Annotated in this window: 44 protein-coding genes; 26 read left to right on the top strand and 18 right to left on the bottom strand. The window is 64.7% G+C overall.

Going from position 1 to position 47,820, the window contains the following annotated elements:
* Positions 1 to 130: 130 nt before the first annotated feature.
* Entirely contained in the window at positions 131 to 3,172 is a 3,042-nt protein-coding gene (locus ACTIFE_RS19265) for an aminotransferase class III-fold pyridoxal phosphate-dependent enzyme (protein ID WP_439530761.1), read from the bottom strand.
* A 140-nt stretch (positions 3,173 to 3,312) separates the two neighbouring features.
* Between ACTIFE_RS19265 and ACTIFE_RS19260 the strand changes: the two genes are divergently transcribed.
* Positions 3,313 to 3,744, top strand: coding sequence for an Lrp/AsnC family transcriptional regulator (locus ACTIFE_RS19260; RefSeq protein ID WP_439530760.1), 432 nt, complete (start codon positions 3,313 to 3,315; stop codon positions 3,742 to 3,744).
* A 706-nt stretch (positions 3,745 to 4,450) separates the two neighbouring features.
* On the opposite strand, the gene ACTIFE_RS19255 is transcribed toward ACTIFE_RS19260, so the two are convergent.
* The 5 genes from ACTIFE_RS19255 to ACTIFE_RS19235 form a co-directional block, all read right to left on the bottom strand.
* The gene (locus ACTIFE_RS19255) at positions 4,451 to 5,536 is read right to left on the bottom strand and encodes an ABC transporter ATP-binding protein (RefSeq protein ID WP_439530759.1); all 1,086 of its coding nucleotides are present in this window, start codon (positions 5,534 to 5,536) and stop codon (positions 4,451 to 4,453) included.
* Between the two features lie 36 nt (positions 5,537 to 5,572).
* Positions 5,573 to 7,195: an alpha-glucosidase family protein gene (locus ACTIFE_RS19250; protein WP_439530758.1), complete on the bottom strand. Its 1,623-nt coding sequence runs from the start codon at positions 7,193 to 7,195 to the stop codon at positions 5,573 to 5,575.
* Positions 7,196 to 7,212: 17 nt separating this feature from the next.
* The gene (locus ACTIFE_RS19245; protein ID WP_439530757.1) at positions 7,213 to 8,340 is read right to left on the bottom strand and encodes a carbohydrate ABC transporter permease; all 1,128 of its coding nucleotides are present in this window, start codon (positions 8,338 to 8,340) and stop codon (positions 7,213 to 7,215) included.
* Positions 8,340 to 9,335, bottom strand: a complete 996-nt coding sequence (locus ACTIFE_RS19240; RefSeq protein WP_439530756.1) for a carbohydrate ABC transporter permease — start codon at positions 9,333 to 9,335, stop codon at positions 8,340 to 8,342. The genes ACTIFE_RS19245 and ACTIFE_RS19240 overlap by 1 nt, the downstream gene beginning before the upstream one ends.
* A gap of 375 nt (positions 9,336 to 9,710) precedes the next feature.
* Positions 9,711 to 11,063: an ABC transporter substrate-binding protein gene (locus tag ACTIFE_RS19235; RefSeq protein ID WP_439530755.1), complete on the bottom strand. Its 1,353-nt coding sequence runs from the start codon at positions 11,061 to 11,063 to the stop codon at positions 9,711 to 9,713.
* A gap of 261 nt (positions 11,064 to 11,324) precedes the next feature.
* Here ACTIFE_RS19235 and ACTIFE_RS19230 point away from each other — a divergent pair, with 261 nt between their 5' ends.
* Complete coding sequence (locus tag ACTIFE_RS19230; RefSeq protein ID WP_439530754.1) at positions 11,325 to 12,362, top strand: LacI family DNA-binding transcriptional regulator; 1,038 nt, start codon at positions 11,325 to 11,327, stop codon at positions 12,360 to 12,362.
* Positions 12,362 to 13,687 (top strand): GH1 family beta-glucosidase, encoded by a 1,326-nt coding sequence (locus tag ACTIFE_RS19225; RefSeq protein WP_439530753.1) that lies wholly within the window; start codon positions 12,362 to 12,364, stop codon positions 13,685 to 13,687. Before ACTIFE_RS19230 ends, ACTIFE_RS19225 begins: the two co-directional genes overlap by 1 nt.
* Positions 13,688 to 13,785: 98 nt before the next feature.
* On the opposite strand, the gene ACTIFE_RS19220 is transcribed toward ACTIFE_RS19225, so the two are convergent.
* Positions 13,786 to 14,553 carry a DeoR/GlpR family DNA-binding transcription regulator gene (locus tag ACTIFE_RS19220; protein WP_439530752.1) on the bottom strand — a complete coding sequence of 256 codons (768 nt, stop codon included), beginning with the start codon at positions 14,551 to 14,553 and terminating at the stop codon, positions 13,786 to 13,788.
* Between the two features lie 69 nt (positions 14,554 to 14,622).
* Here ACTIFE_RS19220 and ACTIFE_RS19215 point away from each other — a divergent pair, with 69 nt between their 5' ends.
* Entirely contained in the window at positions 14,623 to 15,243 is a 621-nt protein-coding gene (locus ACTIFE_RS19215) for an NUDIX domain-containing protein (protein WP_439530751.1), read from the top strand.
* A gap of 291 nt (positions 15,244 to 15,534) precedes the next feature.
* Here the strand turns inward: ACTIFE_RS19215 and ACTIFE_RS19210 are convergent, their stop codons facing one another.
* The 4 genes from ACTIFE_RS19210 to ACTIFE_RS19195 form a co-directional block, all read right to left on the bottom strand.
* Positions 15,535 to 15,909, bottom strand: coding sequence for a DUF4440 domain-containing protein (locus ACTIFE_RS19210; protein WP_439530750.1), 375 nt, complete (start codon positions 15,907 to 15,909; stop codon positions 15,535 to 15,537).
* Entirely contained in the window at positions 15,906 to 17,018 is a 1,113-nt protein-coding gene (locus ACTIFE_RS19205) for a serine hydrolase domain-containing protein (RefSeq protein ID WP_439530749.1), read from the bottom strand. The genes ACTIFE_RS19210 and ACTIFE_RS19205 overlap by 4 nt, the downstream gene beginning before the upstream one ends.
* A gap of 626 nt (positions 17,019 to 17,644) precedes the next feature.
* On the bottom strand, positions 17,645 to 19,561 hold the full coding sequence (locus ACTIFE_RS19200) for a PhoX family protein (RefSeq protein ID WP_439530748.1): 1,917 nt from the start codon (positions 19,559 to 19,561) through the stop codon (positions 17,645 to 17,647).
* Between the two features lie 80 nt (positions 19,562 to 19,641).
* On the bottom strand, positions 19,642 to 20,277 hold the full coding sequence (locus ACTIFE_RS19195; RefSeq protein ID WP_439530747.1) for a TetR/AcrR family transcriptional regulator: 636 nt from the start codon (positions 20,275 to 20,277) through the stop codon (positions 19,642 to 19,644).
* A gap of 82 nt (positions 20,278 to 20,359) precedes the next feature.
* Between ACTIFE_RS19195 and ACTIFE_RS19190 the strand changes: the two genes are divergently transcribed.
* From ACTIFE_RS19190 to ACTIFE_RS19155, 8 genes are all read left to right on the top strand, one after another.
* A complete protein-coding gene (locus ACTIFE_RS19190; RefSeq protein WP_439530746.1) occupies positions 20,360 to 21,469 on the top strand; it encodes a DUF418 domain-containing protein in 1,110 nt (369 codons plus the stop codon).
* A 333-nt stretch (positions 21,470 to 21,802) separates the two neighbouring features.
* Entirely contained in the window at positions 21,803 to 23,338 is a 1,536-nt protein-coding gene (locus ACTIFE_RS19185; protein WP_439530745.1) for an ABC transporter substrate-binding protein, read from the top strand.
* Between the two features lie 366 nt (positions 23,339 to 23,704).
* Complete coding sequence (locus tag ACTIFE_RS19180) at positions 23,705 to 24,646, top strand: ABC transporter permease (RefSeq protein ID WP_439530744.1); 942 nt, start codon at positions 23,705 to 23,707, stop codon at positions 24,644 to 24,646.
* Positions 24,647 to 24,659: 13 nt separating this feature from the next.
* A complete protein-coding gene (locus tag ACTIFE_RS19175; RefSeq protein ID WP_439530743.1) occupies positions 24,660 to 25,520 on the top strand; it encodes an ABC transporter permease in 861 nt (286 codons plus the stop codon).
* 4 nt (positions 25,521 to 25,524) lie between these two features.
* Entirely contained in the window at positions 25,525 to 26,637 is a 1,113-nt protein-coding gene (locus tag ACTIFE_RS19170) for an amidohydrolase family protein (protein WP_439530742.1), read from the top strand.
* Entirely contained in the window at positions 26,634 to 27,653 is a 1,020-nt protein-coding gene (locus ACTIFE_RS19165) for an ABC transporter ATP-binding protein (protein WP_439530741.1), read from the top strand. The genes ACTIFE_RS19170 and ACTIFE_RS19165 overlap by 4 nt, the downstream gene beginning before the upstream one ends.
* The gene (locus ACTIFE_RS19160) at positions 27,650 to 28,618 is read left to right on the top strand and encodes an ABC transporter ATP-binding protein (RefSeq protein WP_439530740.1); all 969 of its coding nucleotides are present in this window, start codon (positions 27,650 to 27,652) and stop codon (positions 28,616 to 28,618) included. Before ACTIFE_RS19165 ends, ACTIFE_RS19160 begins: the two co-directional genes overlap by 4 nt.
* On the top strand, positions 28,612 to 29,091 hold the full coding sequence (locus ACTIFE_RS19155) for a RidA family protein (protein WP_439530739.1): 480 nt from the start codon (positions 28,612 to 28,614) through the stop codon (positions 29,089 to 29,091). Before ACTIFE_RS19160 ends, ACTIFE_RS19155 begins: the two co-directional genes overlap by 7 nt.
* On the opposite strand, the gene ACTIFE_RS19150 is transcribed toward ACTIFE_RS19155, so the two are convergent.
* Entirely contained in the window at positions 29,079 to 29,930 is an 852-nt protein-coding gene (locus ACTIFE_RS19150; RefSeq protein ID WP_439530738.1) for an IclR family transcriptional regulator, read from the bottom strand. The genes ACTIFE_RS19155 and ACTIFE_RS19150 overlap by 13 nt on opposite strands.
* A gap of 50 nt (positions 29,931 to 29,980) precedes the next feature.
* Here ACTIFE_RS19150 and ACTIFE_RS19145 point away from each other — a divergent pair, with 50 nt between their 5' ends.
* The gene (locus ACTIFE_RS19145) at positions 29,981 to 31,195 is read left to right on the top strand and encodes an aminotransferase class V-fold PLP-dependent enzyme (RefSeq protein WP_439530762.1); all 1,215 of its coding nucleotides are present in this window, start codon (positions 29,981 to 29,983) and stop codon (positions 31,193 to 31,195) included.
* A gap of 187 nt (positions 31,196 to 31,382) precedes the next feature.
* Here the strand turns inward: ACTIFE_RS19145 and ACTIFE_RS19140 are convergent, their stop codons facing one another.
* On the bottom strand, positions 31,383 to 32,075 hold the full coding sequence (locus tag ACTIFE_RS19140; RefSeq protein WP_439530737.1) for a nitroreductase family protein: 693 nt from the start codon (positions 32,073 to 32,075) through the stop codon (positions 31,383 to 31,385).
* A 147-nt stretch (positions 32,076 to 32,222) separates the two neighbouring features.
* On the opposite strand from ACTIFE_RS19140, the gene ACTIFE_RS19135 reads away from it, so the two are divergent.
* The 6 genes from ACTIFE_RS19135 (at position 32,223) to ACTIFE_RS19110 (ending at position 36,033) form a co-directional block, all read left to right on the top strand.
* Positions 32,223 to 32,987, top strand: coding sequence for an SDR family NAD(P)-dependent oxidoreductase (locus ACTIFE_RS19135; RefSeq protein ID WP_439530736.1), 765 nt, complete (start codon positions 32,223 to 32,225; stop codon positions 32,985 to 32,987).
* Positions 32,984 to 33,424 (top strand): thiol-disulfide oxidoreductase DCC family protein, encoded by a 441-nt coding sequence (locus tag ACTIFE_RS19130; protein WP_439530735.1) that lies wholly within the window; start codon positions 32,984 to 32,986, stop codon positions 33,422 to 33,424. Before ACTIFE_RS19135 ends, ACTIFE_RS19130 begins: the two co-directional genes overlap by 4 nt.
* Positions 33,421 to 33,888, top strand: coding sequence for a DUF3429 domain-containing protein (locus tag ACTIFE_RS19125; RefSeq protein WP_439530734.1), 468 nt, complete (start codon positions 33,421 to 33,423; stop codon positions 33,886 to 33,888). Before ACTIFE_RS19130 ends, ACTIFE_RS19125 begins: the two co-directional genes overlap by 4 nt.
* Before the next feature lie 136 nt (positions 33,889 to 34,024).
* Positions 34,025 to 34,813: an SDR family NAD(P)-dependent oxidoreductase gene (locus ACTIFE_RS19120; RefSeq protein WP_268140403.1), complete on the top strand. Its 789-nt coding sequence runs from the start codon at positions 34,025 to 34,027 to the stop codon at positions 34,811 to 34,813.
* Between the two features lie 18 nt (positions 34,814 to 34,831).
* Positions 34,832 to 35,623 (top strand): MoaF C-terminal domain-containing protein, encoded by a 792-nt coding sequence (locus ACTIFE_RS19115; RefSeq protein ID WP_439530733.1) that lies wholly within the window; start codon positions 34,832 to 34,834, stop codon positions 35,621 to 35,623.
* A 20-nt stretch (positions 35,624 to 35,643) separates the two neighbouring features.
* Positions 35,644 to 36,033, top strand: coding sequence for a nuclear transport factor 2 family protein (locus ACTIFE_RS19110; protein ID WP_439530732.1), 390 nt, complete (start codon positions 35,644 to 35,646; stop codon positions 36,031 to 36,033).
* Between the two features lie 81 nt (positions 36,034 to 36,114).
* Here the strand turns inward: ACTIFE_RS19110 and ACTIFE_RS19105 are convergent, their stop codons facing one another.
* The 4 genes from ACTIFE_RS19105 to ACTIFE_RS19090 all read right to left on the bottom strand — a co-directional run bounded on the left by ACTIFE_RS19105 (position 36,115) and on the right by ACTIFE_RS19090 (position 39,670).
* Entirely contained in the window at positions 36,115 to 37,431 is a 1,317-nt protein-coding gene (locus tag ACTIFE_RS19105) for a TRAP transporter large permease (protein ID WP_439530731.1), read from the bottom strand.
* Positions 37,431 to 37,982: a TRAP transporter small permease subunit gene (locus ACTIFE_RS19100; RefSeq protein ID WP_439530730.1), complete on the bottom strand. Its 552-nt coding sequence runs from the start codon at positions 37,980 to 37,982 to the stop codon at positions 37,431 to 37,433. The genes ACTIFE_RS19105 and ACTIFE_RS19100 overlap by 1 nt, the downstream gene beginning before the upstream one ends.
* A 68-nt stretch (positions 37,983 to 38,050) precedes the next feature.
* Positions 38,051 to 39,070 (bottom strand): TRAP transporter substrate-binding protein, encoded by a 1,020-nt coding sequence (locus ACTIFE_RS19095; protein ID WP_439530729.1) that lies wholly within the window; start codon positions 39,068 to 39,070, stop codon positions 38,051 to 38,053.
* 42 nt (positions 39,071 to 39,112) lie between these two features.
* Positions 39,113 to 39,670 (bottom strand): gluconokinase, encoded by a 558-nt coding sequence (locus ACTIFE_RS19090; RefSeq protein WP_439530728.1) that lies wholly within the window; start codon positions 39,668 to 39,670, stop codon positions 39,113 to 39,115.
* A 104-nt stretch (positions 39,671 to 39,774) separates the two neighbouring features.
* On the opposite strand from ACTIFE_RS19090, the gene ACTIFE_RS19085 reads away from it, so the two are divergent.
* Entirely contained in the window at positions 39,775 to 40,809 is a 1,035-nt protein-coding gene (locus ACTIFE_RS19085; protein WP_439530727.1) for a LacI family DNA-binding transcriptional regulator, read from the top strand.
* A gap of 8 nt (positions 40,810 to 40,817) precedes the next feature.
* Here the strand turns inward: ACTIFE_RS19085 and hpaD are convergent, their stop codons facing one another.
* Positions 40,818 to 41,669, bottom strand: a complete 852-nt coding sequence (hpaD, locus tag ACTIFE_RS19080; RefSeq protein ID WP_439530726.1) for a 3,4-dihydroxyphenylacetate 2,3-dioxygenase — start codon at positions 41,667 to 41,669, stop codon at positions 40,818 to 40,820.
* Between the two features lie 278 nt (positions 41,670 to 41,947).
* On the opposite strand from hpaD, the gene ACTIFE_RS19075 reads away from it, so the two are divergent.
* The 6 genes from ACTIFE_RS19075 (at position 41,948) to ACTIFE_RS19050 (ending at position 47,645) form a co-directional block, all read left to right on the top strand.
* Positions 41,948 to 43,198 carry an ABC transporter substrate-binding protein gene (locus tag ACTIFE_RS19075; protein ID WP_439530725.1) on the top strand — a complete coding sequence of 417 codons (1,251 nt, stop codon included), beginning with the start codon at positions 41,948 to 41,950 and terminating at the stop codon, positions 43,196 to 43,198.
* A gap of 75 nt (positions 43,199 to 43,273) precedes the next feature.
* Complete coding sequence (locus tag ACTIFE_RS19070) at positions 43,274 to 44,140, top strand: branched-chain amino acid ABC transporter permease (RefSeq protein WP_439530724.1); 867 nt, start codon at positions 43,274 to 43,276, stop codon at positions 44,138 to 44,140.
* Complete coding sequence (locus ACTIFE_RS19065; RefSeq protein WP_439530723.1) at positions 44,137 to 45,246, top strand: branched-chain amino acid ABC transporter permease; 1,110 nt, start codon at positions 44,137 to 44,139, stop codon at positions 45,244 to 45,246. The genes ACTIFE_RS19070 and ACTIFE_RS19065 overlap by 4 nt, the downstream gene beginning before the upstream one ends.
* Positions 45,243 to 45,950: an ABC transporter ATP-binding protein gene (locus tag ACTIFE_RS19060; protein ID WP_106751762.1), complete on the top strand. Its 708-nt coding sequence runs from the start codon at positions 45,243 to 45,245 to the stop codon at positions 45,948 to 45,950. Before ACTIFE_RS19065 ends, ACTIFE_RS19060 begins: the two co-directional genes overlap by 4 nt.
* 3 nt (positions 45,951 to 45,953) lie before the next feature.
* Positions 45,954 to 46,676, top strand: a complete 723-nt coding sequence (locus tag ACTIFE_RS19055; RefSeq protein ID WP_439530722.1) for an ABC transporter ATP-binding protein — start codon at positions 45,954 to 45,956, stop codon at positions 46,674 to 46,676.
* Between the two features lie 162 nt (positions 46,677 to 46,838).
* Positions 46,839 to 47,645 carry a sulfite exporter TauE/SafE family protein gene (locus ACTIFE_RS19050; RefSeq protein WP_439530721.1) on the top strand — a complete coding sequence of 269 codons (807 nt, stop codon included), beginning with the start codon at positions 46,839 to 46,841 and terminating at the stop codon, positions 47,643 to 47,645.
* Positions 47,646 to 47,820 lie beyond the last annotated feature (175 nt).

Raw genomic sequence — 47,820 nt, 5'->3', positions numbered from 1 at the left:
AAACCCCCGAAGCACCAAACAAAACAATCCTCTCGCTTCACGGGGAATTATGCAACAGGCCCCACGAGGGGGAGGGGCGCCGATAGACCTCGAACTCCAATAGGCATTGGCGCGAACGAGCTGCCTCCCCTCACCGTCCCCGCGTCTCCACCAGCGCCTGACGGAACACCGTCAGCAACAGGTCGGAGTGGTCTCGGGCGAAGACCATGGGCGGGCGCAGCTTGATGACGTTGTCGAACGGCCCGTCGGTGCCGGCCAACACGCCCAGCTCGCGCATGCGCCCGACGATGGCCCCGGCCCGGGTGCCATTGTGCGCCTTGCTCGCCCGGTCGGTGACCATCTCGATGCCAAAGAACAGGCCGCGCCCGCGCACGTCGCCGATCTGCTCGTCCTCGGCCATCAGCGCCCGGAACGCCTCCAGCAGGTAAGCTCCCTCCCGCGCGGCGTTCTCCTGCAGGCCCTCCGCCTGCATCACGTCAAGCACGGCCGCCGCCGCCCGGCACGACACCGGGTTGCCGCCGAAGGTGTTGAAATATTCCATGCCGTTGGCGAAGGCGGCGGCGATCTCACGCCGTGTCGCCACCAGCCCCATCGGATGGCCGGCCCCGATCGGCTTGCCCATGGTGACGATGTCCGGCACCACGCCATGCTCCTCGAAGGCCCACATGGTGCCGCCTACCCGGCCGAAGCCCACCTGCACCTCGTCGGCGATGCAGACGATCCCCGCTTTGCGCGCCGCCGCATAAATGCCCTTAAGGTAACCCTCAGGCAGGAACACCTGCCCGGCCACAGAGGGGATGGTCTCGGCGATGAAGGCCGCCGGCACCTCGCCCCGCGCCATCAGCCCGGCGATGTTGTCTTCGGCCTGCCCCACATAGCGCGCCCCGATTTCGTCGGCCGGCCAGTCGGCCGGGGCGCGGTAGACCTCGGGCAGCGGCAGTTCATGGGTGGTGGCCGGCTTCCCATGGCCGCCCTTGCGCTTGTACTTGTAGGCGCTGACGTCGATCAATCCCTGGGTCGTGCCGTGATAGGCCCAGTCGATCACCAGCGTACCCTTGCGCCCCGTCACCGCCCGGGCCATGCGCAGCGCCACCTCGTTCGCCTCGCTCCCCGAGGAGGTGAAGTAGAACGTGTCGAGCCCCTCCGGCAGGGTCGCCTTCAGCCGCTCGGCGTAGTCGATGATGGCATCGTGCAGGTAGCGGGTGTTGGTGTTGAGCGTGCCGATCTGGTCGCAGAGCGCCGCCACCACATGCGGGTGGCAATGCCCGACATGGGCGACGTTGTTGTAGCAGTCGAGATAGGCGCGCCCGCCCGCATCGATCAGCCAGACGCCCTCGCCGCGCACGATCTTGAGCGGCTCGCGGTAGGACAGCGACAGGTTGGGGCCGAGCAGCGCCTTGCGCGCCGCTATGAGGCTCGCCTTGTCGCGGCCGGTATTCTCGAAGGTCTCCGGCGGCAGGCCGGCCAGATCATAGGCTTTCGGATAGAGATCCGCCCAGACCGCCTCCAGCGCCGCCTCGCCGACCCCCGGAATGCAGGCAATGTCGGGATAGTCCGGCAGCACCACCTGTAGGTGGAGATGCGGCAGCCAGCCGCCGTTCTGGTCCGTGTCGCCCAGCCGCGCCACTTCCGCGCCGGCAGCGATCATCTGGCCAAGGCTGAGCCGCGCGATCGAGGCATGGGCGAGATGGCCCCACAGCGTGCGGAACACCAGCCCCGGCTCGGGCTCATGCTCCAGCACGATCAGCCCGCCATAGTCGAGCGGGTCCGGGTTGATCGCCAGGCCCACCACGCGCCCCGTGAGCGGCGCGGTGAGCACGGTGCCGGCAGGCGCGAAGATGTCGAGCCCCAGATGCATCTTGCGCCGTTCACCGGCGATCAGCTTGGAGGCAAAGAACGGCGCGGCATAGACCTCGCGCACCTCGCCCCAGGGCCCCATGCCGAGCTCCGCCCCGGCGGCCTCCATCTCGGCCGCATAGAGGTTAGCGGCCCTTGCGTGGTCCTGCGTCCGGCTCGCCGCGACCAGCGGGTCATTCAGGTCGGCAAGCTTCAGCACATGCTTTTCCGCCCGTGCCGGATGCGGCTGCATCAGGGGCGCCAGACGGTTGCGGTGGGCGGCAAGCCATGCCTTCACCCGCTCCGCGCCGGGGGCGGCCTCAAGCCCTGCTGCCTTGCGGAAGATCCCCGTGACGATGTGCCGGTCCTGCCGCGCCAGCGTCTCGATCAGGCGGAAGGCGCCGCGCTCGGAGACGCTGAGATAAGGATTGTCCGCCGCCAGCGCCGCCCGTTCGCTCGACAGGCTGACCGAGATCGCCAGCCGCGCGGCAATCAGATCAGGCAGCAGGGCGAACTCCAGATCGCTCAGCGGATGTTCGGCGTGATAGCCCGCCACCAGTTCGGCCCCGGCGAGGATCGGGTTGTCCCGCTCCATCATCGCGTAGGCGAGGGCGACAGCCACCTCTGCAACCCTTGGCGAGAACAGCGCGTCGCCGAAGTCGATCACGCCCGAGACACGGCCCGCCGCATCCACCAGCAGGTTCCAGTCGTTGGCGTCGTTGTGGATCACCTGATGCGGCAATCTCGCCAGCGCCGGGGCAACGCGGCTGTCATAGGCCTCGAGGATCGCCGCCACCCGCGCGCGGTCGCCCGCATCGCGGATCGCTGCAAGCCGCGACCGGGCGCGCGGCGTCTGGCGGATGTCCCAGTCGAAGGTCCGCATGGCACCGGCATGGCCGAAAGAAACAAGCGCCCAGTCGAGCCGTCCGAGCACGCGGCCCAGATCGCGCAGGGTCGCGTGATCGCCGCGCGCATCCGCCATCGCCTCGCCGGGGAGATAGGAGACCAGCCGGACCGCATGGCTGCGGCCATCCGCGCTGTCGACGGTCCCGCTCAGCGCACCATCGCGCCGGGCAATGAGGCGCGGCACCGGCAGACTAGGATCGGCAATCGCCAGATGCGCCAGCATCGCCTCCTGGAACGCCAGCGCCTCGGGGTCTTCCCCGTGCTGCGAAATCTTCAGGATCGCCTTCATGCCGTCGGCGGCTTCAAAGGCAAAATTCTGGTCGCGCTCGCTCGGCAGCGGCGTCAGCCGGCCGGTCAGGCCATAGGCATCAGCGAGGATGGCGAGCGCCTCGTCCGGACTCAGGGTCGGGCGGTTTTCTTCAATCGGCATCGGTCTCTCCCGTCAGAAGTCCCACCAGAACTGACATGAGAATGCAGGTCAAGGCAGCCGCCAAAGTGGCGGCAGGGCCGCCGCTTTGCTATGTCGGGCCGGCACTCAGGCAGTGGGGGCAAGGCACAAGGGGGGAGGACATGCATCTGGACGAGATCAACCGGCGGATCATTGAGCTTCTAAAGGCCGATGCGCGGCTGCCGCTCAAGACGCTGGCTGCCGAAGTGGGCCTTGCCCGCTCCTCCGTGCGCGAGCGCATCGACCGGATGGAAAAGGCCGGGATCATCCGCGGCTATCACGCCGACATTGCCCCCGAGGCGATGGGCGCCGCCCTGCAGGCGCATCTTCTCGTCCGCCTCACCAAGACACCGGCGCGCGACACGGTTTCCCGCATCATCCACTTGCCCGGCGTCTCCGCCTGTGCCTCGCTCACGGGCGACACGGACCTGATCGTCTCGGTCAGCGTCGCGGACACCGAAGCGCTCAATCGCCTGCGCGACACCATCGCCTCCCTGCCCCACATCGCCGACCTCACCACCGCCATCGTCCTGCGCGACGAGATGCGGGGCTAGCTCTGGCGGGATTACGAAATCCCGCCAGAGCTACAGCCTCCTCTCCCCAGTCCCGCGGCACAGCCTTTCGCTCCCCTCCCCCTGGTGGGGAAGGCTATCGCATATGAAGCTAGACGGTCGTCGAGGCCTCTCAGCCCCCCTCCCCCTCGTGGGGAGGGGTGGGGGGCACGGTGGCCGCTTGATCGCAAAGTGCGTGAAACACGCCCAGTCAGGAACGCAGGTTGCCTGGATTGCACTCTGTTCCCCCCACCCCTAGCCCCTCCCCACGAGGGGGGAGGGGAACTGAGAGGCTTCCGGTTTCGGAAACGTTGCCCACCCTCGCCGCAGCCTCTTCTTCCCCCTTGAGGGGGAGATGTCTGCGTCAGCGGACAGTGTGGGTGTGCAGCCGTTCCGCAAACGCCGAACCAGTTCTCCTGCCTCTCTTGCCCTCCCATGGCACAACCTCTCGCTCCCCTCCCCCTGGTGGGGGCCGAAGGCGGGGCGAGACCGTTGGCTCGACCCAGGTCGGGTCAGGGGTGGGGGGAGCAGCCTCTCAGAGACTGCACAGCTCCACCTAAACCATCCCCCATCTACCGATCCATCGCCGGTCTGACCGAAGAATCCTCTAAAAACACATCGGCTCGTCAGCCCCCCACCCCTAGCCCCTCCCCACGAGGGGGAGGGGAACTGTGAGGCTTCTAATCCCCAAAGCGGGCCGTCATTCCCCTCACCGGTACAGCAGCGACTTACCGCTATGGAACAGGTGCAGCTTGTCGGGGGCGGCGGTCAGGTGCACGCTGCGGTGCTTGAGGTCACCGTGAATGCCGGGGAGTTTGGCGACCATCTGCCGGCCGTCCGCGTCCTTGCGGAAATAGAGCAGCGTCACCTCGCCCAGCGCCTCGGTGATCTCCACGTCGCCGGTGTAGATCGAGGGCTCAGCGCTGACCGTCAGGTCTTCCGGCCGCACGCCGAGATTGACCTTCAGCCCTTCATCGGCTGCCGTTGTCGCAATGGCCACCCGTGCCATGCCGCCGTTGTCCAGTCGCACATGGGTTTCCGCGCCCGTCGAAACGATCTCGCCGGGCAGGAGGTTCATGGCCGGAGAGCCGATGAACTGCGCCACGAACTCGTTCTCGGGCCTCAAGTAAAGTTCCATCGGCGTGCCGACCTGGCTGATGCCGCCGCCGGCCAGCACGACTATGCGGCTGGCGAGCGTCATGGCCTCCACCTGATCGTGGGTGACGTAGATCATCGTCGACTGCGGCATCTGCTCCTTGAGCTGGGCGATCTCGATGCGCGTCGCCACACGCAGCGCCGCGTCGAGGTTGGAAAGCGGCTCGTCGAACAGATAGACCTTCGGGTCGCGCACGATGGCCCGGCCGATGGCGACGCGCTGGCGCTGGCCACCGGACAGCGCCTTGGGCAACCGGTCGAGATAGGGCGTCAGCTGCAGGATCCCGGCTGCCTTGGTGACGGCAGCTTCGATCTCGGCGCGGCTCTTGCCGGCGATCTTCAGGGCGAAGGCCATGTTCTCGCGCACGGTCATGTGCGGATAGAGGGCGTAGGACTGGAACACCATGGCGATGCCGCGCTGGGCCGGCGGCACGTCGTTCATCAGCATGCCGTCGATTTCCAGCCGGCCGCCGCTGATGCGCTCCAGCCCCGCGATCATGCGCAGCAACGTGGACTTGCCGCAGCCCGATGGCCCGACGAAGACGATCAGCTCGCCCTGCTTGATATCCAGGTTGATGTTGCCGAGCACTTTCACGTCGCCATAGGCCTTGGCGACATCCGTCAGCTTCAGATCGGCCATGGTGGTTCCTCCCTACGCCCTTGTTCTTGGGTCTTGTCAGGCCTTGCGGGTGATCGACACGCCCCAGGGGCCGAGCTGCACGACGCCATCGCGCGGCGCGATGCTGCCGATGTCCTCACCCAGGGTCTCGCGCGGGCCCGCTGGCAGCGTCACATCCGCAGGGGTGTCCGACAGGTTGAAGACGCAGGTCAGCGTCTCGCCGCCGCCCTCGCGCTCGAACACGAGCACGTTGCCCTCGGCCCGCATCGCCGACTGGTTGCCCTTCTTCAGCGCCACCTGCGCCTGGCGCAGGCCGATGGCGCGGCGGTAGTGATGTACCAGCGCACCCGCATCCTGCTCCTGCGCCTCTGCCGCCAGCGGCAGGTGCTCAGCCGGAACCGGCAGCCAGGGCTTGGTGTTGGAGAAGCCGCCATAGCCATTGTCCGTGCGCCAGACCATCGGCGTGCGGCAGCCGTCGCGGCCCTTGAACTTCGGCCAGAACTCGATGCCATAGGGATCCTGCAGGTCCTCGAAGGCAACGTCGGCCTCCGGCAGGCCCAGCTCCTCGCCCTGGTAGATGCAGGCCGAGCCGCGCAGGCACATCAGCAGGGTGATGTAGGTGCGCGCCGCCGCTGGCGTCAGGTTCCAGCGGCTGATGTGGCGCACCACGTCATGGTTGGAGAAGGCCCAGCAGGCCCAGCCTTCCGAGGCGACCCGGTCGAAATGCTCGAACACGCTCGCCACATAGGGCGCCGTCAGTCCGGCCCCGGCCAGGAACTCGAAAGCATAGCTCATCTGCATGAGATCATTGCCGCGGGTGTATTCGCCCAGGATCTCCAGCCCGCGCTGGCTGTCGCCGATCTCGCCAACCGCTGCAGCATCGAATGGCTCCATCACCGCGCGCAGGCGGCGCAGGAAGCCCAGGTTCTCCGGCTGGTTCTTGTCGTAGAGATGGAGCTGGTGATTGTAGGGGTTCACCGCCGGCGCTGTCAGCGTGTTGCGCTGGTCCTTCGGCAGGGGCGGATTATCCCGAAGCTCCTTGTCGTGGAAATAGAAGTTGATGGTGTCGAGGCGGAACCCGTCGACGCCGCGCTTCAGCCAGAAGCCGGCCACGTCGAGCAGCGCGTCCTGCACCGCCGGATTGTGGAAGTTGAGGTCCGGCTGCGAGACCAGGAAATTATGCAGGTAATACTGCTCGCGCCGCCCGTCCCAGTGCCAGGAGGAACCGCCGAACACCGACAGCCAGTTGGTCGGCACGGTGCCATCCGGCTTGGGATCGGCCCAGACATACCAGTCGGCCTTCGGGTTGTCGCGGCTCTGGCGGCTTTCCTCGAACCAGGCGTGCTTGTCGGAGGTGTGCGACAGCACCAGGTCGATCATGACCTTGAGGCCATGCGCATGCGCGGTCTCGATCAGCCGGTCGAAGTCGGCCAGCGTTCCGAACATCGGATCGACATCGCAATAGTCCGACACGTCATAGCCGAAGTCCTTCATCGGCGAGGTGAAGAACGGGCTGATCCAGATGCCGTCGACGCCGAGGCTGGCGATATGCGGCAGGCGCGAGACAATGCCGGCGAGATCGCCGATGCCGTCGTCGTTGAGATCCTGATAGCTGCGCGGATAGATCTGATAGATCACCGCACCACGCCACCAGTCCTTGTCCTTGGTCAGATACGTCATGAAAACAGTCTCGCAGCTTACTTGACAGAGCCGGCCAGAAGGCCGCGCACCAGATACTTTTGCATGGCAAAGAAGACGATCAGCGGCACGAGGATCGACAGGAACGCCGAGGCCGCCAGGATTTCCCACTCGCCGCCCTTGGAGCCGAGCAGCTCACGCAGGACGCCGGTCATCACCAGCTGGCTCTCGGTATTGCCGAGGAACACGGTGGCGACGAGGAGGTCGTTCCAGGTCCACAGGAACTGGAAGATGGCGAAGGAGGCAAGGGCCGGGAAGCTGAGCGGCAGGATGATCTTCAGAAAAATCTGGAAATCCGTCGCCCCGTCCACCCGCGCGCTCTCGATGATCTCGCGCGGAAGTCCGGCCATGTAATTGCGCAACAGGTAGATGGCGAGCGGCAGTCCGAAGCCTGTATGCGCCAGCCAGATGCCGAGGTAATCCTTGCCGATGCCGATGGCGTTGTGCAGTTTCAGGAGCGGGATCAGCGCCATCTGCAGCGGCACCACCAAGAGCCCGACGATGGCTGCGATGATCAGCGCCCGTCCGGGAAAATCCATCCAGGCCAGCGCATAGGCGGCGAAGGCGGCAATCAGGATCGGGATGATCGTCGCCGGGATCGTCACCGTCATCGTGTTGAGGAAGGCCCGGCCCAGCCCTTCGGCGCCGATCACCTTGGCATAATTCTGGCTGGTGAAGGACGGCGGTGTCTCGGCCGTCACGAAGATGCGCGGGCTGCGGCCCTCAAAGGGAACCGGGCTCTCGATCCGGTAGCTGCCGTCGCTGGCCACGCTCACGGTCCGCCCCTCGCCAAGATCAGCCGTCACACCGGGCTCGAAGGCCGTCGGCTCGCGCGAGGTGACGCCAAAGGCCGAGACCGTTCCGGAGCCGCCGTCCAGCGCCTGCCCGGTGAGGACAAACTTCGACCCGTCCTCGATTTGGCTTTCGGCCGGGGCGGCGCGCACGATCAGGTTCTGCGTTGCCGGAAACAGTGCCTGCCACCAGCCGGACGAGGCGATCTGATCGGCGTTGCGCACAGAAGAAACCAGCAGTCCGAAGGTTGGGATGGTCCACAGCAGGACCAGCGCCACCACTGACAGGTTGACCGCCCAGACCAGCCTGGACCGGGTGCCCGCGATATTGTCCATCAGCGCATCTCCTTGCGGGCATTGCGGATGTTCCAGATCATGATCGGCGTCACCAGCAGCATGATCACCAGGGCAACCGTCGAGGCGCGGCCCGCATCATTGCCACGGAACATCCAGTCAAACATGAGATTGGCCAGAACCTGCGTCCCCCACTGGCCATTGGTCATGGCCAGCACAATGTCGAACACCTTCAGCACCAGGATCGTGATCGTCGTCCACACGACGGCGATCGTGCCCCAGATCTGCGGCACCTTGATCTTGAGGAAGATCTGCAAGGGCGAAGCCCCGTCGAGGATCGCGGCCTCGATGGTCTCTTCCGGAATGCCGCGCAAGGCCGCCGACAGGATCACCATGGCAAAGCCGGTCTGAATCCAGATCAGCACCATCATCAGGAACAGGCTGTTGAACGGCTCCAGCGTCAGCCAGGTCTGCGGCGTGCTGCCAAACGCCTCAACAACGGCATTCAGCAGGCCGATCTGCGCCTGGCCCTCGCCCCGGAAGTCATAGATGAACTTCCAGATCACCGAGGCGCCAATAAAGGAGATCGCCATCGGCATGAAGATCAGCGACTTGGCGAAATTGCCCCAGCGGATCCGGTCGGTCAGCGCCGCCGCGATGAGACCGAAAAACGTCGAGGCCGCCGGCACCACAAGCAGCCACAACAGGTTGTTGCGCATGGACTCGCGGAATTTCGTATCCCCGAGAAGCCAGCTGTAGTTGGAGAGGCCGACAAAATTATCGCCCGAGCTGTCATGCAGCGACAGCCAGATCGACACGAACACCGGATAGACCAGATAAAGTCCGAGCAGGCTGACGGCCGGAGCCAGAAACAGCCACGGCCGGATGGCGCTGGCCCGGTTGATGTTCGCCCCCGCATTGGGGCCTTTTGCCGGATAGATCCGGTCCAGGATCAGGTTCGAGGCAAAGAAATAGGCCACGCAGCCGAACACGCCGACCACGATGGTCGAACCCGCCATCATCAGTTGTTCGAACATGCTTCCTCCCGGAGGTTGGCGCTTTTCCGCGCCGTTCCTTGTTTTTCAGCCGTCGACTGGCGAAAAAAGCCTGGCTGTCCTTGATCTAACCGCAGGGCCCGAACCCGGCAGGATCCGGCTCTCTCAGGGTCAGTCCTGCCAGAACCCACCCTCCCCACTCCGGTCATCCTCGCCTTGTGCGGGGATCCAAACGGCAGAAAACCAGACCCAGTACCTTCAGTTCACCGCAAGAGAAGGTGGATCCCCGCACAAGGCGGGGATGACCCCGAGTTGCTTCACAAACCGCCGGAAAAACAGCGTTGGTGCCATCCCGGACCGAACCCTGCCCGGTCCGGGATGATCGGGTTGCAGACTGCGAGCGCGGGCGCGCAGCCCTTACTTCAGCGTGTCCCAGGTCTTCTGGATCTCGCCGGCGACCACCTTGGCGTCCTTGCCGCCGGTGTAGTCAACCATGCCGGTCCAGAAGGCACCCGCGCCAACGGCACCTGGCATCAGGTCGGAGCCGTCGAAGCGGAACGTGCTGGCGCCCAGCAGGATGTCGCCCATCTTCTTCAAGGTCGGATCGCCATAGACATCCGGGTTCACGCCCTTGTGCGGGGTCAGGAAGCCGGTCTGGGCCATCCAGACCTCATGCGCGATCGGCGACTTCAGGAAGTCGATGAAGGCGCGCGTGGCCGGGCTGTCCTTGGTGATGGCAAACAGCGTACCTGCACCCAGCACCGGCTGGCCGAGGTCCTTGGCCGCGTAGGACGGAAAGTAGAAGAAATCGACATCCTCGCCGATCTTGGTGCCGTCCGGGAAGAAGGACGGGATGAACGATGCCTGGCGGTGCATGTAGCATTGCGGCGGCGAGGCAAAGAGCCCCTTCGGGCTGTCGCGGAAGTCGGTCGAGGCGACAGCGCTTGCTCCGCCTGCGACATACTTGTCGTTTCGGGCGAAGTGGCCGAATTCCTCGATGGCCGCGACCACCTTCGGATCATCGAACTTCATGCCATTCGAGGTCCAGGCGTCATAGTCGGCCGGCGACTGGGTGCGCAGCATCATGTCCTCGACCCAGTCGGTCGCCGGCCAGCCAGTGGCTGCGCCCGAGCCGAGCCCGATGCACCAGGGCGTCCCGCCGTCGGCAACGATCTTGTCGGTCAGCGCCTTGAGGTCTTCCATGCTCTTGGGAACTTCGTAGCCGGCATCTTCGAAGTTTTCCGGCACGTACCAGACCAGGGACTTCACATCGACCTTGTAGAAGAAGCCGTAGAGGTCCTCCTTGCCGTCCTTGCCCTTGTAGGTGGACAGATCGACCCAGGACTGGCCTGCTGCATAATTGTCGCGCAGCCAGTCGGCGGTGTCCTGGCCGAGCGGGGCAAGCTGCCCCTTGGAGGCAAGGTCACGGGCCAAGCCCGGCTGCGGGAAGATGGCGATGTTGGGCGGGGAACCAGCCTCGGCATCAATGACAATCTGCTGCTCGAAGCTGTCAGAGCCCGAGTAGTTCACCTTGGCGCCCGTGGCTGCCTCGAAATAGGCGATGACGCTTTCGACCAGCTCCTTGTCTGGCCCGAGCCAGGGCCCGAGAATGGAAATCTCCTGCCCCTTGAGATCCTGGGCCTTCAGCGCCTCGAAGCTCGCCCAGTTGAACTTGGCATCCTGGCCCGGCGCAAATTTCAGCTCCTGCGCTGCGGCGGGACCGGCCATCAGGGCAAGTGCAGCCGCACCCGCCAGAAATACGCTCTTCATCGCTAACCTCCCAGTTGCGAGCGCGCCGAGCGCGGCGCGCACAGTCCTTTGCGGCGGCAAATTCAAACCGCTTTGGATGACGCACACTCGCCGATTGCCGAAGCAGAGTCAATCAGGGCTCCAAAAGATTCAGGAAAGGCCAGCATGACTGCCATAAATCTTGTGCGCCGCAGCGAAGTTCGCTGCTGCAGGGCTTTGACGGAATACCATTGCCCCGTTAGAGTTGCGTGAAATTCAAAGCGGTTTGGAAAACTGTCGTACATGAATCTCAAGGAACTGTCCCGCCAGCTCGGATTGTCTCCCACCACGGTCAGCCGGGCCCTCAACGGCTATCCGGAGGTGAATGAGGCAACGCGCGAGCGCGTCATGGCGGCAGCCAAGCGGTTCAACTACCGCCCCAATTCCCGCGCCCAGCGCCTGGCGACCGGCCGGGCCATGGCCATCGGCCATGTGATCCCGATCGCCAACAAGCACGAGATGGTGAACCCGGTCTTTGCCGACTTCATCGCCGGTGCCGGTGAAACCTATTCCCGCAACGGCTACGACATGGTCCTGTCTGTCGTGCCGGACAACGATGAAGACGCGGCCTATCGGGAACTCAAGGCGCGCGGCACCGTCGACGGCGTGATCGTGCATGGTCCGCGCATGGACGATCCGCGCATCCCGCTTCTGACCGACATCGGTCTGCCCTTCGTCGTGCATGGGCGGGCTAGCGGCAGCCAGACACCCTATTCCTGGCTCGACGTGAACAACCGCCGCGCCTTTCGCCGCGCCACCGACTTCCTGCTTGATCTCGGCCATCGCCGCATCGCGCTGGTCAACGGCCTTGAGTTCATGGATTTCGCCATGCGCCGCCGCATCGGCTTTACCGAGGCCCAGGAGGCACGCGGCCTGACGCCGGCGCCGGAGCTGATGTCGAGTGCCGAGATGACGGAAGGGCGTGGCCATGCGCTGGCTGCCACCATGCTGGCGCTGCCCGAACCGCCGACGGCGTTCCTTGTCGCTTCGATGATTTCCGGAATGGGCGTCCGCCGCGCCGTCGAGGCGCGCGGCCTCAAACTTGGCCGCGACGTGTCGATCATCATCCACGATGACGATCTCAGCTACATGAAGAACGGCGAAGACGTGCCGATTTACACGGCGACACGCTCATCGGTCCGCGAAGCCGGCCGGCAGGCCGCCGAGATGCTTCTGTCGATCATTTCCGATCCATCCGACGAACCCCAGACCCGTCTGCTGGAGGCTGATCTCATCATTGGCCAGTCCACCGGCCCGGTCAGCCAAGGGACCGCTACCTGATGACCTTCGCCCGTTCTGATTTTCCGGCCGGCTTCCTGTTCGGCGCTGCCACTTCCAGCTACCAGATCGAGGGGCATGGTTTTGGTGGCGCAGGCCGCACCCAGTGGGACGACTTTGCCGCAACGCCCGGCAATGTGGTGCGGGCCGAGAATGGCGCACGCGCCTGCGAGCACTATCTTCGCCTAGATCAGGATCTCGACCTGATCCGCGATGGCAATTTCGACGTCTACCGCTTCTCCACCTCCTGGGCCCGCGTCATTCCCGAGGGCCGCGGCCAGGTCAATGGCGAGGGGCTCGACTTCTATGACCGCCTGGTCGACGGGCTGCTGGAGCGCGGCCTGAAGCCCGCCGCCACGCTTTACCACTGGGAACTGCCCTCACCGCTGCTGGACCTTGGTGGCTGGCGCAACCGTGACATCGCCAGCTGGTTCGCCGACTACACCGACGTCATCATGCGCCGGATCGGCGACCGGGTCTGGTCGGCAGCGCCCATCAACGAGCCGTGGTGCGTGGCTTTTCTGTCGCATTTCATGGGCCACCATGCCCCAGGCCTGCGCGACATCCGCGCCACCGCGCGCGCCATGCATCACGTGCTGCTGGCGCATGGCCGCGCGATCCAGGCCATGCGGGCGCTGGGCATGGGCAATCTCGGCGCGGTCTGCAATTTCGAATATGCGCAGGCTGCCAGCGACAGCGCCGCAGACATAGAGGCCGCCCGGGTCTATGACGGCTACTACAATCGCTGGTTCCTGTCGGGCATGTTCCGCAAGGAATACCCGTCGGAGGTTCTGGAGGCCTTCCTGCCGCACATGCCGGCGGGCTGGCAGGACGACTTCGACATCATCGGCACCCCGGTCGACTGGTGCGGGCTCAACTACTACACCCGCAAGCTCATCGCCGCCGATCCGGCCAGCCCCTGGCCGTCCTTGCGCGAAGTAGGTGGACCGCTGCCGAAGACGCAGATGGGCTGGGAAATCTATCCCGAGGGGCTCGAGCATTTCCTCAAGCGCACCCACGCCGACTACACGAAGGGCCTGCCGCTCTACGTGACGGAGAACGGCATGGCCAATCCGGACGTGATCGAGGGCGGCGCGGTGGAGGATGCCGGCCGCATCGCCTATATCGCCAGCCATCTGGAGGCCGTACGCCGGGCCGCGTCCGCCGGGGTTCCTGTCGCCGGCTATTTCGTCTGGTCACTCATGGACAATTATGAATGGTCGCTCGGCTACGAGAAACGCTTCGGCCTCGTCCACGTCGACTTCGACAGCCTCACCCGCACCCCCAAGGCCTCCTACCACGCCCTGCGGGAGGCTCTGGAGCGCTAGCGCATTTCCAGCAGAATCGGGAACCGGTTTTGCGTCCGGAATTTCGTGAAACAAAGAGTTCCAACACTTTCGGCGGCACCGTTTTCGCCGAAAGTGCGCTAGACAAGATGCACTGTCATTCCCGTCTGGCGGATACGCTCCACCGAAGGGGTATCGGCATCCACATCCGTGATGACTGCTGAGGCCGCCGACAGCGGCGCGATCTGGTAGGCCGAGGCAGCACCAAGTTTTTCCTGCGAGGCCAGCACCACCGTTTCGGCCGATACGCGCATCAAGGCCCGTTTTAACGCCGCTTCCTCGAAATGCCCGGTCGTCAGTCCGGCATCCGGCTCCACACCGGTCACCCCCATGAAATAGGTTTCCGCCCGCAGCCGGGCGATATCTTCCATCGCCTGGGCTCCCGTTGCGATCACCGAATGCCGGTCGAGCCGCCCGCCGATGAGGATCACCTCGATACCGGCATGGGGCAGAAGCTCCACCGCGATCAGAGGACTGTGCGTGATCACGGTCGCTTCGAGACCTTGCGGCAAGTGTCGCACCAGCTGCACGCTGGTTGTTCCGCCGTCGATCACCACCACCTGCCCTTGGCCGATCATGGCAGCGGCAGCACCTGCCACGCGCGCTTTGCTTGCTTCGGCGATTTCCGTTCGGGCCGCATAGGGCGCCGTTGCCGGCGATGCCGGCAAGGCCCCGCCATGCACGCGTACCAGCTTTCCTGCCGCAGCCAGTTCCCGCAGATCGCGCCGGACCGTGTCCTCCGACAGGCCAAACCGTAGGGCCAGATCAGCAGCAACCAGCCGGCCGTCTCGCGCCAGCAGATCCAGCAACAACGTCTTCCGTTCCGAAGTCAGCATCTTGCTCTGCACGTTTTATCTTGACTCTGCACGTTTTTGCACGCTTTCCTCCTGCCGTCCAGTTCAAACAGGATTCCACGCATGCCAACGCCCGCTTCCCTCCCCGCCTTCCTTGGTGCCTCGCTCGAAGGCCGCGTCGAGATCGACACGCAGGAGCTCTTGTCCGCGAACTGGGGACGGCTGACGAAATACGGCTTCCGTTATCGCCGCTCCGATGGCGACTGGCAGCCGCAGGTGCGCGAGGTCTATGACCGGGGCCACGGCGCCGTGCTGTTGCCCTATGACCCGGTGCGCCGCCACGTGCTGCTGACCCGCCAGTTCCGCCTGCCGGCGCTCGTCAGCGGCCATGCGGAGGAACTGATCGAGGCCCCGGCCGGCCTCCTCGACAATGCCGATCCGGAAACGCGCATCCGTCTGGAGGTGGAGGAAGAGACCGGCTACCGGCTGGGCCCCGTCGAGCAGCTGTTTGCCCCCTTCATGAGCCCCGGCTCCCTCACCGAACGCCTCACCTTCTTCATCGCCCCCTATTCGCCGGCCGACCGCATCTCCGACGGCGGCGGCAAGGCGGACGAAGGCGAGGACATCACCGTGCTCGACCTGCCCTTCGACGAGGTCATGGCGATGGTCGCCGCCGGTCGCATCCCCGACGCCAAGACCATCCTGCTCCTCTACCACCTCGCCCTGACGGTCTTCCGCGCGTGAAGACGTCAACGCGCCCTGAGGTTGATGGCAAAATCCGACCCCTCTGGCGTCACCCCGGGCGCAGCGCAGCGGAGACCCGGGGCCTACTCGTTTCCAGAGCGCCGCATCCTGCGCATCATTGGGCCCAGATGTATACTCGTCGCAGTGTGGCAGTATCTGGCAATACGGCACTGCTCTGGAAACGAGTAGGCCCCGGATCTCGCGTTGCTCGTCCGGGGTGACAGCCATTGGAGCAATGACCTTGAAACAAAAAGGGCGCGGCGGCTTGCCCTCGCCTTCAGGAGTCCACGCTTACTCTCTCACCGTGCCCTGATGAAAAACCATCCGCCACCGTGCGCCATCCTGCTTCCAGATAGAGCTTCGCAACACCCGTGGCGGCACCCCGTTTTCGGACGTGCTTTCCGACTGGTAAGTCAGAAGGACCACTCCCTCTGCGAGTAACGTCAGGGCGTGGTCCTGTGTCTTCAAGCCGCTTTCTACCGCACCGCTTTCCGAGGCGAGAAGCTCGATGGTGCGGGCGCGGTCGTAGACACGCCCGGATGAACCAAACTCGAAAAAGCCGTCCGCGAGCAAACTCCCGACCGCTTCCCGCGAGCGCCGGATCTCCGGCCGGTACAGCGCCTCTTCCAGTGACTGAATGTCCTTGAGGAGGGGAACTTTGGTCATTGCACGCGCCTTTGCTCGCTACGCTTGGAACTTGCACCGGAGGCCGGCTGAGACGTCACCTCATCGCGAACCGCCGCAATCCCGCGCCAGCGCATGGCAGCGCCAAAGCCGGGCAGGCCGAAGACATTGGTGGCGAAGGCCAGCACCCGTCCCTTGCCCGGCAGGATCGTGAGATCGGCGTACCAGCGCTGGTTTGAGCCATTGTGACCGAGGTACGGACCGTTCGACCAGGGCTCCTCTCCCTTGACCCAGCCACCGGCATAGTCATCGGGACTGCGTGTGAGGTCCGCGAAAGCGGCGGCGGAAATGACCCCGTCCTCGCCGCGCGCCAGCCGCAAGACGGCAGCGCCATAGCTGAGGAGATCGCCCATTGACAGATGCACCAGTCCGGCCGGTGCAAGGCACGCCGCGAGGTCCGCACGGATGGAGTCGCTCGGCACGGGCCTGCGGAAGAAGCCGAGCAGCGATGTATGGCCGAGCGGCTCGTCCAGCGGCCCTTGCCCGCGCGGCGGACCAAAGCCGAAGCTTGCGAGCCCGAGCGGCGCCGCAATCTCGGCCCGCATCAAGGCCTCGTAGCTGTCCGCGCCCAGCCGTTCGGCGATATGGCTGGCGAGCATGTAGCCGATGTTGGAATAGCTGTGCCTGCCCGGCTTCACCTGCTTCAGCAGAAAGGGCGCGATCATCGCATCCCGCTCGGGGCCATGGGCCGCGCCATGGGTCACCGGCCCATGTCTTGGGAATGCCTGCGCTGTCCGCGGGTTCGCGGTCAGTCCGGCCCGGTGCGCCAGCAGGAGCCTCAGGGTCACCGGCTTCAGCGTCTCGTGCAAGGGGAGAGAGACCAGATCGGCCAGCGGCGTTTCCAGTGTCACTCCGTGCCGGCTTCCGAGCCGCATCAGCAGCAGCGCCGTCATCGACTTGGTGATCGAGCCGATGTGCCAGCGGTCGCTGTCGGTCACGGCGGCCTTGGCGGATGCTGACCGCAGACCATGAGTGGCCAGCATGAAGCCCTGCCCCTCCTGCCAGATCCCGGCGGCGACCGCTGGCAACCGCCCGCTTCGCGTTGCTCCCTCGACAAAGCCAATCAGCGCCGGATGGGGGGGCGCGGCCAAGGGGCAGAGCGTCTGCGATCGTACGACTGGCAGCTGTGGATCCACGGTCCTGTCCTCCGGCAATGCAGCATCGCCGGGACGAAGTCGTAGTCAGCGAACACGTCAAAATTGCGAAGGCATCGCGTCGGCGTGGCCCGATTTGCTGTAGTGCTCCCTTGCCGTCGCCATCTCACCCAGTGTCACCCCGGGCGCAGCGCAGCGGAGACCCGGGGCCTACTCGCTTCCAGAGCGCCGTATCCTGCGCACCATAGGGCCCAGATATGTTCTCGTCGCAGTTTGGCAGCGTCTGGCAATACGGCATCTCTCTGGAAACGAGTAGGCCCCGGATCTCGCGCTGCTCGTCCGGGGTGACAGCTTTTGGGGCAATGGCCTTGAAACGAAAGGACGCGCCCTCAGACTGATGACAAACCCTCTCTTGACATCCCGGGCGCAGCCTAGCGGAGACCCGGGACCGGAGAGCCACAGTCTTTCCGGTATTCACTCATTAAAACATCGGTGCCTCGAACCTCCGGTCCCGGCTCGGCGCTGCGCTTGGCCGGGATGTCCTCGGAGAGGTCGAGACTTGTCAAACGAAAGGGCGCGCCGCCGGCGCGCCCTCCCTTGTCTTCAAGCCCGTCCGCCAGGCCTCAGCCAACCAGCGCGTTGTCCTGGCGCTTGATGGCGACAATGGCCGAGCGCGGCAGCTTGCCGTCGCCGTCCGGGAACGGTGCATCGGGATGCTGGATCCCGACGAACATGGTGCGCTTGTCGGCGGACCAGGTCAGGCCGGTCACTTCCGAGCCCTTCGGGCCGGTAAGGAAGCGCTCGATGCGGCCGGTGACCGGATCACCGGCCAGCATCTGGTTGTTGCCCTGGCCGGCGAAGTCGCCCTCGTTGCTGTCCTCGCCGTCGGTCTGGATCCAGACGAGGCCGGTGGTGTCGAACATCATCCCGTCCGGCGAGTTGAACATGTTGCCTTCGTTGATGTTCTGCGACCCGGCATAGGCGCTGTCCTTATGCACGGCCGGATTGCCGGCCATGGCGAACAGGTCCCACTTGAACGAGGCATCCGCGTGGTCATTGTTTGCCGGATACCAGCGCACGATCTGGCCATAGCCATTCTTCTCGCGCGGGTTGACGGCATTGACGGCCATCTCGTCGCCGCCGGCGTTGGTGCGCAGCTTGCCGTCCTTCACTTCACCGCGGCGGGTGTTGTTGGTCAGGCAGCAATAGGCTTCGATGGCGACCGGGTTGGTGGCGACCCATTCCGGACGGTCCATGGTGGTCGCGCCCACCTTGGAGGCGGCCATGCGGGTGAACACGGCGATCTCGTCGGCCTTCATGCCGGTGGTCTCCGGGGTCAGCGCCAGCCACTCGCCGGTGCCCTCATCAGAGAACTTGGCGACATAGAGCATGCCTTCATCGAGCAGCTTCGAGGTGTCGCCGCCCGGAACATAGATGTCGTTGGAGACATATTTGTAGAGGAACTCGCCGCGCTCGTCGTCGCCCATATAGACAACCACGCGCCCGTCACGTGCGATGACGACGGCAGCGTTCTCGTGCTTGATGCGGCCAAGTGCGGTGCGCTTCACAGGGGTGGAGCTGGCGTTAGACGGGTCGATCTCGACAACGTAGCCGGCGCGGCGCGGCTCGTTCGGGTTCTTCGCCACGTCGAAGCGCGGATCGAACTTTTCATAGGCATAGCGGGTCTCGGCGACGATGCCGTAGCGCTTGTAGTCGTCCGGCAGCTTGAAAGCCGCGTCCGTGGTGCCGAAGTAGCCGTTGAAGTTTTCCTCGCAGGTCAGGTAGGTGCCCCACGGGGTCTTGCCGGCGCCGCAATTGTTGAAGGTGCCAAGGCTCTGCGTGCCGGTCGGGTCAGCTTCGGTCTTCAGCAGATCAGAGCCGGCGGCCGGACCGGAGATCGTCATCGGCGTCAGATGGGTGATGCGGCGGTTGAACGGGCTGTCGACGACAATGCTCCAGCCGTTTTCGCCTTCCGCCACTTCCATGACGGTGACGCCCTGCAGGTTCTGCAGCTTCATCACGTCTTCGGCGCTCACCGGCGTGCCCTTGTCATTCTTCGGCAGGTTGATTTCCGGATTCACATATTCGTGGTTGACGGCAATCACCTGACGGTTGCCGATCAGGAACAGTTCCATGCCGTCGGTGTTCTCACCAAAGATCTTGTCAGCGGAGGCAGCGTCACCGCCGGTTTCGTCGCTGAACGGCGCGGCGCTGGAAAACAGCGGGTCGCCCCACTTCGCCAGCACGTCCCAGGTATAGCCTTCCGGCACATGAATCGTGTTGTCGGTGGCGATTGCGATCGGCTTGAAGGCAAAGCGCGAGGTCGAGGCTTCCGCCGAGGTGCTCGACATCAAGGCGCTGACGCCGCCGATCGACCCCATGGCTGCTGCGGCGGAGCCCATCGCAAGAATACCGCCCAGAAAACCACGGCGCGACAGGGCCTGTTCGACAACCTTGTCGAAGTCCGTCACCGCCGGCGGGGGGGTCTGCAGTTCGTCCCATTCATCCCAGGACAGGTCGTTCTTGTTGATGTCGGTCATGGCTGGCCTCCGAGAGCTGGCTTGCATGGGAGACGCGGGCGCAATCCCGCTGTCTCGCAACCTGCAATATCGCAGCTGCGTCACAAGGGAATGACGGGTGGCGTCCCTGCCTGCCGCTCCAGGTCCAACATCTGCCGCAAATGGGCTTCGGCCCGCTCCGCATCGAGCCCCGGAAAGCCCCACAACAGCATCCCGGCAAGGCCGTCCTGCGTTGCCGTCAGCCTCAGCGCTGTTCCTGCCGGGTCCGGCAGGTTCCACCCCTCCTCCTCGACCAGCCGTGTCAAAAGGCCGGTCAGTCCGGCAAGCAGGGCATGCTGCGCCCGCTCCAGTTCGGTTGCCAGAACCCGGTCTGCGGCGGCCTGCTCCGTCGCCTCGACCCAGAGCCGAAGAAACGGAATGGCGTCTGCGGCAAATGCAGTCCTGAGATAGCGATGCAGCAGATCCGGAGCCGGGACATCGGCATGAAACTGCTCGGCCACCACTTCAGCAAAGATCCTGGCAAAGGCCTCGGCCCGCAGTTCGGCCCAGGTGAAATAATGGTTCAGAAGACCTGTTCCAACGCCGCAGCGCTCGGTCACATCGCGCGTCTTGGTTCCACTGAAGCCACGTTCGAACAAAAGTTCCGCTGTTGCAGCAACAAGCAGGGCCTTGCGCGCATCCGCGCTGATCCGCGAGCGCGCATCCTGCGCGTCCGGTCTGGTCCCGTCCTTGGCCATTTCAACCTCCTGGTTGCAGCCCTTGACAATTGAGCGATCGCTCAATAACTAACTGAGCACTCGCTCAAATGAGGATACCGCCATGTCGCGCGCCCGCAACCCAGAAGTTGATCTGCTGCGCAGTTTCGCATTGGTCGGCATCTGTATCGTCAACCTGCCGCTGCTGGCGCTTTATGACGCGCCGGAACCGATGCGAGAGCCATCCGGCCTCGACGAGATCGTTTATTTCGCCAATGTCTGGCTGCTCGAAGGCAAGGTTTTCCCGCTGTTCGCCTTCATGTTCGGCTGGGGCATTGTCAGCCAGCAGGCTTCGGCTGTCCGGGACGGCCAGTCCTTTTCCCACCGCTACGCGCGCCGCCTCTTGGGCCTCTTGGTGCTCGGCGTGCTGCATGCGCTCTTCGTCTATACCGGCGACATTCTGGTCCTTTATGCCCTTCTTGGCCTGTTGATCTGGCCATGCATCGGCTGGCCCGGTTCGCGTCTTGTCAGGCTGGCACTGGCAACGGTGCCCGTTGCCGCGTTGGCATACGTGGCGCTGGGCAGCCTTTACCTGATCGAGTTTGGCGACACGACCAGTGGCCCCAGCATTGTCACCTTCATGGACGCGGTGGCCTACAGGCAGTTCGACTGGCCCTTCACCTTCAGCTTTGTCGTTTTGTTCAACGGACCGGCCGCCTTCGCCGCCTTCTGCCTTGGCCTTGCCGGCGCACGGGCCGGACTGCTGCAGAAGGACAATGCGCACTACCTGTGGCTGCGCCGCCGGATCATCCCGATCACGCTGGCCGGCCTGACGCTCAGCCTTGGCTACGCCATTGCCGAAGCCAATCTCACGCCGGAGCCGCCGGACTGGTCCGCTGTCGCCGGCATGGCCCTCGGCCCGCTGGGGGCGCTGTTCCTGTCATCGGCCTATTTTGTCGCCATCGTCGAACTCGCCCGTCATTTCACCTTCCCCCAAGCCTTTGTTGCAACGGGAAAAAGCTCGCTCACGACCTACGTCCTGCAGGGCCTGATCGGCGGCGTGCTGGTGTCTGGCTATGGACTGGGCCTCGGGGCACAGATGGGATCAGCAGGCTATCTCGTCACCGCGCTCGTCGTTTGCCTCGTGACGATGCTCTTTGCCCGCATCTGGCAGATCTGGTTCCGGCGCGGTCCGCTTGAGGAAGTTCTGCGCGCCCTCACCGGCACCCGCTGACACACGCAGAGGTCGAGAAGGCGGCAACGGTCGCCCAGGTTCCCCCCCCGTTGCCGGCTTCTGGCACAGCGGGTGCCAACGGTCCCACCCGTTGGCACCCGTTGTTTTTTTTAGCTCTCATGCTGCAACTGCGAAGCAGGGCCGGAAGCCTCGGCAAACAAAGCCATTTTACCACTCGGCGGCAGGATCCGACAGCTCAAGCCAAGCCCGTTCACATTCGAAACAGGACGATCCACGTCCGTCAGCCGCTTGACAGCACCGCCGGTCACTGCCAGCATTTCACTGCAACAACATATATTCTCTTATAACGAATAAACCTTCCAGGAGAATGACATGACCCGGATCCTGTCCGGCCGCTCCGGCCGCCTTGCTTCGTTCACTCTCGCCGCCTTCCTTGGCTCCACGGCCCTTGGCTTTGCCGCCGGCACGCTGGATGTCGCCATCATCGGCGAACCGCCCACCCTTGATCCGATGATGTCCACGGCCGACGTGGTCAGCATCGTCACCCAGCACTTCTACGAAACGCTCTATACGTTCGATGAAAACTGGGACGTTGCGCCGCTTCTGGCAGAGGCTCTGCCGTTCATTTCCGAGGATGGCAAGACCTACAAGATCCCGCTGCGCGAAGGCATCACCTTCCACGACGGATCGGCCATGGACAGCGCCGACGTGGTGGATTCGCTGAAGCGCTGGACCAGCGTCGCCGCGCGCGGCAAGTCTGTCGCCGGCATGATCGACAGCATCGAGGCCGAAGGCCCGAGCGTTGTCGTCATCAAGCTCAACAAGCCCTATTCGCCGCTCCTGTCGCTGCTCGCCTTCTCCAACTCTGCCGCCATCGTGGTGCCGCAGGAGATCCTGGGCGAGAAGCTGTCGGCCACCGTCGGCACCGGACCGTACAAGCTGATCGAACATGCACCGGACCGCTACATCCAGCTTGGCAAGTTCGACGGCTTCAAGTCGCGCTCCGAGCCGGCCAGCGGCAGCTCCGGCGCCCGCATGCAGACCCTGGACGAAATCCGCTTCGTGCCGGTGCCTGATGCCAACACCCGCGTCGAGGGGCTTGTCTCGGGCCAGTTCGCCTTTGCCGACAGCCTTCCGACCGAAGCCTACGCCCGCCTTGCCGACAATGCCAACGTCGAGCCGGTTCTGCTGCGTCCCTTCGGCTGGCCGATCTTTGCCTTCAACATGCGCAAGGGCCTGGGCACCGATCTTGCCATCCGCCAGGCTGTCCAGGCAGCCCTGTCGCCGGATGACATGCTGTTCGCGGCCTTCGGTGATGACAAGTATTTCGTGGTCGACGCCGCGCTTTTCCCGGAGCAGTATCCGTGGAACAATGAAGAGGGCAAGGAGCTCTATGCCCAGGCCAATCCGGAAAAATCCAAGGAACTGCTCGCCAAGGCCGGCTACAAGGGTGAGCCGCTGCGCATCCTGACCTCGCGCCAGTACGAGTTCCACTTCAAGATGGCCGAAGTTGCCAAGGTCAACCTGGAAGCGGCCGGCTTCACCGTTCAGCTCGACGTCGTCGAATGGGCGACCCTCATCGAACGCCGTGGCAACCCGGACCTGTGGGACATCTTCATCACCCACTCGCCGTTCTTGCCCGAGCCGACGCTGACCAACCTCTACGGCGAAAACTCGCCGATTGGCTGGGCCAACGCCGACCGCGACGCCATCTACGCCCGTCTGACCGGCGAAAGCGATCCGATCGCCCGCCAGGCCGCCTTCGCCGAGTTGCAGAAACTCGTCTACACCGAGGTTCCGTTCTACAAGGTCGGCGGCTTCAATGCGCTGATGGGCAAGAAGCAGGGCCTCACCGGCGTCGCTCCGACCCCGTGGCCGTTCTTCTGGAACGCCACGCTCGGCAACTGACAGCACATCCGGCATGCCCCTGCTGTTTGTTCAGCGGGACGTGCTGGATCAGGCTCAGTTCCGGCCAGCGACGTCGTCACGACCCGCAACTGCGACGGGCCTCTCAGCTCCCCTCCCCCATGTGGGGGCCGAAGGCGGGGCGAGACCGTTGGCTCGACCCAGGTCGGGTAAGGAGTGGGGGGCCGCAGACGACAAGCGGTTAAACTACATCGCCCGGGTCCCGGGTGGCACACCGCATGACGCGCAAGTTCGGTGTTCCCGTGAAGCCCCCCACCCCCGACCCCTCCCCACGAGGGGGAGGGGAGCGAAGAGGCTGCGGTCCATCACCACGCCGCACTCCAAACTTCACCGCCAGAGGTCCCACCCATGGCCAACTACATCCTGAAGCGATTTGCCGGCATGGCACTGGTGATTTTCATCGTGCTGACGCTGGTGTTCGTTCTTGTCCGCCTTGCACCCGGTGACCCGGCCGCTCTTATGCTCGGCCCCGAAGCCACCGCTGCCGACATTGCAGCGCTGCGCAGCCGGCTTGGCCTCGATCAGCCGATTGTCGTGCAGTATTTCGGCTTCATCGCCAATGTCCTGCGCGGTGACCTCGGCACCTCGATCTTCTTCAACCAGCCGGTCGCCGATGTCCTGCTCGCCCGCGCCGAACCGACCGTGTTCCTCACGCTGTTCTCGATCCTCATTGCCGTCGCCATTGCCCTGCCCGTCGGCATTGCCTCCGCCTACACACGCGGCTCGCTGTTCGACCAGGGCACCCTGTCGACCGCCATCCTGGTCGCCTCCGTGCCCTCCTTCTGGCTCGGCCTCATCATCCAGCAGCAGCTCGGCAGCAAGTTTGGCCTTTTACCTGTGTCCGGCTACGGTCCGCCGGAAGCCGGGTTCTTTGAGCGCATGACCTATCTGATCATGCCCGCTATCGTCCTTGGCATCGTCAATTCCGCGCTGATCATCCGCTTCACCCGCGCCTCGATGCTGGACGTGCTGTCGGAGGATTTCGTCCGCACCGCCCGCTCCAAGGGCATGAGCGAATCCCGCGTCGTCCTGAAGCACGCCTTCAAGAACGCGCTGATCCCGATCGTCACCGTGGTGGGCCTGACCTTCGCGCTGCTGATCTCGGGCGCCGTCGTCACCGAGCGGGTGTTCAACCTGCCGGGCATCGGCTCGCTGGTGGTGGGTGCGGTGCTGCGGCGCGACTATCCGACCATCCAGGGCGCGCTGATCGTCGTGGCCGCGCTTTATGTCTTCGTCAATTTCCTGATCGACATGCTGTATCTGGCCATCGATCCCCGCGTGAAATACTGAAAAGGAGCGTGTCATGGCCGGTGCTTCCGCGGCAGTAGCTGCTCCCAGTCTCTTCAAGGTGCTCATCCAGCGCCGCTCGGTGGCCCTCGGGCTTGCCATCCTCGCCGTCGTGCTGTTTGCCGCCGTCTTTGCCGATGTCATCGCCCCGCATGATCCGGGCGTGATGTCCGTGCGCAACCGCCTCAAGCCGCCCAGCGCCGAGTGGTGGTTCGGCACGGACGAATTCGGCCGCGACGTCTTCACCCGTCTGATCTACGCCGGGCGCGTGTCGCTGATCGTGGGCATCGGCACCGCCGTGCTGGCCTCGGTCATCGGCATCATCCTTGGCCTCACCGGCGGCTTCTTCCGCAAGCTCGACGCACCGGTCAGCCGGCTGGTCGACGCCATGATGGCCTTCCCGGACATTCTTCTGGCGATTTCGCTGGTGGCGGTCCTCGGTGGCTCGCTTGCCAACCTGATCCTGGCGCTGTCCATCGTCTATGCCCCGCGTGTCGCCCGTGTGGTGCGTGCGGCAACGCTGGTCATCCGCGAGCTTCCCTATGTGGAAGCGGCGCGGGCGCTCGGCACATCCACCTGGCGCATCCTCGTGCACCACATCCTGCGCAACATGGTCTCGCCCGTGATCGTGCAGGCGACCTTCATCTTTGCCTATTCGATGCTGGCCGAGGCAGGCCTCTCCTTCCTCGGGGTCGGCGTCGATCCCTCCACCCCGACCTGGGGCTCGATGATCAACGGCGGCCGGCAGTATATTGGCACGGCCGACTGGCTGATCCTCTTCCCGGGCCTGGCCATCACGCTGTCCGTCCTGTCGCTGCAGATCGCCGGTGACGGCCTGCGCGATGCCCTCGATCCGCGCCTCTCCAAGGACCTTTGAGACCATGACTGCCCGTACCCTCACCAACTTCCGCGCCATCGGCTTCGCCCGCAACCCGGGTGCCGCGCTCCACATCGACGCCAACGGCCGGATCGTGGCAGCGCCCGTGGCCGGGGCCGAGACCATCGATCTCGGCGGCGCCTATCTGTCGCCGGGCTGGGCCGACCTGCATGTGCATGTCTGGTATGGCGGCACCGACATTTCCGTCCGCGCCGATTATTGCGGCGTTGCCCATGGCGTAACCGCAATGGCGGATGCCGGGTCCTCCGGCGAGGCGGCGTTCCATGGCCTGCGCGAATATGTCATCGAGAAACAGCCGGAAACCGTTAGGGCCTTCCTCAACATCGGCTCCATCGGCATCGTCGCCTGCAACCGCGTGCCGGAACTGGTTGACCTGCGCTTCGTCGACGTCGACCGGACGCTGGCCGTCGTCGAGGCGAACCGCGACGTGATCTGCGGCATCAAGGTCCGCGCCAGCGGCGTCATCACCGGCGCCTGGGGCATCGGCCCGGCCAAGATCGCCAAGCGCGTTGCCGAAATCTGCGGCCTGCCGCTGATGGTGCATGTCGGCGAGCCGCTTCCGATGATCGACGAGGTCTTCGCCATTCTCACCGAGGGCGACATCGTCACCCACTGCTTCAACGGCAAGCGCACCGGCTCCATCACCGACACGCCCGCCCTGATGCAGATGGCCAAGGATCTCGCCGGCTCCGGCGTGCGCATGGACGTCGGCCATGGCGCGGCCTCCTACAATTTCGCCGTTGCCGAGCGCGCCATCGGCGAAGGCCTGATCCCTTTCTCCATCTCGACCGACCTGCACCAGAACAACATCGACGGCCCGGTGCATGACCTGGCCACCACCGTATCCAAGCTGATGATGGCCGGCCTCACCCTCGACCAGTGCATCACCGGCATCACCACCAACCCGCGCTCCGTCATGGGCCTCGGCGAGCCGGGCCTCGGCGACCGGGCAGACTTCACCGTCTTCACCATCGAGGACGCCGACGAGCCGGTCTCCGACAGCATGGGCAACCACAGCCGCCTGTCGCAGGTGTTCCAGCCGAAATACGCGCTTCTTGGCCGCGACCTCTACCCGGCCCGGCGGAGGAAGACATGACAGCGGACCTCTCACCCGACATCGTCCTGAAGGTCGACAATCTCTCGACCTCCTTCATCTTCAAGAGCCGGACCGTTCCGGCGCTTCGGGACGTCACCTTCACCCTGCGCGAGGGCAAGACTCTCGCGCTGGTCGGCGAGTCCGGCTCCGGCAAGTCGGTCACCTCGCTGTCGATCCTGCGTCTCCTGTCCTCTCCAGGCCAGATCGTCGGCGGCTCGATCCTGTACCGCACCCGCGCGGGTGAGATCCTCGACCTTGCAAAGGCCGACGCTCGCACCATGCGCGGCGTGCGCGGCGGCGAGATCTCGATGATCTTTCAGGAGCCGATGAGTTCGCTCAATCCGCTGATGCGGGTCGGGGACCAGATCGGCGAGATGCTGACCCTGCACCTCGGCCTCAAGGGCCAGGCGCTGCAAACCCGGGTGCGGGAACTGCTGGAACTGGTCGAGATCCCGGCTGCGGCCCGGCGCATGTGGGACTATCCCCACTCCATGTCCGGCGGCATGCGCCAGCGTGTGATGATCGCCGTTGCGCTTGCCTGCAATCCGCGCCTCCTGATCGCCGACGAGCCGACGACGGCACTGGACGTGACGATCCAGGCCCAGATCCTGCGCCTGATGCAAAGGCTGCAAAAGGATCTCGGCATGTCGATCCTGTTCATCACCCACGACATGGGCGTGGTTGCCGAAGTCGCCGATGAGGTGGCGGTGATGTATGCCGGCGAGGTCGTCGAACAGGGCGCTGTCCGGCCCCTGTTTGCCAAGCCGAGCCATCCCTACACCACCGGTCTCCTCGGCTCGATCCCAAGCGCTGCCCGCGGATTTGCCGCCGATGGCACCCGCCTGCCGCTGACGGCCATTCCCGGCTCGGTGCCCTCGCCGGTTGACCTGCCTGTCGGCTGCAGTTTTGCGCCGCGCTGCGCCAGCAGCGAACCGACCTGCCGTGAACCCGCGCGCCTTGCCGCTCTTGGTGCCGACCACATGACCCGCTGCTGGAAGATGAGGCAAAGCGCATGACCGCCACTCCGCTTCTCTCGCTCCGCAATGTCACCAAGGTCTTTGACACGCCGGGCGGCAAGGTCCGGGCCTTGACCGATGTCAGCCTCGACATTCCGCGCGGCTCGATCCTCGGTCTCGTCGGCGAATCCGGTTCCGGCAAGACCACCCTCGGGCGCTGCGTACTCCGGCTGATCGAGCCGACCTCCGGCGAAGTCTTTTTCGACGGTACCGACATCACCAAGCTGAATGCCCGCGACATGAAGGCGATGCGCAAGCGCATGCAGATCGTCTTCCAGGATCCCTTTTCCAGTCTCAACCCGCGCATGCGCGTGCACGAGATCATCGGCGAGGCCCTGATCGCCCATGGCATCGGTCGAACGCGGGCGGAACGCCGTGATCGCGCAGCGGCGCTGCTGGAGGAAGTGGGCCTGCGCCCCGACCAGCTCGACCGATTCCCGCATGAATTCTCCGGCGGCCAACGCCAGCGCATCGGCATCGCCCGGGCGCTCGCCGTCGACCCGGACTTCATCGTCGCCGATGAATCCGTGTCCGCGCTCGACGTGTCGGTCCAGGCGCAGATCCTCAACCTGCTCAATGACTTGCGCCAAAAGCGCGGGCTGACGATGCTGTTCATCGCCCATGACCTGTCGGTGGTGGAGTATCTGTGCGAGGACGTGGCCGTGCTTTATCTCGGCCGGGTGATGGAGGCAGGCGACTGCCGCAGCATCTATGCGGCGCCGAACCACCCCTACACCAAGGCCCTGCTCGCCGCCGCGCCCGTGCCCGATCCCCTCGTGCCGCGCGCGGATGTCATGCTCATGGGCGACATTCCAAGCCCGCTCAATCCGCCCCCGGGCTGCGTCTTCCATACCCGCTGCCCGGTGGCCATGGACGATTGCCGTCACATCCTCCCCACGCCGCAGCCGGTGGCCGCCTCCGTCGCCGCCGCCTGCCTGCGCCTCAACGAGACCGTTTCATGCTGATTACACCCATCGAGATTTCCGAGCGGCTTGCCGGCACCGGCATCCCCCTTGCACCGCCGACGCCGATCGGCACCTTCGCCAATGCGCTGCTGGTCGACAACCTGCTCTATATTTCCGGCCAGGGCCCGGTCGAACTCGATGGCAGCCTGCACACCGGCAAGGTTGGACGGGACGTCAGCGTCGAGGAGGCCTATGCCCATGCCCGCCTTGTCGGCATGAACATCCTCTCGGCCGTGCACGCGGAACTCGGCGGCTGGACGCGGTTCCGCCGCGTCGTGAAGGTCCTCGGCATGGTCAACGCGATCGACACATTCTGCGACCACCCCGCCGTCATCAACGGCTGTTCAGACCTGTTCATGGAGGTGTTCGGGCCGGTGGCTGGCCGCCATGCCCGGTCGTCCTTCGGCGTCGCCTCGCTGCCCCGGCAGATCACCGTGGAAGTCGAGGCCGTGTTCCTGGTTCACCCGGAATGAGACTTGCGCTGACCGCCATGCTCGACACCGGCCTGCGTTTCGATCAGGGCAGCAGCATCGCGGACAGCGTCGCAGATTTCATCCCGCCGCTCGTTCGCCCGCTGCTCCGGCAGCACGACCGAGATCGTCGCCACACAGGCCCCCGACGCGTCGCGGATCGGCGAGGCAATGCAGGCCACCGCGTAGTCGGACTGGCCGATCTGGATCGACAGGCGGTTGTTGAAGTCTTCCTCGGCCTGAACCGTCAGGCGGCTCGGATCAGTTTCGGCCCGGGCAGTCGGCGACGGACGGTTGCAGGCAGAAAACACCGCCAGCCGCTCGCCTGCCGGCAGATGCCCGACCAGGAGGCGGCCGGACGCGGTCCAGTTCAGCGGCACGCGGGTGCCAACATCCGACGTCACGCGGAAATGCCCGATGCCATCGGCCATGGCCGCGACCACCATCATGTCCTCGTCGCGCACGCAGACCTGTACCGTCTCGCCGAGCTGCCGCGCCAGCGTGTGCATCTCCTGCCGGGCCAGAGCCAGCAGGTTTGTGCCTTTCTCGAAGGCGATGCCATAGCGCAGCGTGCGCGGTCCGAGCCAGACCGTGTTGCCCACCCGGCGGCTCAGCAAGCCGCGTTCGACCATTTCGGCGACAAGCGTGTAGATGGTGGAGATCGGCGCGCCGACGAGCTTGGCGATCTCATAGGACGTCAGCTCGCGCTCCTCGGCGCACAGCGTGTCAAGGATCTCCAGCATACGGTCAATACCATGGGCGCGCTTGCGCGGGGACTTCGCGTCGGTCTCGCTCGCTTTGGCGGTTTGATCGATGGTCACTGCAAAACTCCTAGAGAACATCTGTTCTTTTGTAACGTAATCTATTCCAAGATAGCGGGATCATGCTCGAAATGAATGACAGGCGCAACTCCAGCTCGGGACTCGACCTCTCGGTTCTACCCCGGGTGATCAATGTCAATGGGACCATGACCAGCCTTGGGGCTTCGATCATGGTGCCGGAGGCCATCGCGGCGATGCAGGAGATCGCTCCCCGCTTCGTCCCCATGCACAAGCTTCAGCGCGAGGCCAGCCAGCTGATCGCCGAGATGACCGGAGCCGAAGCCGGTTTTGTCACGGCCTCCGCCGCCGCCGGCATCTCGCTGGCCATCGCCGGCACGATGACCGGGCTCAATCCCGGCCGCGCGGAGCAATTACCCGACGCGAACGGCATGAAGAATAGGGTCGCCATTCAGCTTGGCCACATGTGCCACTACGGTGCCGCCGTCGATCAGTCGATCCGCCTCACGGGCGCCGTTCCGGTTCCCGTCGGCCAGTCGACCCAGGCGCTGGACCACCAGTTGGACCATGCCCTTGCCGGCGGCGACGTCACGGCCGCGCTTTATGTCGTCTCGCATCATGTGGTGGAATACGGCCAGATCCCGCTGGACCGGTTCGTTGCCATTGCGCATGCCCATGGCGTCCCGGTCATCGTCGACGGCGCGTCCGAATACGACCTCGGTACCTTCCTCAAGACCGGTGCAGACATCGCCATCTACTCCGGCCACAAGTTCCTCGGTGGTCCGACGTCCGGCATCGTCGCCGGGCGCCGCGATCTGGTTCGGGCTGCCTACCTGCAGAACATCGGCATTGGCCGCGGCATGAAGGTCGGCAAGGAAAGCATCTGGGGCGTTATGGCCGCGCTCAATGCCTGGAAGACCCGCGATCATGACGGGATCCTTGCCCGCGAACTGGCTGCGCTTGATCTCTGGCAGGCGGCCGTTGCGCCCTTCGCTGGCGTGACGGCACGCCGCAATCCGGATCCGACCGGCAATCCGCTCGACCGGCTCCGCCTCGACATTGACCGAAAAGCCCTCGGCGCCAGCGCGCTCGCTGTCATCAAGGCGATGGCCTCGCTCGACATTCCCGTGATCCTGCGTGACCACGAGGTCGAACTCGGCTGGATCCAGCTTGATCCCTGCAATCTCCATGAAGGCGATGCCGAGATCGTGGCCGAAAGCCTGGTGAAGGTCCTGACCCGTGCCCGTGCCGGCGAGCTGCCCGAGCCCGACGCCACGGCCCACCGCAACGGCGGCATCGCGACCTATCTCAGCCCGGATCTGTTCTGATCCGGGCAACTCGCCCGCCATCTAGCGCGACGTCTGAGCGCGGCCCTCCCCGTAGGTCATCCCCGCCTTGTGCGGGGATCCATCGGGCGGGAAAAAACTCGCAGCGTGCAAGCGGGCCAAAGCCGAAACAGTGGATCCCCGCACAAGGCGGGGATGACCGCTGTGCGGATGCTACCGTCCCCGCCACCTACTCCGCCACGGTCAGGATTTCCTCCAGCGGCTTCTTCAGCTTGGCCACCGCCGGCACCTTGGCATCCTCAGCCGGGTGGCCGACTGCAATGATCATGATCGGCTTTTCGGACTCCGGCCGGCCCAGCATCCCGTTCAGAAATTTCATCGGGTTCGGCGTATGCGTCAGCGCCACCAGCCCCGCCGTGTGCAGCGCCGTCAGCAGGAAGCCGCAGGCGATGCCGACGCTTTCCGGCACGTAGTAGTTCTTGAAGCGCGTGCCATCATCGAAATGGCCCCAGCGCTGCGCGAACACCACGATCAGCCATGGCGCAATGTCGAGGTGTGGCTTGTCGGCCGTCGTGCCGATTGGCTCCAGCGCCTGAAGCCATTCGTCTCCCGCGCCGCCGGCGTAGAATGCCTTCTCCTCCTCCTCGGCGGCGAGCCGGATCTGGTGCTTGAAGTCCGGGTTGGCAATCGCCACGAAGTGCCAGGGCTGGTGGTTCGCCCCCGACGGTGCGGTGCCGGCAGCACGGACACAGTCCTCGATCACCTTGCGCGGCACGGGCCGGTCCGAGAAGTCACGCACCGTATGCCGCTTCCTGACATGCTCGTAGAACGCCCGCGCGGCGCTTTCCATTGCCTCGTCCGGCATGCTGACCCGATCCGGCAGGTCGAGCGCCTCAAACTTGATCTTGGCTTTTGCAAACATGATGTCCTCCCAAATGGCGTCTGTTGCGCCGGTAACCAATGGCTGCACCAGTTCACAGTGATAATCAATCCCCTTCATGCCCCGATATCGCAGGGCAGCACCTGGAAGGGGTCTGAACCGGCACGGGCTCACCTGCGTAAGACGAGCATGACCAGCCCGGACCCGACCATGCCTCTCGACCTCACCCGCTCCAGTCCTGCGCTTACCTCGTTCCCGGACGGTGGTCTTGCAGTCATCATCGGGGCAAGCGGCGCCATAGGCTCTGAAGTCGCCCGCCAGGCCGAGGCCAGCGGCCGCTTTGCCCGCGTTTTGCGATTTGCCCGCAGCACTTCCGGCGAGGGTTTCCTCGACCTTACCGACGAAGCCTCGATCGCCAAGGCCGCTGCCCATATTGCGGCAACTGGACAACCTCTCCGCCTGGTCTTCAACGCCACCGGCATGCTGCATGACGGGGACATCCAGCCCGAAAAATCCTGGCGCACGCTCGATCCAGCTGCGATGGCCCGATCCTTTGCCATCAATGCCATCGGCCCGGCCCTCTTGATGAAGCATCTGCTGCCCCTGCTGGCCGGCGATGGAAAATCCGTCTTTGCCACCCTGTCCGCCCGGGTCGGCAGCATTGGCGACAATCATCTTGGTGGCTGGTACAGCTACCGCGCCGCCAAGGCGGCCCTGAACCAGCTGGTGCATTCGGCGGCCATCGAACTGGCGCGCAAGCGTCCTGAGGCCGCCTGCGTCGTGCTGCATCCAGGCACGGTCGCCAGCCGCCTGTCGGATCCCTTCGCCAAGGCGGGTCTCACCGTCCGTCCGGCGGAAGAGGCTGCAGCAAGGCTGCTCGCTGTCGTCGATGCGCTGCATGGCCAGCACAGCGGCAGTTTCCATGACGCCGAAGGCAAGGAGATCGTCTGGTGAGCCCAGGCCCTGCTCTCACAGTCTATTTCGATGGCGCCTGCCCGCTGTGCTCGCGCGAGATCGGCTACTACCAGCGGTGCCGGGGTGCGGATGCCATCGCCTGGGTCGATGTGGCGGCGACGCCCGACATGCCGCCGGATCTTGACCGGGCCGCCGCACTCGCCCGGTTCCATGTCCGCCGTCCCGATGGCACGCTGGTGTCCGGTGCAGCAGGCTTTGCCGAACTCTGGCGCGCGCTGCCGGGCTTCGCCCTTTTTGGCCGGCTGGCCTCGTTTCCTCCGGTCACCGCCCTTGGCGAACTGGCCTACCGCCTGTTCCTTCCGCTCCGTGCCCGATTTCTTGCCCGCTACCGCCGCAACCAAGCTGCCGGGGGCGATGCCTGCGCCTGCGGCGGTGATGCCGTGTCCCTGCCCCCACCCCCAGGTCCCCGCCCATGACGACCGAGCCTTCCTTTACGACAGTTCCCGCGCCGGTCGTCTGGCTTGGCGCAGCCGGCGTCATGCCCTTCGCGGCGGCTGTCCTTGTTCTGGTTGCCCCGTCGGCCGGGCTGACGCTGGTCAGTCCCGGTCTTGCGGCAACGGCCCTTGCCGCCTATGGCGCGGTGATCCTGTCGTTCCTCGGCGGTGTCCACTGGGGCGCCGCCGTGACTGGCCCGTCCCAGCCCGGCCTGACGCTCCGGCTCGGCCTCAGCGTGCTTCCCTCGCTCGTCGGCTGGCTGGCGCTCCTGCTGCCGCATGGGCTCGCGCTGCCGGTTCTTGCCGGTGGTTTCCTCGCCATGCTGGCGGTGGATCTGCGTGCCGCGCGCTTGTCCGAGGTGCCGGCCTGGTATCCGCGCCTGCGCATTCCCCTGACGCTTGTCGTCACGGCGCTGCTTCTCGCTGGAGCATCATTCCTGCCGTGATTTCAACTATAGAAACCGGGTGATCCCGGTTTCGCAACCTGTTCATCGCCAGTCAATCGCCGGTTCCCCGGTGGGCGAGACAGGAGCCGCGCCCTCCCCGATGCTTGTCGTCATCCAATCGGGAGGATTTCTTCAGATGCGTTTTTCAGGCAAGACCGCCCTCATCACCGGCGGCGGAACCGGCATCGGCGCGGCCGTCGCGCGCCGCATTTCATCGGAGGGCGGCAAGGTCGTCCTCGTCGGCCGCCGCAAGGAGCCGCTGATGGCAGTGGCGGAGGAAACCGGCGCGCTGGTGATCGCCGCCGATGCCGCCGATGGTGCCGCCATGGCCAAGGCCGTTGCCGCGACGCTTGAAGCCCATGGCAGCCTCGACCTGCTCATCGCCAATGCCGGTGGCCACGGCGTTGGCCCCACTGTCTCCATGAGCGACGAGACCTGGGCGCTGGCCACCCGCTCCAATCTCGACACCGCCTTTGTGAGTGCCCGTGCCTGCCTGCCGGCCCTTATCGAGGCCAAGGGGGCGATTGTCGTTGTCTCGTCCATCGCCGGGCTGTTCTCGGGTCCCGACGCCATTGGCTACGTCACGATGAAGCATGGCTGCATCGGCCTCGCCAAGTCGTTGGCGCGTGACTATGGCCGCAAGGGCGTGCGCACCAACACCGTCTGCCCGGGCTGGGTCAGCACCGCCATGGCCGACGAACAGATGCAGGTGCTTATTGACCGCGACGGTCTCAGCGGTCCGGCCGAGGCCTATGCGCTCGTCACCCGCGACGTGCCCATCAACCGTCCGGCCACGCCGGAGGAAGTCTCCAACGTGGTCTGTTTCCTCGCCAGCCCCGAGGCATCGATGGTCAATGGCGCAATCGTCACCGTGGACGGCGGGGCATCCACCGTGGATCTGCCGACGCTGGCCTTTGTGAGCTAACTTAACCGGGAGGATAGAATGACCGCACAGCAGACCCCAAAGGACTGGAAGACCTACGACCAGTTCGCCTTCGGCATCGACACCAACCGCCTGCCGGCCAGTGAGGCCCTCAAGGGCAAGTCCTTCGCCGTCGCCTTCGACGATGGCCGCCGGCTTGACCTCGCCTTCACTGACGGCGACACGCTCGCCTGGCGCGAGGGCACCCTGGCCGGCGCCGAGGCCGCCGATGTGGTGGAAGTGGCCGAGAACACCTATTTCATCGACATCGCCTTCGCCGCCCTGCCGACCGAGGCCGAGACGCTGATCCTCAACCTCGTCACCCGCCGCGTCCTGTCGGTGCGCTGCGTCGTGCGCAAGCCGGAGGAAACCGTTGGTGAGCCGCAGGTCTCCCAGATCTTCCGTGTCGGCGTCATCGACGACGGCCAGCCGGCCACCGGCCTCGTGCCGGCTGAAACGCGCGACCTTATCGGCCTGCGCGCTCATTTCACCTACAGCCCCAACCACGTCTACGAGCACACCTACCTGTCGTCGCAGCGCTATTGCTGGCAGTGCCTGAAGGGCGTGCAGCGCGGCCATGGCGACGTGGACCTGACCACCACCTTCAAGTTCGCCGAAGACCAGTACGTCTTCACCTTCCGCGAGTTCAAGATCCCGGTCGCCTCGGTGTTCTTCTACAACTTCGCCACCCTGCGCTCGACGGGCAAGTTCCTCGGCATCACCGGCGACGGCAAGCTCGCCAACAACAAGGCCGGCGCACACATCTCCAAGGCCTCCATGACCCTCTACCGCCCGGGCGAAGCCCCGGTCTGAGCGAACACCGAGAAAGACCCATGCGCACACCCTATCAGATCATCAAGGACCACTATGCCGCCTCCGACCGGGGCGATCTTGAAGGCATGGTGGCCGATCTTGCCCCTGATGCCGCCTGGACCGAAATGGATGGCTTCCCCTGCCGTGGCACCCATGTGGGCCGCGAGGCAATCATCCGCGAAGTCTTCATGCGGCTCGGCGCCGAGTTCGACGGCTACAGCTTCCGCCTCGAACGCCTGCTCGACGCCGGTTCCTCGGTCGTCGGCATCGGCGACTACACCGGCACCTGCAAGGCCACCGGCAAGCCGTTCCACGCCCGCGTCACCCATGTCTGGGACGTGGAAAGCGGCAAGGTTGTCCGCTTCGAGCAGTTCACCGACACGCTTCGCGTCGCCGAGTGCATGAGCTGAGTGCAGCACGGCAATGCGAAAAAGGCCGGAGCGTCCCACCGCTCCGGCCTTTTTGCGTGGCCTCCTGCTACGGCCTTCCCGTCAGCGACCGGTGATGCCGGGGAAAATGATCAGCATCGCCACCGCCAGCATCTGCAATCCAATAAAGGGAAGCAGGGAGCGGAAGATGGTCGCCAGCGTAATGTCCGGCGGGGCAACGCTTTTCAGGTAGAAGGCGGCCGGCCCGAACGGCGGCGACAGGAACGACACCTGCATGTTCATGCAGAACAGCACGCCGAACCACACCGGGTCATAGCCAAGCTGGATGATGATCGGCACGAAGATCGGCAGGGTCAGCAGCGCAATGCCCACCCAGTCCAGGAACATGCCCAGCACGAACAGGATCAGCATCATCAGCAGCAGGATCACCAGCGGATCGTCCGAAGCGCCGGCGAGAAGGCTGGAGACGAACTTGATCCCCCCCATCATGTTGAACACGCCGATCAACGCGCTGGCGCCAATGCCGATCCAGACAATCATGCCGACCGTCTGAAGCGTCTGCATGGCGGCACCCTTCAACAGGCCGAAGCTGAACTCGCCGCGCAATACAGTCGAGATTAGCACACCGAGCACGCCGACGGCCGAGGCCTCCGTGACACTTGCGATGCCGCCATAGATCGAGCCCAGAACGAAGACCACGACGAGCAGGGGCAGGAACAAGCCCTTGAGCAGACGCATTTTTTTCGCCAGCGGAACCGGCGTCTCGTCGGGGATCGGCGCAATGCTCGGATTGAGGTAGGCCCGGATCAGGACATAGCCAACGTAGAATGCCGCCAGCATCAGCCCGGGAAAGAACGAGGCCGTAAACAGCTCCCCCACGGACACATTAGCCGCCAGTCCGTAGATGATCAGCACGATCGACGGCGGGATCATGGTCCCCAGCGCGCCGCCGGCGCAAACCACACCGATGGCAAGATGCTTGTCATAGCCCAGACGCAGCATCTGAGGCAGCGCCACAAGTCCGAGCAGCACTACCTCCCCGCCGATGATCCCGCTCATCGCCGCCAGGATCACGGCCACGAAAATGGTCTGGACAGCGATCCCGCCCCGTATCCGCCCCCCCAGCAAGCGCATGGCATCGAACAGATCGCGGGCAATGCCGGAGCGGTCGAGGATTGCCGCCATTAGCACGAACATCGGCACGGAGACAAAGACGAAGGACGACACGAAGGAGTAGACGCGGCTTGTGATCAGTGGCACGGCCATCGGGCCGAACCATCCAAGTGCGAAAATCAACGCAACAAGCAGCGTGACGAAGGCAAGCGGCATGCCAGTGATCAGCAGCCCGATCAGGGCGATGAACATGACCAGCGTCCCGGCCTCGATGCCGAGCGACTGGAATGAGCCGAAGAGTTCCATCAGCGGCGGCCTCGCAGGTAATTCAGGGCAAGAATGGCAAACTGCAGGGCCATGACAGCCATGATGACAAGAAGGAAGATCTTCAGCAGGCCGGGAAAGGCTGGATCCCAGGCGCTGCCCGAGCGCTCCAGCCGGATGGTCCCGTCGGGCCGGAAAGCCGCCCGGGACACCATTAGCCAGGCCGCCCATGCAAACATCAGGCTTGCAGCGGCACTGACCAGGGAAATGACCACGTCCAGATAGCGCCGGACGGACTTGGGCACCATGTCATACAGCAGCACGACCCGGATGTGCCGGTCCCGCGCCGTGCACAACAGACCGCCATAGAGAAAGGCGATACCACACAGAAAGATCGTCAGCTCATGCGCCCAGATCGTCGGCGCATTCAGCACATAACGCAGGAAAACCTCGTTGATCAGGATCGCCATCGCCAGAACGATACCAATGGCGAAAATGATTGCTCCCTTGTCGATCACCCGGCCAAGCAGCCCTGCTTCAGGGATGGCGGCGTGATCGCGGGGCTCTGTTTGTTTGTTTGGATCTTCAGACAAGCCGCATCCTCCCTGATGAAGACCGGGCGATCATGGCCCGGTCTTCGGTCAATCCTATTTGGCCCGGATCACATCAGGCCCTTTTCCTTCAGGTAAGTGGTCAGCGTGTCATAGACCTTCTTGGCGTTATCGGACCGTTCGGCAACCTTGGCCCATTCGCCCATCGCGATCGCCCGGAACTTCGCCCGCTCCTCGGCGGCCCAGTCGATCACGGTGATCTTGCCGCCGTCCTGCGCTGCCTTCACCGCTGCCAGATCTTTTTCCGCCAACGCGGCAACCTGAGCCGTCGCGAACTCCACGACGCTTTCCTCAAGTGCGGCCTTCAGGTCGTCCGGCAGGGCATCCCAGGACTGCTTGTTCATCGAAATCTCGACGAGCGGCATGGAGTGGAAGCCCGGATAGACCGGGAACGTGGCGATGTCGTTGAGGCCCTGGGCCTGGTTGGTGGAGAACACGGTATAGTCAGCCGCGTCGATCACACGCTTGTCGAGGCTGGTGAACACCTCGGAGCCCGGCAGGTTGACCGGAGCTGCACCAGCTGCCGCAAACACCTGCTGCACGAGGCCTTCCGGCGCCCGCATCTTGACCCCCTTCAGATCGGCAACGCCCCGGATCGGCACCCGCGCCACCAGCGCTTCCAGACCCGGGGTCGTCGCGCCGATGAAATGCAGGCCATAGGGTTCGAGGATCTCGTTCATCAGCTCCTTGCCACCGCCATTCGCCATGAAGTCGAACATCTGCGCCGGATCGGACCAGGCGCCGACCGGGTTGGCGATCAGGCCGAAAGCAGGATCCTTGCCCGAGAAATAGGACGTATCGGTCACATGACCGTCGAGAATACCAGCCGAGACCGCGTCCTGGGTTTCATTGTGCGCCACCAGAGATTCCACAGGCAGCAGCTCAATATCGACGCGGCCATTGGTCTTCTGCTTGACGCTTGCCGCCCATCCCTGCTGCAGGACGAAGTTCGGATTGCCGGCCGGGTCGGACGACTGGAACTTGAAGCTGAAGTCAGCCGCTCCGGCCGACGTGATCAAGGATGCCGCCACGATTGCGCTGGCGGCCAGACTGCTTGCGAACTTCAACATGGTATCCTCCCGTTTGATTGCAATTCCAGTTGCGCCTCCGCGTCAGAGCACCTGACCGGCTGCGCCATGCGTTGCCGCCGGATCTCCCCCCGGCAGCACATCCATCACGGCCTGGACGATTGTCCGGACCGGATTTGAAACATCGACGGTCATCCCCGCCTCGTCCCGTTCCAGCGGCTCGAGCGTCGCCAGCTGGCTGTCGAGCAGCGCCTCGCCAACGAAGTGGCCCTGGCGCTGTTCGAGGCGCTCTCGGATCAGGGCCAACGTGCCGGTCAGATGCACGAACAGCACCTCGCCCAACTCCCCGCGCAGCAAATCCCGGTAGTTGCGTTTCAAGGCCGAGCAGGCCACCACGACCGGCTCAGGGCCGGTTGAACGCGCGTCCTGCGCCGCCTGCGCCACCCGCAGCAGCCACGGCAGCCTGTCCGCATCGGTCAGGGCCTCGCCGCGCTGCATCCGCTGCTTGCTGGCCTCGGAATGAAAGCTGTCGGCCTCGACGAATGCGCCGCCCAGCGCCTGCGCCAGGTCGGCCGCGACCCGGCTCTTGCCGGCACCGCAAACCCCCATCACGACGACCACCTGAACTGTCGCTCTCGTCATCTTTCTCGCCGCTGGCCTGCTACCCTGTTCGAGATCAGCATATGTTAGCGCTAACATTTGTCAAATGCATTTTTCCTGCTACACTTCACTCAAGATCGGACCGCGTGCCCAACCACCTGAGAAAGCTATATTTTTTGCAGATAAAAATCAGCGACGTCGCCAAGGAAGCCGGTGTTAGCGCTATGACTGTTTCCCGCGTCCTGCGGGAACCGGACAAGGTGTCGGCAAAGGCGCGGGACAAGGTCAGGGCGGCCATCGACAAGCTCGGCTACGTGCCCGATCCTGCAGCCAGCGCCCTGGCAACAGGGCGCACCAATGTCATCGGCTTCATTGTGCCGTCCGTCACCAACAACGTCTTTTCGGATGTGTTGTCAGGGGTCTACAAGGCGGCAGAGGGAACCGAGTGGCAGATCCAGCTCGGCAATTCGCGCTATTCGCCGCTGGAAGAAGAACGCCTCGTCCGGACCTTCCTGTCGCAGCGCCCGGCCGGCCTCATCCTCTCGGGCATCGACCAGTCCAGCGAAACACTGGCGCTGCTCAGGCGCGCGTCCTGCCGGATGGTCCAGATCATGGAGACCGGTCCGGATCCGCTCGACATGATGGTCGGCTTTTCGCATCTGGACGCCGCCCGGGCCGCGACACGGCACCTCATCGAGGCCGGCTATGTCCGCCCCGGATTTCTCGCAGCGCGGCTTGATCCGCGGACCCAGCGCCGCCTTGAAGGGTTCCGTGATGTCACCCGCCGGGCCGGCTGCCTCAGCGACGAGCGGATTGTCACCACGCCAAAGCCGTCCAGCGTGACGCTGGGAGGCCTCCTGATGGCAGACCTCCTTGCCCGCGCACCGGAAACGGACGCGGTTCTCTGCAACAATGACGACCTTGCGCTCGGCGCCCTGTTCGAATGCCAGCGCCGCGGCATCGACGTGCCGCAGGCTATGGGGATCTGCGGCTTCAACGACCTAGAAATGATGGCGGCCGCCAATCCCTCCATTTCCAGTGTCCGCACCTTCCGGCAGGAAATGGGCAAGACGGCGATGGATATGCTCATCGCCGCCCTGCGGAACCCGGACAATCCGGTGGAAACCGTTGACCTCGGCTATCAGGTCATGGCGCGCGGCAGCACCGCCCGCCAGGCCTGACCTCGGCCTTATGCCGCCATCGGGAACACGGCATTCACCTGTCCAGTGCCCGATGAGGTGAAGTAGTCGGTCAGGATCTCGGCCTTGCCGGTGTATTTGTCCCAGCCGAGCAGGCCCATCAGCATCGCCGTGTCATGCATCAGCCCCTCGCCGTGGCAGGCGCGGGCATATTCCGGCAACATCGCGGTGAATTCCTCGAACCGCCCTTGCGTCCACAGGTCCAGCACCCGCTTGTCGACCTGGCGGTAGAACTCGTTCGAGATCGTGTGGATCCCGGCCTGGGCCTCGTTGTTGTCGTGGATGCGGTGCGACAGCGAGCCGGAGGCAAGCACGGCTGCGTTGCAGCCGCTCGCCTCGATGGCCTCACGCACGGCCTCGCCGATCCGGCGGCTGTCCTCCAGTTCGTGCCACGGGCACCAGGCCGCGATCGACAGCACCTTCATCCGGTGGTCCGGATTGATGTATTTCAGCGGCACCAGCGTGCCGTATTCCAATTCCAGCGTATCGACGTGATGCGCCTCGATGCGCACGCCCTTGCCCCTTGCGATCTGCGCCACCGCATCGCCCAGCTCCGGCGCGCCCTCATAGTCATAGGTGAGGTTCTGGATGAACTGCGGGAACTCGTTCGAGGTGTAGATGCCCTGGTAGCGGGCCGACGCGTTGATGTGGAACCCGCTGTTCACCAGCCAGTGGGTGTCGAAGACCACCAGCGTGTCCACCCCGTCCGCCTCGCAGCGGCGGCGGATCTCGATCAGCCCGTCGATGGCGGACTGACGGCAGCCATGATGCTGCCCCGGCAACTCCGACAGGAACATCGAAGGAACGTGTGTGACCTTGGCGGCGAGTGAAATCTTGCCCATGTGCGGATCCTCCCGGTTGGTGCGGCAATGAACTTAATAAACATGTTAAATAATGAGCCAGCCTTGATGTGGATCAACACAAAGCCTGGATTTCTGCGCCTTGCCGCCCTCGGTCAAGCCCGAGTGCGTGGCCGATCAAGGGCATGGGATGGCCGGAATCGCAGGCTCGGCTAGGATCGGGTCAACAGGATGCTGCACCGGAAAACCAGTTGCATTCCCCGGGATACCTCTCGGCCGCAGACCGGCAGGCAGCGTCCTCAGACTGGGAGGAAACCATCATGAAACATCTGATCCTGGCAGGCGCAGCAACCGCTGTGTTCGCTCTTTCCGCGGGCGTTGCCTCGGCCGCTGACGCACCCAAGTGCGGCCTTGCCAACGGCCAGGCGGCCACCGGCACGCCGATCAACATCGGCGCTATCGTCTCCAAGACCGGCCCGGACGATTTCAGCGCCTCGGCCCAAGCCGCCAAGGCCTATTTCGACTGCGTCAACGCCAATGGCGGCATCAATGGCCGCCCGGTGAACTACATCATTGGCGATGACCAGTGGAGCCCGGAAATCGCTGCCCAGCTCGCCGCCAAGCTGGTCGATGACGAGAAGGTCGTTGCCATGGTTGGCAACTCCAGCTTCGTCGAATGCGCCGCCAATGCCAACAGCTATGCCGAGAAAGGCGTCATCGCCATCGCCGGCGTCGGCGTGCCGCGCGAATGCTTCACCGCCTGGACCTATGCCCCGCTCAACGCTGGCCCGCGCCTGTCGACGCTGGCCGTTGCCGAGCACATCAACAAGACCTCCGGCGCCAAGAAGTTCGTCTGCATCGCCCCGAATATCCCCAATGTCGGCGCCTGGGCCTGTGACGGCGTCACCGTCTGGGCCAACGAGAACGGCGCGGAATCCTCCACCATCCTGATCGACCCGGGCTCATCGGATGCCACCTCGGTCGTGCTGCAGGCCGCCAGCATGAGCCCGGATGCGATCATCCTCAGCCTGCCCAAGGGCGTCATGCTGCCGGTTCTGGTGGCCGCTGAAGAACAGGGCCTCAACGAAACCATCAAGTTCGGCTCAGCCGCCTCCGGCTACAGCTTGGATGTTCCCGGCGCGCTTGGCGAGGCCTGGAACGGCAGGTTCGTCGTCAACATGGAGTTCCAGCCGCTTGACGCTGAAACGCCGGACAACATGAACTGGCGCGCCGTCATGGATGCACATGCCGGCAAGGATGTTCCGCGCGACACCTTCGCCCAGGCTGGCTATCTCTCCGCCCGCCTTGCCACCGAAGCCATGCTGAAGCTGGATCCGGCCAAGATCGAGCGTGACAGCGTTGCCACCGCGCTCAGCGAAGTGAAGACCTTCGAAAGCGATATCCTTTGCGCCCCCTGGTACTACGGCGCCGAGCTGTCGCGCCACAACGCCAACAACACCCTGCGCAATGCCATCACCGACAACGGCAAGTGGAAGACCGTCTCCGAATGCGCTGCGGTCAATGATCCGGAACTCACCGACATCCGCGCCTTCGAAGCCACGCTTCGCTGAACCCACTCCTCCCCTGCCCGGGCGAACCACGGTTTGCCCGGGCGCTTTTTATCCTGAAACGTGGTCGGCTTTTGCATGTCCATCCTCCTTGCCTTCGTCGTGTCGGGTCTCGGCATCGGGGCGGTCTATGCCCTGTCGGGTGTCGGCCTCGTGGTTCTCTACCGGGCAACCGGCGTCATCAACTTTGCCTTTGGGGCCCTCGGTGCCCTCGGCGCCTTCGTCGCCTGGAACCTGATCGAACTCGGCCATGCCGACGCACTGGCCTGGCTCGCTGCCATTGTGGTCGCTGCCGCGGGGTCCTATGCCTATGGCCTTCTCATCGCGCCGCGTCTGGCCTTCCGCGACCCCGTTGTGCGCTCCGTTGGCACCCTTGGCTTTGCGCTTGTGCTTTTGGGGTTCATCGGCTGGTTCTGGGGCGAGGTACCGCGCCGGCTCAACCTGCCGACCGACAAGACGTTCTTCACGATTTTCGGCGCGCGCCTCAACATGACGCGCATCATCGCGCTGACCCTCGCGCTTGCCATGGTCGCTGCCATCACCCTGCTGCTCGCCCGCACCCGTGTTGGCCTCTACCTGCGTTCGCTCGCCGACGACCGTGACCTCAGCGCCATTCTCGGCATCCGCGTGGTCCAGCTCGAAGCCTTTGCCTGGGGCATTTCCGGCGTCTTTGCCGGCATCTGCGGGTTGCTGCTGGCCAATCTCGTCCGCCTGCAAGGCATGCAGCTGACCTTCCTGGTCGTGCCTGCCATTGCCGCCGCCATTCTGGGCCAGCTCCGCTCGCTTCCGGCCACCGCCATCGCCGGCATCGCCATCGGTGTCACCGAAGCGTGCCTGACCGCCGTGCCGGCCATCGCGCCCTATCGCACCGCCGCTCCCTTCGTCATCGCGCTCGTGGCCGTCGCCACCATGCGCGCCAGCCTCCTGACCATGGACCGCCGATGACTTCTCCTTCCCTCTCCGGCGAGCCGGCCCATCTGACCGTCGAACGTCCTGGCCTTGGCCGATACCGCACCCTCGTCACCATTCCGCTGCTGCTGATGGCCGGCGCTGTGCTCGTCTCGCTCGCCGCCAACGCCTACTGGATCTCGACCCTCACCTCCGCTGCGGCTATTGCCCTTGCTGCTGCCGGCGTCGCGCTTCTCTACGGCCAGCTCGGGCTGGTCTCCCTGTGCCAGTTCAGCCTGATCGGCGTCGGCGGCTGGGTGACGCTGCGCACCGGTTTTGCCTTCGGCTGGCCGTTCGAGCTGTCGCTGCTCTCGGGCGGCATCGCGGCATCACTTGTCGGCGTGCTCTGCGGCCTGCCAGCGCTGCGTCTCAAGGGGCTCTATCTCGCTCTGGTCACGCTGATGCTGGCCGGCGGCTTCCAGGTCATCATCAATGCCTTCGGCTTTCCAGACGGCGGTTCGGGGTTTTTCGGCCGCGCCGATGCCAGCCAACGCCTGATGCTGCCACGCCCCCTGCTCGCCACCGGCAATGAGGCCTATTTCCTTTACGCGGTCGGCGTGCTGGCCCTCGGGCTGATGCTCATCGAACTGCACCGGCGGACAAAGCCCGGCCGCTCCTGGGCCATGATCCGCGCTGGCGAGACCACGGCCCTGTCAGCCGGCGTCAACCTGCTGCTCTACAAGGCCTGGGCCTTCGCGCTGGCTGGCTTCCTGGCCGGTCTTGCCGGCGGTGTGCTGGCTGCCGGCGTCGGCCAGCTCGACGGCCGCGCCTTCTCGGCAGCCGAATCGCTCAATCTCTTCGCCCTCACCGTGGTCGGCGGGGCCTACAACTGGTTCGGTGCCGTCATCGCCGGACTGCTCCTGCGCGCCGTCCCGTCCCTGCTGACGGACCACGGCGTTGATGGCTATCTCGCCATGGTCATCTTCGGCGCTGCGCTGCTGCACGCCCTTGTCACCGCCCCGACAGGGATCGCCGGCCAAATTGCAGGCCTTGGCCAATGGCTGACCGGCCTGATCGCCAGCGAAAGCACCCCATCGCCAGCGCAAAAGGAAGCTCCGGCCTCCGACAAGCTGGCCGCCGAGACCGGGGAAAGACGCCCATGATCCGCATCGAAAATCTCACGGTCCAGTTCGGCGCGGTGCGCCCGCTGGACGGCCTCTCGGCGGAACTGACCCAGCCGATCATCGGCCTCGTCGGCCCCAACGGTGCCGGCAAGACCACGCTGCTCAACGTGTTCTCGGGTTTCATCACCCCCGTTACCGGCTCCATCGAGCTGGACGGCCGTGATCTCCTGCCGCTGTCGCCGACGCGCCGTGTCCAGGCCGGGCTGCGCCGCACGTTCCAGACCGAGCAGGTCGCCGATGACCTGTCCGCCTGGGACAATGTCCTTGCGCTGGCCGACCACATCGGCCTCAAGGGCGCAACCATCGGCGATGATGTCGAACGGGCGCTGGCCTTCACCGGCCTCGGCCCCCGCGCCCAGGTGATGGGGGCGGCGCTCAATCTCTATGAGCGGCGCATGGTCGAGATCGCCCGCGCCCTGGTCGGCGGTCCGCGTCTCATCCTGATGGACGAGCCCGGCGCCGGTCTCGACGAGGCCGAGGCGCTGCGCCTGCGCCAGTGCATCCTCGGCATTCCCAAGGCCTTCGGCGCCACGGTGCTGCTGATCGACCACGACGTCGACCTGATTTCCGCCACCTGCGGCGAGACGCTGGTGCTGGATTTCGGAAAGCGCCTCGCCCTCGGCCCCACCCGCACCGTCCTCGATGACCCCGTCGTCCACCGCGCCTATCTCGGAGCTGCCTGAGCCATGAGCACCATCGACGTCTCCGGCCTCGTTCTCCATCGCGGCGGCAAGCGCGTGCTGCATGGCATTGACCTCACCATCGCAGCCGGCGAGATCACCGCCCTCGTCGGAGCCAACGGCGCCGGCAAGTCCAGCCTCGTCGGCGCCATGGCCGGGGTCCTGCCGCTCACCGGCGGCCGCATCCTGCTGGACGGAGAGCGCATCGACGGCCGCTCCCCCGACAGCGTCCGCCGCGCCGGCATCGCCATCGTGCCCGAAGGCCACCGGGTACTGACCAGCCTCACCGTCATCGACAACCTGCGCGCCGCCGGCTCGATGCTGACGCCAGCGGCCCTCTCCAGCGCCATCGAGGAGGTGCTCGCCCTCTTCCCCGAGCTGGTGCAGCGGCTGGAGGTGCGCGGCGGCTCGCTCTCCGGCGGCCAGAAGCAGATGGTCGCCATGGGTCAGGCCCTCATCGCCAGGCCGCGCTTCCTGCTCATCGACGAACTCTCGCTGGGCCTTGCCCCGGCCATCGTCAAGCGCCTCTCCGGCACCCTGACCGAGATTGCCGCGAAGGGCACAGGCGTGTTGCTGATCGAGCAGTTCACCACCCTCGCCCTTTCCTTATCGCGTCAGGCCATGGTGATGGAGCGCGGCAACCTGGTCTTCTCCGGCACCGCCGCCGACCTCTCCGCCCGCCCCGACATCCTGCACAGCGCCTACCTCGCCGGCGGCAAGGGGAACTAGTTGGCGCAGACCAAAGTAACAGGTGTGCGGACCCCACCTGGATATTCCCCCACCACTTGAGTGAGGATAAAGGTACTGCCCCGGCTCGCTAAGTTGCACTTGTAGACGCCAGGCTTCCGGGTCATAGGTCATGCCACGCGATATCGTTGAGAACATAGCGCCATGGCTGATCCAACCTCAAAGAACCTCTCCAGCAATCGGCCCGCAGCATTTTTTGGCGGAGCTGCAATCGGCACTCTCGGTGGGCTGATCGGTCTTGGCGGCGCTGAGTTCCGATTGCCTCTGCTGATCGGCCCGTTCGGCTTCGCCGCGTTGGAAGCCGTAATCCTCAACAAAGCCATGAGCCTTGTCGTAGTCGCTTTCGCTCTGCCATTTCGAGCGGCGACTGTCCCCTTTGACCAGATTGCGGCGCACTGGCCGATCATCGTCAACCTATTGGCCGGGAGCCTGGCTGGTGCCTGGCTTGGCGCGGGCTGGGCAACGCGATTGAAGTCCGAGACGCTTTACAAGGTGATTGCAGTTCTGCTGCTCATGATCGCGGTCGTGCTGGTGTTCGGTCACGACATCGCAGCAGGTTCGGCCCGTGTCACCGGGACTGCGCAGATCATAGCAGGCGTGATCGCGGGCTTGGTCATTGGCATTGTCGCATCCTTGCTAGGGGTCGCTGGTGGCGAACTCCTGATACCAACCCTCATTCTTCTGTTCGGAGCGGACATCAAGCTTGCTGGAAGTCTCTCTCTGGCGGTGAGCCTGCCGACCATGATCGTTGGCTTTACCCGCTACAGCCGCGATCAGAGTTTTGCCGTTATCAGAAGCAACCGGATGTTCTTAGCTGTCATGGCCGGCGGGTCGATCCTTGGCGCATTCATCGGCGGACAGCTCCTGGGAATTGTCCCGAGTGGTGTGCTGCTTCCAGGTCTCGCGTTGATCCTCGTGATCTCTGCGATCAAGGTGTGGCGGCACGCCTGACTATAAGTTTCCTGCCTGCGACGGCGTGATCTTCAGCGGTCTCGCGACAGGAATTTCCAAGGCAGTAATTCCTCGATCAGGCTTTGCTTGTGGCCCTTAGAGGTGGCTGCGAAAATCTGAACAGCCGGGATAAGTGGATTTTCCGCGCAACAGCAGCATGATGCTGCGAGCGAGG

This window comes from Pannonibacter sp., from assembly GCF_051860505.1.
Taxonomy (GTDB): Bacteria; Pseudomonadota; Alphaproteobacteria; order Rhizobiales; family Stappiaceae; genus Pannonibacter.
The sequence above is the reverse complement of the archived record's forward strand: the minus strand, read 5'-3'. Positions and strand labels throughout refer to the sequence as shown.

Bases quoted from the DNA above. Each gene is read 5' to 3' on its own strand.
- ACTIFE_RS19050 (WP_439530721.1), top strand. From the start codon at position 46,839: ATGGCTGATCCAACCTCAAAGAACCTCTCCAGCAATCGGCCCGCAGCA.
- ACTIFE_RS19170 (WP_439530742.1), top strand. From the start codon at position 25,525: ATGACTGCCCGTACCCTCACCAACTTCCGCGCCATCGGCTTCGCCCGC.
- ACTIFE_RS19230 (WP_439530754.1), top strand. From the start codon at position 11,325: ATGAATCTCAAGGAACTGTCCCGCCAGCTCGGATTGTCTCCCACCACG.
- ACTIFE_RS19225 (WP_439530753.1), top strand. From the start codon at position 12,362: ATGACCTTCGCCCGTTCTGATTTTCCGGCCGGCTTCCTGTTCGGCGCT.
- ACTIFE_RS19125 (WP_439530734.1), top strand. From the start codon at position 33,421: ATGACGACCGAGCCTTCCTTTACGACAGTTCCCGCGCCGGTCGTCTGG.
- ACTIFE_RS19240 (WP_439530756.1), bottom strand. From the start codon at position 9,335: ATGTTCGAACAACTGATGATGGCGGGTTCGACCATCGTGGTCGGCGTG.
- ACTIFE_RS19145 (WP_439530762.1), top strand. From the start codon at position 29,981: ATGAATGACAGGCGCAACTCCAGCTCGGGACTCGACCTCTCGGTTCTA.
- ACTIFE_RS19065 (WP_439530723.1), top strand. From the start codon at position 44,137: ATGACTTCTCCTTCCCTCTCCGGCGAGCCGGCCCATCTGACCGTCGAA.
- ACTIFE_RS19135 (WP_439530736.1), top strand. From the start codon at position 32,223: ATGACCAGCCCGGACCCGACCATGCCTCTCGACCTCACCCGCTCCAGT.
- ACTIFE_RS19250 (WP_439530758.1), bottom strand. From the start codon at position 7,195: ATGACGTATCTGACCAAGGACAAGGACTGGTGGCGTGGTGCGGTGATC.
- ACTIFE_RS19195 (WP_439530747.1), bottom strand. From the start codon at position 20,277: ATGGCCAAGGACGGGACCAGACCGGACGCGCAGGATGCGCGCTCGCGG.
- ACTIFE_RS19105 (WP_439530731.1), bottom strand. From the start codon at position 37,431: ATGGAACTCTTCGGCTCATTCCAGTCGCTCGGCATCGAGGCCGGGACG.
- ACTIFE_RS19075 (WP_439530725.1), top strand. From the start codon at position 41,948: ATGAAACATCTGATCCTGGCAGGCGCAGCAACCGCTGTGTTCGCTCTT.
- ACTIFE_RS19140 (WP_439530737.1), bottom strand. From the start codon at position 32,075: ATGTTTGCAAAAGCCAAGATCAAGTTTGAGGCGCTCGACCTGCCGGAT.
- ACTIFE_RS19215 (WP_439530751.1), top strand. From the start codon at position 14,623: ATGCCAACGCCCGCTTCCCTCCCCGCCTTCCTTGGTGCCTCGCTCGAA.
- ACTIFE_RS19265 (WP_439530761.1), bottom strand. From the start codon at position 3,172: ATGCCGATTGAAGAAAACCGCCCGACCCTGAGTCCGGACGAGGCGCTC.
- ACTIFE_RS19180 (WP_439530744.1), top strand. From the start codon at position 23,705: ATGGCCAACTACATCCTGAAGCGATTTGCCGGCATGGCACTGGTGATT.
- ACTIFE_RS19190 (WP_439530746.1), top strand. From the start codon at position 20,360: ATGTCGCGCGCCCGCAACCCAGAAGTTGATCTGCTGCGCAGTTTCGCA.
- ACTIFE_RS19210 (WP_439530750.1), bottom strand. From the start codon at position 15,909: ATGACCAAAGTTCCCCTCCTCAAGGACATTCAGTCACTGGAAGAGGCG.
- ACTIFE_RS19070 (WP_439530724.1), top strand. From the start codon at position 43,274: ATGTCCATCCTCCTTGCCTTCGTCGTGTCGGGTCTCGGCATCGGGGCG.
- ACTIFE_RS19115 (WP_439530733.1), top strand. From the start codon at position 34,832: ATGACCGCACAGCAGACCCCAAAGGACTGGAAGACCTACGACCAGTTC.
- ACTIFE_RS19160 (WP_439530740.1), top strand. From the start codon at position 27,650: ATGACCGCCACTCCGCTTCTCTCGCTCCGCAATGTCACCAAGGTCTTT.
- ACTIFE_RS19150 (WP_439530738.1), bottom strand. From the start codon at position 29,930: ATGTTCTCTAGGAGTTTTGCAGTGACCATCGATCAAACCGCCAAAGCG.
- hpaD (WP_439530726.1), bottom strand. From the start codon at position 41,669: ATGGGCAAGATTTCACTCGCCGCCAAGGTCACACACGTTCCTTCGATG.
- ACTIFE_RS19245 (WP_439530757.1), bottom strand. From the start codon at position 8,340: ATGGACAATATCGCGGGCACCCGGTCCAGGCTGGTCTGGGCGGTCAAC.
- ACTIFE_RS19095 (WP_439530729.1), bottom strand. From the start codon at position 39,070: ATGTTGAAGTTCGCAAGCAGTCTGGCCGCCAGCGCAATCGTGGCGGCA.
- ACTIFE_RS19235 (WP_439530755.1), bottom strand. From the start codon at position 11,063: ATGAAGAGCGTATTTCTGGCGGGTGCGGCTGCACTTGCCCTGATGGCC.
- ACTIFE_RS19090 (WP_439530728.1), bottom strand. From the start codon at position 39,670: ATGACGAGAGCGACAGTTCAGGTGGTCGTCGTGATGGGGGTTTGCGGT.
- ACTIFE_RS19120 (WP_268140403.1), top strand. From the start codon at position 34,025: ATGCGTTTTTCAGGCAAGACCGCCCTCATCACCGGCGGCGGAACCGGC.
- ACTIFE_RS19185 (WP_439530745.1), top strand. From the start codon at position 21,803: ATGACCCGGATCCTGTCCGGCCGCTCCGGCCGCCTTGCTTCGTTCACT.
- ACTIFE_RS19255 (WP_439530759.1), bottom strand. From the start codon at position 5,536: ATGGCCGATCTGAAGCTGACGGATGTCGCCAAGGCCTATGGCGACGTG.
- ACTIFE_RS19260 (WP_439530760.1), top strand. From the start codon at position 3,313: ATGCATCTGGACGAGATCAACCGGCGGATCATTGAGCTTCTAAAGGCC.
- ACTIFE_RS19055 (WP_439530722.1), top strand. From the start codon at position 45,954: ATGAGCACCATCGACGTCTCCGGCCTCGTTCTCCATCGCGGCGGCAAG.
- ACTIFE_RS19165 (WP_439530741.1), top strand. From the start codon at position 26,634: ATGACAGCGGACCTCTCACCCGACATCGTCCTGAAGGTCGACAATCTC.
- ACTIFE_RS19175 (WP_439530743.1), top strand. From the start codon at position 24,660: ATGGCCGGTGCTTCCGCGGCAGTAGCTGCTCCCAGTCTCTTCAAGGTG.
- ACTIFE_RS19060 (WP_106751762.1), top strand. From the start codon at position 45,243: ATGATCCGCATCGAAAATCTCACGGTCCAGTTCGGCGCGGTGCGCCCG.
- ACTIFE_RS19200 (WP_439530748.1), bottom strand. From the start codon at position 19,561: ATGACCGACATCAACAAGAACGACCTGTCCTGGGATGAATGGGACGAA.
- ACTIFE_RS19155 (WP_439530739.1), top strand. From the start codon at position 28,612: ATGCTGATTACACCCATCGAGATTTCCGAGCGGCTTGCCGGCACCGGC.
- ACTIFE_RS19110 (WP_439530732.1), top strand. From the start codon at position 35,644: ATGCGCACACCCTATCAGATCATCAAGGACCACTATGCCGCCTCCGAC.